At 69.9% G+C, this 55,369-nt stretch carries 61 protein-coding genes and 1 pseudogene (2 of these 62 only partly in view); 42 read left to right on the forward strand and 20 right to left on the reverse strand.

What is annotated here, in order from left to right; genetic code table 11:
• The 6 genes from NLX83_RS19690 to NLX83_RS19715 all read right to left on the reverse strand — a co-directional run.
• Positions 1-104 carry the 5' end (the start) of an aldehyde dehydrogenase family protein gene (locus NLX83_RS19690; protein ID WP_254236541.1) on the reverse strand. Its footprint begins 1,357 nt before the window's first position, so only the first 104 of its 1,461 coding nucleotides appear in the window; its start codon is at positions 102-104; the stop codon falls past the left edge of the window.
• Positions 105-308: 204 nt separating this feature from the next.
• Positions 309-1,421, reverse strand: a complete 1,113-nt coding sequence (locus NLX83_RS19695) for an aromatic ring-hydroxylating oxygenase subunit alpha (RefSeq protein WP_254236542.1) — start codon at positions 1,419-1,421, stop codon at positions 309-311.
• Entirely contained in the window at positions 1,418-2,548 is a 1,131-nt protein-coding gene (gene solA, locus NLX83_RS19700; protein WP_254236543.1) for an N-methyl-L-tryptophan oxidase, read from the reverse strand. Before solA ends, NLX83_RS19695 begins: the two co-directional genes overlap by 4 nt.
• Before the next feature lie 15 nt (positions 2,549-2,563).
• The gene (locus NLX83_RS19705; RefSeq protein ID WP_254236544.1) at positions 2,564-4,963 is read right to left on the reverse strand and encodes a GcvT family protein; all 2,400 of its coding nucleotides are present in this window, start codon (positions 4,961-4,963) and stop codon (positions 2,564-2,566) included.
• The gene (locus NLX83_RS19710; protein ID WP_254236545.1) at positions 4,963-6,048 is read right to left on the reverse strand and encodes an S-(hydroxymethyl)mycothiol dehydrogenase; all 1,086 of its coding nucleotides are present in this window, start codon (positions 6,046-6,048) and stop codon (positions 4,963-4,965) included. Before NLX83_RS19710 ends, NLX83_RS19705 begins: the two co-directional genes overlap by 1 nt.
• A gap of 198 nt (positions 6,049-6,246) precedes the next feature.
• Positions 6,247-7,029: an IclR family transcriptional regulator gene (locus NLX83_RS19715; protein WP_254236546.1), complete on the reverse strand. Its 783-nt coding sequence runs from the start codon at positions 7,027-7,029 to the stop codon at positions 6,247-6,249.
• A gap of 123 nt (positions 7,030-7,152) precedes the next feature.
• On the opposite strand from NLX83_RS19715, the gene NLX83_RS19720 reads away from it, so the two are divergent.
• Positions 7,153-7,476: a bifunctional 3-phenylpropionate/cinnamic acid dioxygenase ferredoxin subunit gene (locus tag NLX83_RS19720; protein WP_254236547.1), complete on the forward strand. Its 324-nt coding sequence runs from the start codon at positions 7,153-7,155 to the stop codon at positions 7,474-7,476.
• Positions 7,473-8,606: an NAD(P)/FAD-dependent oxidoreductase gene (locus tag NLX83_RS19725; protein ID WP_254236548.1), complete on the forward strand. Its 1,134-nt coding sequence runs from the start codon at positions 7,473-7,475 to the stop codon at positions 8,604-8,606. The genes NLX83_RS19720 and NLX83_RS19725 overlap by 4 nt, the downstream gene beginning before the upstream one ends.
• 201 nt (positions 8,607-8,807) lie before the next feature.
• Here NLX83_RS19725 and NLX83_RS19730 read toward each other — a convergent pair whose 3' ends face one another.
• On the reverse strand, positions 8,808-9,605 hold the full coding sequence (locus NLX83_RS19730; protein ID WP_254236549.1) for a cation:proton antiporter domain-containing protein: 798 nt from the start codon (positions 9,603-9,605) through the stop codon (positions 8,808-8,810).
• On the reverse strand, positions 9,551-9,973 hold the full coding sequence (locus NLX83_RS19735) for a cation:proton antiporter domain-containing protein (RefSeq protein WP_254236550.1): 423 nt from the start codon (positions 9,971-9,973) through the stop codon (positions 9,551-9,553). Before NLX83_RS19735 ends, NLX83_RS19730 begins: the two co-directional genes overlap by 55 nt.
• Before the next feature lie 69 nt (positions 9,974-10,042).
• Between NLX83_RS19735 and NLX83_RS19740 the strand changes: the two genes are divergently transcribed.
• The 3 genes from NLX83_RS19740 (at position 10,043) to NLX83_RS19750 (ending at position 11,396) form a co-directional block, all read left to right on the forward strand.
• Positions 10,043-10,405: a VOC family protein gene (locus tag NLX83_RS19740; RefSeq protein ID WP_254236551.1), complete on the forward strand. Its 363-nt coding sequence runs from the start codon at positions 10,043-10,045 to the stop codon at positions 10,403-10,405.
• A gap of 44 nt (positions 10,406-10,449) precedes the next feature.
• Positions 10,450-11,040, forward strand: a complete 591-nt coding sequence (locus NLX83_RS19745) for a TetR/AcrR family transcriptional regulator (protein ID WP_254236552.1) — start codon at positions 10,450-10,452, stop codon at positions 11,038-11,040.
• Positions 11,041-11,126: 86 nt separating this feature from the next.
• Entirely contained in the window at positions 11,127-11,396 is a 270-nt protein-coding gene (locus tag NLX83_RS19750) for a GlsB/YeaQ/YmgE family stress response membrane protein (protein WP_254236553.1), read from the forward strand.
• Positions 11,397-11,449: 53 nt separating this feature from the next.
• Here the strand turns inward: NLX83_RS19750 and NLX83_RS19755 are convergent, their stop codons facing one another.
• Positions 11,450-12,502: an LCP family protein gene (locus NLX83_RS19755; protein ID WP_254236554.1), complete on the reverse strand. Its 1,053-nt coding sequence runs from the start codon at positions 12,500-12,502 to the stop codon at positions 11,450-11,452.
• A gap of 115 nt (positions 12,503-12,617) precedes the next feature.
• Here NLX83_RS19755 and NLX83_RS19760 point away from each other — a divergent pair, with 115 nt between their 5' ends.
• The 4 genes from NLX83_RS19760 (at position 12,618) to NLX83_RS19775 (ending at position 15,184) form a co-directional block, all read left to right on the forward strand.
• The gene (locus tag NLX83_RS19760) at positions 12,618-13,187 is read left to right on the forward strand and encodes a sigma-70 family RNA polymerase sigma factor (RefSeq protein WP_254236555.1); all 570 of its coding nucleotides are present in this window, start codon (positions 12,618-12,620) and stop codon (positions 13,185-13,187) included.
• A complete protein-coding gene (locus NLX83_RS19765; protein WP_254236556.1) occupies positions 13,184-13,828 on the forward strand; it encodes an anti-sigma factor family protein in 645 nt (214 codons plus the stop codon). Before NLX83_RS19760 ends, NLX83_RS19765 begins: the two co-directional genes overlap by 4 nt.
• Positions 13,825-14,064: a glutaredoxin domain-containing protein gene (locus tag NLX83_RS19770; RefSeq protein WP_254236557.1), complete on the forward strand. Its 240-nt coding sequence runs from the start codon at positions 13,825-13,827 to the stop codon at positions 14,062-14,064. The genes NLX83_RS19765 and NLX83_RS19770 overlap by 4 nt, the downstream gene beginning before the upstream one ends.
• Before the next feature lie 70 nt (positions 14,065-14,134).
• A complete protein-coding gene (locus NLX83_RS19775; protein WP_254236558.1) occupies positions 14,135-15,184 on the forward strand; it encodes an NAD-dependent epimerase/dehydratase family protein in 1,050 nt (349 codons plus the stop codon).
• 109 nt (positions 15,185-15,293) lie between these two features.
• Here NLX83_RS19775 and NLX83_RS19780 read toward each other — a convergent pair whose 3' ends face one another.
• Entirely contained in the window at positions 15,294-16,319 is a 1,026-nt protein-coding gene (locus tag NLX83_RS19780; protein WP_254236559.1) for a sensor histidine kinase, read from the reverse strand.
• Between the two features lie 3 nt (positions 16,320-16,322).
• Positions 16,323-17,597 carry a hypothetical protein gene (locus NLX83_RS19785; protein WP_254236560.1) on the reverse strand — a complete coding sequence of 425 codons (1,275 nt, stop codon included), beginning with the start codon at positions 17,595-17,597 and terminating at the stop codon, positions 16,323-16,325.
• 151 nt (positions 17,598-17,748) lie between these two features.
• On the opposite strand from NLX83_RS19785, the gene NLX83_RS19790 reads away from it, so the two are divergent.
• From NLX83_RS19790 to NLX83_RS19855, 14 genes are all read left to right on the forward strand, one after another.
• On the forward strand, positions 17,749-18,393 hold the full coding sequence (locus NLX83_RS19790; RefSeq protein WP_374118788.1) for a glycosyltransferase family 2 protein: 645 nt from the start codon (positions 17,749-17,751) through the stop codon (positions 18,391-18,393).
• A complete protein-coding gene (locus NLX83_RS19795; RefSeq protein WP_254236562.1) occupies positions 18,390-19,037 on the forward strand; it encodes a TIGR04282 family arsenosugar biosynthesis glycosyltransferase in 648 nt (215 codons plus the stop codon). The genes NLX83_RS19790 and NLX83_RS19795 overlap by 4 nt, the downstream gene beginning before the upstream one ends.
• Positions 19,034-19,636, forward strand: coding sequence for a class I SAM-dependent methyltransferase (locus tag NLX83_RS19800; protein ID WP_254236563.1), 603 nt, complete (start codon positions 19,034-19,036; stop codon positions 19,634-19,636). Before NLX83_RS19795 ends, NLX83_RS19800 begins: the two co-directional genes overlap by 4 nt.
• The gene (locus NLX83_RS19805; protein WP_254236564.1) at positions 19,633-20,688 is read left to right on the forward strand and encodes a molybdopterin-dependent oxidoreductase; all 1,056 of its coding nucleotides are present in this window, start codon (positions 19,633-19,635) and stop codon (positions 20,686-20,688) included. The genes NLX83_RS19800 and NLX83_RS19805 overlap by 4 nt, the downstream gene beginning before the upstream one ends.
• The gene (locus NLX83_RS19810) at positions 20,685-21,167 is read left to right on the forward strand and encodes a hypothetical protein (protein WP_254236565.1); all 483 of its coding nucleotides are present in this window, start codon (positions 20,685-20,687) and stop codon (positions 21,165-21,167) included. Before NLX83_RS19805 ends, NLX83_RS19810 begins: the two co-directional genes overlap by 4 nt.
• Before the next feature lie 151 nt (positions 21,168-21,318).
• Positions 21,319-22,494 (forward strand): sensor histidine kinase, encoded by a 1,176-nt coding sequence (locus NLX83_RS19815; RefSeq protein WP_254236566.1) that lies wholly within the window; start codon positions 21,319-21,321, stop codon positions 22,492-22,494.
• On the forward strand, positions 22,491-23,120 hold the full coding sequence (locus tag NLX83_RS19820) for a response regulator (protein WP_254236567.1): 630 nt from the start codon (positions 22,491-22,493) through the stop codon (positions 23,118-23,120). Before NLX83_RS19815 ends, NLX83_RS19820 begins: the two co-directional genes overlap by 4 nt.
• Before the next feature lie 52 nt (positions 23,121-23,172).
• Positions 23,173-23,475: an urease subunit gamma gene (locus NLX83_RS19825; protein ID WP_254236568.1), complete on the forward strand. Its 303-nt coding sequence runs from the start codon at positions 23,173-23,175 to the stop codon at positions 23,473-23,475.
• Entirely contained in the window at positions 23,472-23,774 is a 303-nt protein-coding gene (locus NLX83_RS19830; RefSeq protein ID WP_254236569.1) for an urease subunit beta, read from the forward strand. Before NLX83_RS19825 ends, NLX83_RS19830 begins: the two co-directional genes overlap by 4 nt.
• A complete protein-coding gene (locus NLX83_RS19835; protein WP_254236570.1) occupies positions 23,771-25,474 on the forward strand; it encodes an urease subunit alpha in 1,704 nt (567 codons plus the stop codon). Before NLX83_RS19830 ends, NLX83_RS19835 begins: the two co-directional genes overlap by 4 nt.
• The gene (locus NLX83_RS19840; RefSeq protein WP_254236571.1) at positions 25,474-26,091 is read left to right on the forward strand and encodes an urease accessory protein UreF; all 618 of its coding nucleotides are present in this window, start codon (positions 25,474-25,476) and stop codon (positions 26,089-26,091) included. Before NLX83_RS19835 ends, NLX83_RS19840 begins: the two co-directional genes overlap by 1 nt.
• Positions 26,081-26,761 (forward strand): urease accessory protein UreG, encoded by a 681-nt coding sequence (gene ureG / locus NLX83_RS19845; protein ID WP_374118777.1) that lies wholly within the window; start codon positions 26,081-26,083, stop codon positions 26,759-26,761. The genes NLX83_RS19840 and ureG overlap by 11 nt, the downstream gene beginning before the upstream one ends.
• Positions 26,758-27,465 (forward strand): urease accessory protein UreD, encoded by a 708-nt coding sequence (locus NLX83_RS19850; RefSeq protein ID WP_254236572.1) that lies wholly within the window; start codon positions 26,758-26,760, stop codon positions 27,463-27,465. The genes ureG and NLX83_RS19850 overlap by 4 nt, the downstream gene beginning before the upstream one ends.
• 211 nt (positions 27,466-27,676) lie before the next feature.
• Positions 27,677-28,897 carry an HNH endonuclease signature motif containing protein gene (locus NLX83_RS19855; protein ID WP_254236573.1) on the forward strand — a complete coding sequence of 407 codons (1,221 nt, stop codon included), beginning with the start codon at positions 27,677-27,679 and terminating at the stop codon, positions 28,895-28,897.
• Positions 28,898-29,004: 107 nt separating this feature from the next.
• Here NLX83_RS19855 and NLX83_RS19860 read toward each other — a convergent pair whose 3' ends face one another.
• Both NLX83_RS19860 and NLX83_RS41915 read right to left on the reverse strand, forming a co-directional pair.
• On the reverse strand, positions 29,005-29,448 hold the full coding sequence (locus NLX83_RS19860) for a hypothetical protein (protein WP_254236574.1): 444 nt from the start codon (positions 29,446-29,448) through the stop codon (positions 29,005-29,007).
• Between the two features lie 68 nt (positions 29,449-29,516).
• Positions 29,517-31,880: an ATP-binding protein gene (locus NLX83_RS41915; RefSeq protein WP_254236575.1), complete on the reverse strand. Its 2,364-nt coding sequence runs from the start codon at positions 31,878-31,880 to the stop codon at positions 29,517-29,519.
• Positions 31,881-31,944: 64 nt separating this feature from the next.
• Between NLX83_RS41915 and NLX83_RS19870 the strand changes: the two genes are divergently transcribed.
• The gene (locus NLX83_RS19870; protein WP_254236576.1) at positions 31,945-32,793 is read left to right on the forward strand and encodes a hypothetical protein; all 849 of its coding nucleotides are present in this window, start codon (positions 31,945-31,947) and stop codon (positions 32,791-32,793) included.
• 510 nt (positions 32,794-33,303) lie between these two features.
• Here the strand turns inward: NLX83_RS19870 and NLX83_RS19875 are convergent.
• A complete protein-coding gene (locus tag NLX83_RS19875) occupies positions 33,304-33,483 on the reverse strand; it encodes a hypothetical protein (protein WP_254236577.1) in 180 nt (59 codons plus the stop codon).
• Between the two features lie 183 nt (positions 33,484-33,666).
• On the opposite strand from NLX83_RS19875, the gene NLX83_RS19880 reads away from it, so the two are divergent.
• The 4 genes from NLX83_RS19880 (at position 33,667) to NLX83_RS19895 (ending at position 37,703) form a co-directional block, all read left to right on the forward strand.
• Entirely contained in the window at positions 33,667-33,972 is a 306-nt protein-coding gene (locus NLX83_RS19880; protein ID WP_254236578.1) for a hypothetical protein, read from the forward strand.
• 50 nt (positions 33,973-34,022) lie between these two features.
• A complete protein-coding gene (locus tag NLX83_RS19885) occupies positions 34,023-35,336 on the forward strand; it encodes an MFS transporter (protein ID WP_254236942.1) in 1,314 nt (437 codons plus the stop codon).
• 3 nt (positions 35,337-35,339) lie between these two features.
• The gene (locus NLX83_RS19890) at positions 35,340-36,347 is read left to right on the forward strand and encodes a PucR family transcriptional regulator (protein ID WP_254236579.1); all 1,008 of its coding nucleotides are present in this window, start codon (positions 35,340-35,342) and stop codon (positions 36,345-36,347) included.
• A gap of 216 nt (positions 36,348-36,563) precedes the next feature.
• Entirely contained in the window at positions 36,564-37,703 is a 1,140-nt protein-coding gene (locus tag NLX83_RS19895) for a sensor histidine kinase (protein ID WP_254236580.1), read from the forward strand.
• 14 nt (positions 37,704-37,717) lie between these two features.
• Here NLX83_RS19895 and NLX83_RS19900 read toward each other — a convergent pair whose 3' ends face one another.
• Positions 37,718-38,173, reverse strand: a complete 456-nt coding sequence (locus NLX83_RS19900; protein ID WP_254236581.1) for a hypothetical protein — start codon at positions 38,171-38,173, stop codon at positions 37,718-37,720.
• 111 nt (positions 38,174-38,284) lie between these two features.
• Between NLX83_RS19900 and NLX83_RS19905 the strand changes: the two genes are divergently transcribed.
• The 3 genes and pseudogenes from NLX83_RS19905 to NLX83_RS19915 all read left to right on the forward strand — a co-directional run bounded on the left by NLX83_RS19905 (position 38,285) and on the right by NLX83_RS19915 (position 41,513).
• Positions 38,285-39,190 carry a bifunctional helix-turn-helix transcriptional regulator/GNAT family N-acetyltransferase gene (locus NLX83_RS19905; RefSeq protein WP_254236582.1) on the forward strand — a complete coding sequence of 302 codons (906 nt, stop codon included), beginning with the start codon at positions 38,285-38,287 and terminating at the stop codon, positions 39,188-39,190.
• A gap of 103 nt (positions 39,191-39,293) precedes the next feature.
• Positions 39,294-41,102 (forward strand): annotated as a pseudogene (locus NLX83_RS19910) (glycoside hydrolase family 3 protein); the annotation flags it as partial.
• A gap of 24 nt (positions 41,103-41,126) precedes the next feature.
• Entirely contained in the window at positions 41,127-41,513 is a 387-nt protein-coding gene (locus NLX83_RS19915; protein WP_254236943.1) for a carbohydrate-binding protein, read from the forward strand.
• 80 nt (positions 41,514-41,593) lie between these two features.
• Here NLX83_RS19915 and NLX83_RS19920 read toward each other — a convergent pair whose 3' ends face one another.
• From NLX83_RS19920 to NLX83_RS19940, 5 genes are read right to left on the reverse strand one after another with little or no spacing between them, the layout of a single operon-like run.
• Complete coding sequence (locus NLX83_RS19920; protein ID WP_254236583.1) at positions 41,594-41,977, reverse strand: hypothetical protein; 384 nt, start codon at positions 41,975-41,977, stop codon at positions 41,594-41,596.
• Positions 41,978-42,010: 33 nt separating this feature from the next.
• A complete protein-coding gene (locus NLX83_RS19925) occupies positions 42,011-42,379 on the reverse strand; it encodes a septal ring lytic transglycosylase RlpA family protein (RefSeq protein ID WP_254236584.1) in 369 nt (122 codons plus the stop codon).
• A 28-nt stretch (positions 42,380-42,407) separates the two neighbouring features.
• Complete coding sequence (locus tag NLX83_RS19930) at positions 42,408-43,220, reverse strand: MaoC/PaaZ C-terminal domain-containing protein (RefSeq protein ID WP_254236585.1); 813 nt, start codon at positions 43,218-43,220, stop codon at positions 42,408-42,410.
• A 2-nt stretch (positions 43,221-43,222) separates the two neighbouring features.
• Positions 43,223-43,984 carry a 3-oxoacyl-ACP reductase FabG gene (gene fabG / locus NLX83_RS19935; protein WP_374118778.1) on the reverse strand — a complete coding sequence of 254 codons (762 nt, stop codon included), beginning with the start codon at positions 43,982-43,984 and terminating at the stop codon, positions 43,223-43,225.
• A 14-nt stretch (positions 43,985-43,998) separates the two neighbouring features.
• Positions 43,999-45,531: a PucR family transcriptional regulator gene (locus tag NLX83_RS19940; RefSeq protein ID WP_254236586.1), complete on the reverse strand. Its 1,533-nt coding sequence runs from the start codon at positions 45,529-45,531 to the stop codon at positions 43,999-44,001.
• Positions 45,532-45,674: 143 nt separating this feature from the next.
• Between NLX83_RS19940 and uraD the strand changes: the two genes are divergently transcribed.
• The 11 genes in view from uraD to allB are tightly spaced (at most 40 nt apart) and all read left to right on the forward strand, a layout consistent with a single transcriptional unit that may run on beyond the window.
• Positions 45,675-46,169 (forward strand): 2-oxo-4-hydroxy-4-carboxy-5-ureidoimidazoline decarboxylase, encoded by a 495-nt coding sequence (gene uraD / locus NLX83_RS19945; RefSeq protein WP_254236587.1) that lies wholly within the window; start codon positions 45,675-45,677, stop codon positions 46,167-46,169.
• The gene (gene uraH, locus NLX83_RS19950) at positions 46,166-46,501 is read left to right on the forward strand and encodes a hydroxyisourate hydrolase (RefSeq protein WP_254236588.1); all 336 of its coding nucleotides are present in this window, start codon (positions 46,166-46,168) and stop codon (positions 46,499-46,501) included. Before uraD ends, uraH begins: the two co-directional genes overlap by 4 nt.
• Before the next feature lie 2 nt (positions 46,502-46,503).
• Positions 46,504-47,361 carry a factor-independent urate hydroxylase gene (gene pucL, locus NLX83_RS19955; protein ID WP_254236589.1) on the forward strand — a complete coding sequence of 286 codons (858 nt, stop codon included), beginning with the start codon at positions 46,504-46,506 and terminating at the stop codon, positions 47,359-47,361.
• Complete coding sequence (locus NLX83_RS19960) at positions 47,355-48,683, forward strand: nucleobase:cation symporter-2 family protein (protein WP_254236590.1); 1,329 nt, start codon at positions 47,355-47,357, stop codon at positions 48,681-48,683. Before pucL ends, NLX83_RS19960 begins: the two co-directional genes overlap by 7 nt.
• Complete coding sequence (locus NLX83_RS19965; protein ID WP_254236591.1) at positions 48,661-49,539, forward strand: FAD binding domain-containing protein; 879 nt, start codon at positions 48,661-48,663, stop codon at positions 49,537-49,539. The genes NLX83_RS19960 and NLX83_RS19965 overlap by 23 nt, the downstream gene beginning before the upstream one ends.
• Entirely contained in the window at positions 49,530-50,009 is a 480-nt protein-coding gene (locus NLX83_RS19970; RefSeq protein WP_254236592.1) for a (2Fe-2S)-binding protein, read from the forward strand. Before NLX83_RS19965 ends, NLX83_RS19970 begins: the two co-directional genes overlap by 10 nt.
• The gene (locus NLX83_RS19975; protein WP_254236593.1) at positions 50,006-51,367 is read left to right on the forward strand and encodes an 8-oxoguanine deaminase; all 1,362 of its coding nucleotides are present in this window, start codon (positions 50,006-50,008) and stop codon (positions 51,365-51,367) included. Before NLX83_RS19970 ends, NLX83_RS19975 begins: the two co-directional genes overlap by 4 nt.
• Before the next feature lie 5 nt (positions 51,368-51,372).
• Positions 51,373-53,664 (forward strand): xanthine dehydrogenase subunit D, encoded by a 2,292-nt coding sequence (pucD, locus tag NLX83_RS19980; protein ID WP_254236945.1) that lies wholly within the window; start codon positions 51,373-51,375, stop codon positions 53,662-53,664.
• 1 nt (position 53,665) lies between these two features.
• Positions 53,666-54,703, forward strand: coding sequence for an XdhC family protein (locus NLX83_RS19985; protein ID WP_254236594.1), 1,038 nt, complete (start codon positions 53,666-53,668; stop codon positions 54,701-54,703).
• Positions 54,704-54,743: 40 nt separating this feature from the next.
• The gene (locus NLX83_RS19990) at positions 54,744-55,133 is read left to right on the forward strand and encodes an allophanate hydrolase-related protein (RefSeq protein WP_254236595.1); all 390 of its coding nucleotides are present in this window, start codon (positions 54,744-54,746) and stop codon (positions 55,131-55,133) included.
• Positions 55,130-55,369 carry the 5' end (the start) of an allantoinase AllB gene (gene allB, locus NLX83_RS19995; protein ID WP_254236596.1) on the forward strand. Its footprint extends 1,068 nt past the window's final position, so 240 of the gene's 1,308 nt are visible here — the first part of the coding sequence; the start codon lies at positions 55,130-55,132; its stop codon lies off the right edge, out of view. The genes NLX83_RS19990 and allB overlap by 4 nt, the downstream gene beginning before the upstream one ends.

Below are 55,369 nucleotides of genomic sequence, written 5' to 3' on the forward strand. Positions count from 1 at the left end.
TCGTCCACAGTGGACACGACGGCGTGGTCGGCCGGGCACCGGATCTCGCGCCGCCCACCGGCGCGGGCCGACTCCCACCTGCCGCCGATGTACAGCTCAGGCATCGGAGGTCCCTTCTTCCGAGTGATCCGACCCTAACCCACCGATCGACCCCCCGCCCCGGCCGAACGAAGCCTCCCGCCCCGCCCCTCAACCGCCGGGGTTACGTACCCAATGTGGTTTTGGTTACGTCTGACGAAACAAATGTCACATTGGGTACATAAGCGCGGCGGGGGTGAGGGGTACTTGAAGACCGGCGAACGTGACGACTATCGGTTGTCAGCCGTCCGTTCGACCACCCACTTGTGGAACTCCCCGATGTGGTGCTCGCTCGGCACCAGCACGCCGCCGGAGCGGTAGGCACGCGAGTCCATCGCGGGCTGGCACCGCTCGCACGCGTCGAAGTCCTGCTGGTTCACCCGGTGGAACAGTTCGACCGAGCGCGAGACGTCGCGACCCGAACGCACGACCTCCGGCGAGTACAGCCAGTCGCACTCCACCACCGTGCGGTCGGTCGCGAGCGGGAACATCCGGTGGACGATGATGTGGTCGGGCACCATGTTCACGAACACCTGCGGCTTGATGGTGATCGCGTAGTACCGGCGGTCCTGTTCGTCGGCGATCCCGGGAAGCCGCCCGAAACCCTCGCTCCCGTCGACGGTGAACCCCTTGGCCTCCTCGGCGAACTCAGCGCCGTGGCCGACGTAGTACTGCGCGGCGTAGCCGTCTGCGAACTCCGGCAGCACCTCGGTCAGTTCGGGGTGGATCGTCGCGCAGTGGTAGCACTCCATGAAGTTCTCGACGATCAGCTTCCAGTTCGCCCTGACGTCGTAGGTGATCCGCTTCCCCAAGGTCAGGTCGGCGACCTGGTAGCGGTCAAGGGATTCCTCGTCGCCGAGCCGGTCGACGACCTCGCGCAGCACGGTGTCCTCGAACGACGGCGGTTCCTCGGCCAGGCACACCCACACGTAGCCGAGCCATTCCCGCAGGTGCGCGCCGACCAGGCCGTAGGCCGTGCGGTCGATGTCGGGCATCTTCGTCAGGTTCGGCGCCGCGATCAGCTTGCCGTCCAGGTCGTAGGTCCACGCGTGGTACGGACATTGGAAGTTGCGCCGCACCTCGCCGGTCTCCTGGACGCAGAGCTTCGCGCCGCGGTGGCGGCAGATGTTGAGGAACGCGCGCAGTCCGCCGGAGCGGTTGCGGGTGATGATCACGCTCTCTCGTCCTATTTGGACAGTCCGGAAAGCGCCGGGCTTGGCCAGTTCGTCGACCCTGATCGCGCAGAACCACATCCGCTCGAAGATGCGCTCCTGCTCGCGGCGGAAGGTCTCGGGGTCGGTGTAGTCGCGGCCGGGCAGGGTGGGGATCAGCGAAGAGGTCACGTGAAACTCCTGCGAGGGTCGAACAGCGCGATCGGGTGCTCGGTGCGGCCGGTCAGGGCGAGGTCGGCCAGGATCTCGCCGACGACGGGCACGAACTTGAAGCCGTGCCCGGAGAACCCGCAGGCGACGGTGACCCGCTCGTGCCCGGGGTGGCGGGCGATCACGAAGTGCTCGTCGGGCGTGGTGGTGTACATGCACGTGGCAGCGCGGAGAAACCGGCCGGGCAGGTTGGGGATGCACGCGGCCATGTGCCCGGCCATCGCGTCGATCTCCTCCTGGTGCACCGTGCGGTCGATCGTCTCCGGCGTGCACAGAACGCCCTTGCGGAAGAACGCCACCTTCGCACCACCGGACGGCCCGTCGTGCGCCGGGAAGCCGTAGACCTGCACTCCGGCGGCGTCTTCCCAGATGTAGATGGGGTGGTGGCCGAAGTCGAACTGCTCGACGCCGCCCGCGGGCTCGAACCAGTACTGGATCTGGCGTTCGATGGCGAACGGCACGCCGAGGTCGGCCAGCAGCTCCGGCGCCCACGCCCCGGGGCAGATCACCAGCTCCCCCGCCTCGTACGACCCCTTCGCGGTGATCACTCGAACACCGTCCGAAGTGGACTCGAAGCGCAGCATCGGCTCTTCGAAGCGGATGTCGGCCTGCGCGGCGGCGAGCTGGAGGTGCGCCCTGACCGTCTCCTCAGGACGGACGAAGCCCGCTCTCCGCTCGTACAAAGCGACTTCGCCCGGCAGCGGGTTCAACGTCGGGAACCGCTTGCGAAGCTCCGCCGCGTCCAGCATCTCGTGCGGGAGATCCCATTCCTGCGCCGAAAGCAGGCTTCCCGCAACGGTTTTGCTCGACGGTGGGCCCACCATCACGCCACCGGTCATCGACAGGACGTCGCGGCCGGTGTCGCGTTCGAGCTTCTCCCACAGCTCGTACGCGCGCAGCAGCAGCGGCACGTAGGCCGGGTCCTCGAAGTAGGACTGCCGGATGATCCGCGAGCCGCCGTGGCTGGAACCGTTGCTGTGCGCGGGGCCGAACTTCTCCAGGCCGAGCACCCGCGCTCCCCTGTTCGCCAGGTGGTGCGCGGCGGCGCTGCCCATGCCGCCCAGCCCGGCGACGATGACGTCGTACATCATTCCTCCGACGAGTCAGCGACGGATGCGGGACATCTCCGGGTCGAACAACGGTTCAGCCGTGACGGTCGCCGGGTACCGGCTGCCGAAGTAACCGATCTCCACCCGCGTGCCGGGTTCGGCGAGCGAAGCGGGCAGCCACGCGTACGCGATCGGCTGGTCGATGGTGTAGCCGTAGGCGGCGCTGGTCACGTAGCCCACGACATTCCCGTGGCTGTACACGGGTTCCTTGCCCAGGACCACGTGTTTGCGGTCGTCCAGGGTCAGGCACGTCAACCGCTGCTTCGGTTCGTCGAGCAGCGCCTCCTTGCCCAGGAAGTCGCCGACGTCCATCCGCACCGCGAAGCCGAGCCCGGCCTCGTACGGATCGTGCTCCGGCGTCATGTCCGTTCCCCAGGCACGATAACCCTTTTCGAGCCGCAAGCTGTTGAAGGCACTGCGTCCGGCCGCGATCACGCCGTGTTCCTGACCGGCTTCCCACAGCACGTCCCACAGGCGCTGCCCGAGGTCCGCCGTTGTGTAGAGCTCCCAGCCCAGTTCGCCCACATAGGACAGTCGCATCGCGGTCACCGGGACGTTCGCGAGGTACGCGTGCTTCGCCTTGAAGTAGCCGAATCCCTTGTGCGAGAAGTCGGACGTGGTCAGCGGCTGGACGAGGTCCCGGGCCAGCGGGCCCCACACGCCGATGCAGCACGTCCCGGCCGTGATGTCCCGGATCTGCACCGAGCCGTCCGGAGGCAGGTGCCGGGTCAGCCAGTCGAGGTCCAGGTTTCCGTTGGCGCCCACCTGGAACCGGTCCTTGGCGAGCCGTGCCACGGTGAGGTCGCTGCGCACTCCGCCGGTGTGGTCCAGCAGCAATGTGTAGGTGACCGCGCCCGGCTTCTTCGCGAGGTTGTTGGTGGCCATCCGCTGGAGGAAGTCCAACGCGCCCGGACCCGCGACTTCGAGGCGCTTCAAGGAAGTCATGTCGTACAGGGCGACCTTCTCCCTGGTGTGCTTCGCCTCCGCGGCGGCGATCGGCGACCAGTACCGCGCCGACCACGCGTCCCGCTCGGGCACGTCCACCGCCTCGGCGAGGTGCGCGTTCGAACCGAACCAGTGCGGGCGCTCCCACCCCGACGCTTCCAGGAAGACCGCGCCCAGTTCGCGCTGCCGCTGGTAGAACGGGCTCACCCGCAAAGGCCTCGGGGAGTACATGGGCTGCAACGGGTGCAGGATGTCGTAGACCTCGACGAAGTTCTGGCACCCGCGCTCGGCGATGTAGTCCGGCGCGAGCTGGACCTCCTCGAAGCGGTGCACGTCGCACTCGTGAAGGTCCACTGTGGACACTCCGTCGACGATCCACTCCGCCACCGCCTTCGCCACCCCGGCGGAGTGCGTGACCCACACGGCCTCGGCCAGCCAGAAGCCCTTGACCTCGCGGGCCTCGCCGAGCAGCGGGAATCCGTCCGGGGTGAACGAGAAGATCCCGTTGAACCCCTCCTCCACCTTCGCGTCGCCGAGCGCGGGCAGCAGGCTCCGGCAGTCCTGCCAGGGCCCAGCGAAGTCGGCCTCGGTGAACTCCAGCATCGAGGGCATCGGGCCGTCGTCGCTCAGCTCGTCGAGGTCGACCGGCATGGGGCGGTGCGCGTACGAGCCGATGCCAAGGCGGTCGTGGTGCTCGCGGAAGTACAGGTCGCGGTCCTGGTGCCGCAGGATCGGCCTGCCCGCCTCCCGCGAATCGTCCAGTTCGGACAGTCGAGTCGTGCGAACGTATTGGTGAGCAAGAGGAATCAGCGGCACGGTCATCCCGACCATCGCGCCGATGCGCTGGCCCCAGAAACCCGCCGCCGACACCACGATGTCCGCGGTGAACGTGTCGTGCTCCGTGCGCACGCCGACGACCCGACCGTTCTCCTGGAGGATCTCGACGACCGGCTGGTTGCCGTGGAACACCGCTCCTCGCGCGATGGCCCGCAGTGCTTGGGCTTCTCCCGCCCGCACGGCCTTCGCCAACCCGTCGTCCGGTGTGTGGAAGCCGCCGAGCACCGAGTCCTTGTCCAGCAAGGGCCACAGCTTCAAGCACTCCTGCGGCGTGAGCAGTTCGCCACGCACACCCCATGCGCTGGCGAACCCGTGCCGCCTTTCCAGTTCGGCCAAGCGCTCCGGCGTCGTGGCGATCTCCAGGCCGCCGACCTGGTTGAAGGCGCCATCCAGCCCGCAGAACTTCCGCACGGTGTAGGCGGCGAAGGTCGTCATGGTCTTGGACGGGTTGGTCTGGAACACCAGGCCGGGCGCGTGCGAGCTGGAGCCGCCCGTCGCGAACAGCGGCCCCTGGTCCAGCACGGTCACGTCGGTCCACCCGCGCTCGGTCAGCTCGTCGGCGAGCGAGCACCCGACGATCCCGGCGCCGATGACGATCACCTTGGCGGGCATCAGAAAACCACCACCGAACGCAGGACGCCGCCGGAGTGCATCCGCTCGAACGCCTGCTCCACCTCCTCCAGCGGGATCGTCTCGGTGACGAACCCGTCGAGGTCGAGCTTCCCGGCCAGGTAGAGGTCGATCAGCACCGGGAAGTCCCTGCTGGGCAGGCAGTCCCCGTACCAGCTGGACTTGAGCGCGCCGCCGCGGGAGAACAGGTCGATCAGCGGCAGCTCGATCTTCAGCTCCGGTGTCGGGACGCCGACCTGGACGACCGTGCCCGCGTGGTCGCGCATGTAGAACGCCTGCCGGTAGGTCTCGGCGATGCCGACCGCCTCGATCACCACGTCCGCGCCGTGCCCACCGGTCAGCTCGCGGACGGCCTCGACCGGGTCGGCCTCGCGCGAGTTGATCGTGTGCGTCGCCCCGAAACCCAGTGCGGCGTCGAGCTTCGCCTCGTCGATGTCCACCGCGGCGATCAGCCGCGCCCCGGCCACCGCGGCCCCGGCGATGGCGGCATTGCCGACGCCACCGCAGCCGATCACCGCGACCGCGTCGCCCCTGCCCACCGCGCCGGTGTTGACCGCGGCGCCGAACCCGGCCATCACCCCGCAGCCGATCAGCCCGGCCGCCTCCGGCCGCGCGGCCGGGTCCACCTTGACGCACTGTCCACTGTGGACGAGCGTCTTCTCGGCGAACGCGCCGATGCCCAGGGCCGGGCTCAGCGGGGTGCCGTCGGTCAGCGTCATCGGCTGCGCCGCGTTGCGGCTGTCGAAGCAGTACCAGGGCCTGCCGCGGCGGCAGGACCGGCAGCCGCCGCACGGCGCGCGCCAGGCGATCACCACGTAGTCACCCGGCTCCAGGTCGGTGACGTCGGGGCCGACCGACTCCACCAGCCCGGCCGCCTCGTGCCCGAGCAGGAACGGGAACTCGTCGTTGATCCCGCCCTCCCGGTAGTGCAGGTCGGTGTGGCAGACCCCGCAGGCCAGCACCCGCACCACCGCCTCGCCGGGACCCGGATCGGGAACGACGACCGTCTCGACCTCGACCGGCGCGTTGCGCTTGCGCGCCACGACGGCGCGAACCTCCTGCGGCACTGGGCTCTCTCCGTTCCGTGCGGGATTTTCCGGTTTGAAGCACGTGCGAAGCGGGCATCGCGCGCACGCGCGCGCGATTGGACTAAAGGAAGGGTTGTTGCGCATGGCGCACGGTGTTGTGGAATTGGAGACACCATGAGGGCGCGCCAAGGGCAGTGTCAAGCCCCGCTCGACCGCCTTAATGCGCTTGGAGCAGCGTCAGTTGAAGCCCATTCGGCGGGATGCCTCGACGCCCGCCTCGACGACCTGCCCGGTGATCTCGTCCAACCGCTGTTCGGTCAACCGGTAGGACGGCCCGGACACGCTGATCGCGCCGACCACGGTTCCGTCGTAGGAGCGAACGGGCGCCGCGGCCGCGTTCAGGCCGATCTCCAGTTCCTCGATCGAGAAGGCGCAGCCGCTCGCACGGATCTGCACCAGCTGCTCGCGCAGCGACTTCGTCGAGGTCACGGTGTTGTCGGTGAACCTGGCCAGCGGGCGGGAGAGCGCGACGCGCAGCCGCTCCGGCGGCAGGAAGGCCAGCAGTATCTTGCCGCTGGACGTCGCGTGCAGCGGGGTGCGCCTGCCGACCCAGTTGTGGCTGGTCACCGCAGCGGACCCGCGGACCTGCGCGACGTTGACGGCGGCGTCGTGGTCGGCGATGGCGACGTTGACGGTCTCGCCGAGCTGCGCGGCGAGCTGTTCGCACACCGGCCGGGTCTCCTGCGACAGGTCCAACCGCGCGGCGGTCGCGCCGGCCAGTCGAACGATTCCGACCCCGAGCCGGTACTTGCCGCGGTCCCCGGCCTGCTCAACCAGCCCGCGGTGTTCCAGCACGCCCAGCAGGCGGAACGCGGTCGACTTGTGCACGCCCAGTTCGGTGGCCACCTCGGTCACCCCGGCCTCGCCGTGCTTGGCCAGGATCTCCAGGACGCTGACCGCCCGGTCCACGGACTGCACAGAGTTCGCGCCACTGCGGCCCGTCCCCGATCCGTTGACCATGCGCCCACCGTAGCCATGGGTGAGCGCACTGCTCCAGACGGGTCTCTTGACGCCTCGGTGGCTCCGGCCGCACTCTGTTGCGCACAGCACTTCAAATCTCATCATCCGCAACAAGGAGTGCCGATGTTGCGCGTCTGCGATCTGTCCGAGCTGCCACCCGGTGAGTCGATCCGGATCTCCGAGTCGAACACCGCCGTGCCCGTCGCGGTGTTCAACGCGGACGGGGTGATCTACGCGGTCGACGACACCTGTTCGCACCAGGACGCGTCGCTGTCGGAGGGCTGGCTGGACGGCTGCTTCGTGGAGTGCCCCCTGCACGCCGCCTCCTTCGACCTGCGCACCGGGCTGCCCACCTGTCTACCGGCGAAGAAGCCGGTGCGAACCCACCAAGTGAGTGTTGTCGACGGTGTCATCTGGTTGCACCAAGCGGCCCAGGACGTGGCTTGAAGACGATCACCGTGGTCGGCGCGTCCCTCGCCGGGCTCTCCGCCGCCCGCGAGCTGCGCGCCCAGGGTTTCGACGGCCGTCTGGTGATCGTGGGCGAGGAACCGCACCAGCCCTACGACCGGCCGCCGCTGTCCAAGGACTTCCTGCTCGGCCGGGCCGAGGAGGCCGACCTCGCGCTCACCGACGCCGCCGAGCGGGCCGCGCTGGAGGCGGAGTGGATGCTCGGCGTGCACGCGAACGGGCTCGACACCGGCGCGGGTGAGGTGCTGCTCGACAACGGCACCGTGCGCACCGACGGGGTGGTGATCGCGACCGGCGCGCGGCCGAGAATCCTCGCGGGGCAAGGAAACCTCAACGGCGTGCACACCCTCCGGACGATCGAGGACGCGTTGACCCTGCGCGCCGACCTGGAGCGCGCGGAGCGTGTCGTGGTCGTCGGAGCGGGCTTCATCGGCGCGGAGGTCGCTTCGGCGTGCGCGACCCGCGGCCTCCAGGTCACCGTCGTCGAAGCTGCTCCAAAACCGTTGGCGGGCTTGGGAGACGAGATGGCGTCGGCGTGTGCCGCGCTGCACACCGACCACGGCGTGCGGCTGCTGTGCGGCACCGGCGTCGCCGGGCTCAGCGGTGATCATCGGGTCCGCGAGGTGCTGCTGAGAGACGGGAGCTCCATCGAGGCGGACGTGGTCGTCATCGGAGTCGGCGTGGTGCCGACGACCGAGTGGCTGGACGGATCGGGCCTCAGCCTGGTCAACGGTGTCGTCTGCGATCCCGGTTGTCGCACCGATCTGCCCGATGTGGTCGCGGTCGGCGATGTGGCGAACGTCGGCGGGCACCGCGTCGAGCACTGGACCAACGCCACGCGGCAACCTCGCGTCGCCGTGCGGAACCTGCTCGCCGGGGCGCTCGTGGAGTCGTGCGCGGACGTGCCGTACTTCTGGTCCGACCAGTACGGCGTGCGCATCCAGTTCGCCGGTCGCGTGCTGCCCTCCGACAAGGTCGAGGTCGTCGAGGGCAGTGTCGAGGACCGCGCGTTCGTGGCCGTGTGGCGCCGCGAGGCCGTCGAGGTCGGCGTGCTCGCGTTCAACAACACCAAGTCCTTCAACCGCCGCCGCCGCGCCCTCCCCCTCTAGCTCGCCATCCCCTTCCCCCATCCCATAAACTCATCCCCATGCCCCTCCACCTCACCCCCTCCACGACGGCTGAGGTGGTCTAAACCAATCCCGTTTCGTACTCATAACAGCCAATGGGAGCGCTCTTTTTCCCGCTTTGAGTACGAAACGGGAATTCGGCGCGCGCGGAAGGCGTCGGTTGGGCGTCAGTGGAGTTGAGCCTCAGTGGAGTTGGGCGCTGCGGAGGTCGAGTCGGCGGAGCACGCGGTCTACGGCCTGGGGGTCGGCTCCGGGTTCGGTGCGGGCGCCGAGGATCTCGCGGCGGGCGGCGGCCAGGACCTCGGTCTGGATCTCGCGGAAGAGCTGCACGGTGCGGATGCGCAGCGCCTGCTCCTCCTCGTAGTTCTGCGGTTCCTTGTCCGCGTACAGCGCCGCGAGCAGCCCCTTCTGCCTGGACTGGATCTTGGCGACCATGTCCTCGGGCAGATCGCGGACCGCGTCGAGCTCCTTCAGCCGCCGCAGTCCGGCCTTGTACGCGCGCTTCGCCAACGCCTCGTCGGCGGCCTGCTCGACATCGGATTCGGCTTGCACACCAAGGGCTTTGACCAGCACAGGCAACGTGAGCCCGGGCAGCACCATCGTCACGACGATCACCGCGAACGCGATCAGCAGCAGCTCCGCGCGGGCGGGGAACTCCGGCGGGATCGCCAACGCCAGCGCGAGCGTCGCAAGCCCGCGCATCCCGCACCACGACAGCACGAGCCCTTCGCGCCAGTTCCGCGGAGCGCGCTCGGGATCGCCGGACCGCCCGATGAGCCACGCGCCCATCCCGAGCCACACCGTCCGCACCACGATCACCACTACACAGACCAAAGCCGCGCGGCCCGCGATCTCCATCAGCTGCCCCTCGTTGGCGGCGAGGACTTCGCGCAGCTCCAAGCCGATCAGCCCGAACGCCACGCCCGTCACGAGAAGCTCGACGACCTCCCAGAACGCGCCACCGCTGAGCCGACCATCCACATCGGACTCAGCGCGCCGAGCGCCACCGCCGCCGCGATCGTGATGCCGGGCACCAGGAGCCACGCGGTGACCGCGACCGCCGCCACGGTGATCAGCACGAGGACCAGCGCTAGCAACAGGATGCTGCGCCAGCGGACCTTGAACATCGACCACGAGGTCCGCTGCGCCGTGGCGTAGAGCAGCGGCGGCAGGAACAACGGCAGGATCAGCTCCGGCGGGACGACGAGCACCGGCAGGCCGGGCACCAGGGCCACGGCGATGCCCAGGAGTGTCACGAGAACCGGGTACGGCAGCCGGACACGCTCACCGACGCCGACGAGCAGCACCGTCGCCAGCATCAGCCCGATGATCACCATGAGTTCCGCCACGGCCGGACGGTAACCGCACCGAAGGCATTCCGCTCGCGAGTGTCGGTGGTGGCAGGTAGACAGCAGGGCATGACGACCCAGTCTGTGTTCCCCAGCCTGCGCTACCGCGACGCGGCCGCCGCGATCCCCTGGCTGGTCAGCACGTTCGGTCTGGCCGAGCGCGCCGTCTACGCCGACGCGGACGGCGTGGTGCGGCGCGCGGAGCTGGGCTGGACCGACAACATCATCATGATCGGCACGTCCGAGCGGGGCACGGGCGCGGGCTGGCTCTACCTCTCCGTGGCCAACCCGGACGCGCACTTCGCGAGGGCGGTGGCGGCCGGGGCGCGGGTGGTGCGCGAGCTGGCCGACACCGAGCACGGCTCCCGCGAGTACACCGCCCGCGACCTGGAGGGCAACCTCTGGTCCTTCGGCACCTACCTCCCCGTCTGAGCGTCCACTTCGGACAGTTGGCCAGGGTCGGTAAGGTGCTGGCCGTGACTGGGGAGACTGGGGTGCGCGCCCGCACCCGCCGGGCCATCCTCGCCGCGGCGGCCCAGGTCTTCGCCAAGGACCGCGCGGCGTCGCTGTCGGCGGTCGCGCGGGAGGCGGGGGTGGGGCGGACCACGCTGCACCGCTACTTCCCCGACCGCGCCGCCCTGGTGCGCGGGCTGGCCTACGAGGTCGTGCGGGAGACCGGCGAGGTGCTGGCCCGCGCGGACGTGGAGCGCGGATCGGTGTGGAGCGCGATCGAGCGGGTCGTCTACGACTTCGTGGCGATGGGCGAGCGCTACTACTTCCTGCTGCACGAGCACGAGCTGGACAGCGACACGAAGCTGGCCAGCAGCGACAGCACCGCGCTCGCCCCGTTCGCCGACCTGCTGCGGCGCGGCCAGGAGGAGGGTGTCCTGCGCTCCGACCTGCCCGTGGAGTGGCTGCTCCAGGTGACGGACGCGCTGGTCAACGCGGCGTGGGTGGCCGCACTGGAGGGCACGCTGGCGCGCGCCGAGGCCGTGCGCGCGGTCATGTTGACCCTGCGCGGCGGCATCGCGCCCCTAGGGGAGCCGGGGTCGCAAGTTCAGGGCTGAGACCCGATCCGCGCGAGCACGCGCGCGGGCACAGTTGTGTCATCAGCAAGCCCCGCCGGTTGCGGCGGAGAGGAGAGGACACACACGTGGTCATCACCGGGTTCTTCAGCGCCATCCTGGTCGGCGCGATCATCGGCGCGCTCGGCCGACTGATCGTTCCGGGCGACCAGAAGGTCTCGGCGCTGACCACCGTCGTCGTCGGCATCGTCGCCGCCCTGATCGGCACCGCGATCGCGACCGTCTTCGGGTGGATCTTCTTCACCCTGCCGTTCCTGGCCGAACTGGCCCTCCAGGTCTGCATCGCCGCGGTCGGCGTGATCGCCGTCGCCGGCTCCAAGAACCGCCAGCCCGCCTGACCCAGAACAGCCAAGCGGGGCCCCGGATCTCCCGGGGCCCCGCTTTTCGCTCGTCAGCCGTTGACGATCACCGAGGACGGCACGTCCACGTCGCGCTTGAGCGCGTCGAAGAGCTGGCCCGCCTTGGTCTTGTCCCACTGGACGGTGGAGCCGACGCCGGAGACGTTGCCGGTGCGGCCGATCGGCACGGTCGTGGTCACCACGGCCCCGGTGCCCGCCCCGCGCAGCCCCCACGCCAGCCCGGCCAGGTTGTGCAGGTGGTCGTCGTTGTTCACGATCATCGCCGCTGGCACGTCGCTGAGCAGCGGGAACACCCGGAACGGGTTGAGGATCGTGCCCAGGCCGGTGGCCCTGTCCATCACCGCGGACATGAACGCGCGCTGCCGCTCGACGCGGTCGAGGTCGGCGCGGGCGGAAGCCCTGGTGCGGACGTAGCCCAGCGCCTGCGCGCCGTCGAGCTCCTGGCAGCCCGGCTGGAGGTCCAGACCGGCCTTCGGGTCCTTCATCGCCTTGTCGATGCACATGTCCACGCCACCGAGGGAGTCCACGATGCCGACGAACCCGCCGAAGCCGATCTCGGCGTAGCGGTCGATGCGCAGCCCGGTCTCCCCCTCGATGGTGCGCACGAGCAGCTGCGGCCCGCCCATGGCGAACGCCGCGTTGAGCTTCTGCCTGCGCTTGCCGGGGATCTGCACGTAGGAGTCGCGGGGCAGGCTGACCAGGGTCGGCTTCGCGCTGCTGGACGGCAGGTGCACCAACATCATCGTGTCGGTGCGCTTGCCCGCCGCACCTCCGGTGGCCAGTTCCTCCCGGTCCTCTTCGGACAGCCCTTCACGGCTGTCGGAGCCGACGATCAGCCAGGTGGTCCCCGGTGTCTCGGCGGGCCGCCCGGAGTACTCGGGCAACGCGTCCGTCCGGTTCAGCGAGGTGTCCACGTAGATCCACGTGCCCACGAAACCCACCGCGAGCACCAGCAGCACGACCAGCACGATCCGGCCGACCCGTACCTTGCGACGACGAGGGCGCTGCACCGGGGCGTGCCTCCGATCGTCGTCGTAGTAGTGACCGCCCTGGTTGTGGGCAGGGCGACCGTACGGGGCGTTCATCTTCCGTCCATTCGCACGCGGCCAACGATACGCAGATCCGGATCGGTGCAACCGGTTCGCGAAAACGGCACGACCGGGTTAGACCTTCCGGGGCACAACGGTCAAGAATGTCTGAATGGCGCTGAGCCGGTTCACCCGAGCAGGCCGGGCACGGTCCGGCCGTCACACCGTGCCGCCCGCCGCCGACACCGAGCTGGTCACCACCCTCTACCAGCGCTTCGGCGGGCCGTTGCTCGGTCACGCCCTGCGGCTGACCGGCGGCGACCGGCACTGGGCCGAGGACGTGGTGCAGGAAACCCTGGTCCGGGCGTGGCGGCACGCGGAACGGCTGGAACGAGATCCTGACCTGTTGCGGGCGTGGCTGTACACGGTCGCGCGGCGGATCGTGATCGACGCGCGGCGCAGCCGTGGCGCCCGGCCGCAGGAGGTCGATCCGGCTCCGCTGGAGCGGGTCCAGGTGCCGGACCGGACCGACGCGTCGCTGACCGCGATGGTGGTCGAGGAGGCCATGACCGCGCTCAGCCAGGAGCACCGGGACGTGCTCGTGCACACGCACCTGCAGGGCCGCAGCGTCAACGAGGCGGCGGAGCTGTTGGGTATCCCGGCGGGGACGGTGAAGTCGCGGGTCTACTACGCCCTGCGCGCGCTCCGTCGAGCCCTCGACGATCGAGGAGTCACCCAATGAGGCCGCTGGTGGAACACACGGACCTGGGCGCCTACGTCCTCTGCGCGCTCTCCCCCGAGGAGTGCGAGGCGTTCGAGGCGCACCTGATGGACTGCGCCGAGTGCCAGCGCGAGCTGAAGTCCTTCGCCGACCTGCCGGACCTGCTCGACCAGCTCACCCCGTCGCGGGACAACGTGCTGACCGGGCTGCTGGACCGGGTCGCCACCGAGCGGCGCAAGCGGAAGCGGAACTGGCTGGTCGCCGCGGCGGCCGCGGTCGTGCTGATCGTGGTCGGCCCCGTGGTCACGTGGAGCGCGCTGACCTCGGACCCGTGGTCACCGTGGACGACCACCAGCGCGTTGAGCGCGCGCAAGGGCGAGGTCTGGGCGAACCTCAAGGTCGACGGCGTGCCCTGGGGCACCGGCGTCCGCCTGGAGCTCGGCGGGATCACGGGTCCGCTGACCTGCGGGCTGTACGCGGTCACCAGGTCCGGCGAGACCCGCGCGATGATGGACTGGATGGTGCCGCCGTACGGCTACGGCGTGCCGAGCCAGCCGAAACCGTTGGTGGCCAGCGGGATGGTCGCGCTCAAGCCCGCCGACATCGCGCGGTACGTGGTGCGCACCTCCGACGGCAGGGACCTCGTCATACTGGAGCCATGAGTGCGATCGTGGAGTTCTACTGGCGGCCCGGCTGCGGTTTCTGCTCGGCGCTGCGTTCCGGCCTGGCCAAGACCGACCTGACCGTCCAGGAGGTCAACATCTGGGAGGACCCGGAGGCGGCGGCGCGGGTGCGCTCGGTGGCGAACGGCAACGAGGTCGTGCCCACCGTGTTCGTCGGCGACAAGTCCTTGGTCAACCCGTCCGTCGCCCAGGTGCTGGCCGCCGCGAACCCGTAAATCTGACGGTTCTGTGACGGCGGGCCCCGGTGGGGCGACAAGGGCCACGTGAGGTCCTAGCGTCGGCGGTGTGCGTGTACTCGTGACCGGCGGGGCCGGTTTCATCGGCTCCCACATCGCCGACGCCCTTGTGGCCCAAGGACATGAGCCCGTCCTGCTGGACGCGTTCCTTCCAGCTGCCCACACCGCGGCCGTTGTTCCCCCGTGGTGCCAGGGGTATTCCCTTGAGCGCGGCGACATCCGCGACACCTCGCTGCTCGCCCGCCTCCTGTCCACAGTGGACGCGGTCTGTCATCAGGCGGCCATGGTGGGCCATGGCGTCGATCCGACCGATGCCCCGGATTACGCGCTGCACAACGATTTCGGCACTGCGGTCCTGCTCGCCGAGATGCATCGCGCCGGAGTGAAGCGCCTCGTTCTCGCATCGTCGATGGTGGTGTACGGCGAGGGCCGCTACCGCTGCCCCTCGCATGGCGTGGTGCGTCCGGGCCCGCGTCTTCTCTCGGACATCGAGGCGGGCGAGTTCGAGCCCCCGTGCCCGGTCTGCGGCGGCGCACTGCACTCCGAACTGATCGCCGAGGATGCTCCCCTGGACCCACGGAGTACTTATGCCGCAACGAAACTGGCCCAGGAGCACCTCGCGTCGGCGTGGGCTCGGCAAACCGGAGGTGGAGTGTGGGCGTTGCGTTACCACAACGTCTACGGTCCGCGAATGCCTCGGAACACCCCGTACGCCGGCGTGGCTTCGATGTTCCGCTCAGCCCTTGAGCGCGGCGAAGCCCCACGACTGATGGAGGACGGCGCGCAACTGCGGGACTTCGTCCACGTCACCGATGTGGCGCAGGCGAACGTCCTGGCCCTGGAAGCCGCTCCCCCGTCCGGCGCGCTAGAAGCGGTGAACGTGTGCTCCGGCGATCCGCACACCGTCGGCGACTTGGCTTTCGAACTGGCCCAAGCCCACAACGGCCCCACCCCCGTGGTCATCGGCGGCGCCCGCCCCGGCGATGTCCGGCACATCGTCGCCGACCCCGCCAAAGCCACTCGAATCCTCGGCTATCATCCGAACATGCCGTTCACCCAGGGCGTCCACGCATTCGCCACGTCCCCGCTCCGCCCCTGACCCCCTGACCCAGCGGCGCTTCCCCCGTTTCGTACTCATAGCCGTAAATTAGAGCGCTCTAAACCCCGTTAAGAGTACGAAACGGGAGATCTCTGGGTAGGTCGGAGTGCTAGTGGGGGAGGGGGATGCGGAGTTCGAAGCGGCAGCCCGGGCCGTGGTTGCGGGCGTTGATGCGGCCTTTGTGCGCCTCCACCAAGCCGCGCGCGATGGCCAGGCCCAAGCCCGCGCCGGCGGGTTGGTGGCCGTGGTCGGGAGTGCGGGCGGGGGTGCCGCGGAAAGCCACTTCGAAGACGCGGGACAATTCGGCTTCGGGGATGCCGCCGCAGGCGTCGTCGACGGACAGCCACGCCTCGCGCTCGGTCTGCCCGGCGCGCACCACCACCGAGCCCGAAGGCGGTGTGTGGCGGATCGCGTTGGCCAGCAGGTTCCGCAGCACCCGCGACAGCTCCGGAGTGCTGGCGGAGACCACAGGCGATGCGCCGGGCTCCGTCACCAGGTGCACGCCCTTGCGTGAGGCGGCGGGGTGCGACGCGCTGACCGCCTCCTCGATCACCTCGCGGAGCGCGACCGGCGTCATGGTCAGCTTCAACGCCCCCGCGGTGATCTTGGACAGCTCGAACAGGTCCTCCACCATCGCGTTGAGCCGCACCGATTCCGCGCCGATGCGGAAGCCGTAGTCGCGGACCTCCACGGGCGCGGCGACGACCCCGTCGGAGAGCGCCTCGGCCATCGCCCGAATCCCGGCGAGCGGGGTGCGCAGGTCGTGGCTGATCCACGCGACCAGCTCGCGCCGGGACGCCTCGGCGGCGCGTTCACGGGCGCGGGCCTCGCGTTCCCACACGGTGCGCTTGGCGATGCCCCGGCCGAGCAGGACCGCCATCGGCACGGTCACCGCCGCGACGAGCAGGCACACCAGCAGCGTGATCGTCAGGGTCGGGGTGAACATGAAGCCGCTGATCCCCACCGCCCCCGCGAAGGTCGCGACCAGCGGGATCAGGATGAGCACGGTCATCGAGGTGGTCAGCGAGCGGTGGCGCAGCGCGTGCAGCAGCCACCCGCCGAGCAGGAACACCGGCAGCGACAACCCCACCGCGTACGGCGCGATGTGCGCGAGGTGGGCCAGGATCTCGTCCACAGGTCACCAGTTCGTCAGCAGGAGATGGTTCACGGCGAGCGCGGTCACCGCTTGGGCGGCCAGCCAGCCGCGCCGGTCCCGCTCCGGGAGCAGGGCCACCGCGGGCAGCAGCCAGACCGCGAACGGTAGCCAGATGCGCTCGACTTCGGCCTTGCTGAGCCCCGAAAGGGTGGCGGCCAGCACCGCGAGCACGGCGGCTCCGACAAGCAGTAGAAGCAGCCGGTCTCGTGCGAGCCTACGCAGTCCGGGGGCCACGGCGGGCCCGGCCGCCAGGAGCAGGCACGCGAGATTGGCCCACACCCAGTACCAATACGGCCGGTGGAGCCCGATTCCCTGGTAGTACCGGTCGATCACCAGGTGGTAGCCGTCCAGCCACCAGAACCCCGCCAGCGTGAACACCGCCACGACACCGAGCGCGCCGAGCACCGCGTAGCCGACCGCGCGCCACCGGCCGCTCATCAGCGCGACCACCAAAGCCAAGGGCCCCAGCAACACCAGGCCGTAGGACAGGTAGATGCCGAAGCCGAGCACTGCTCCCCCGGCGAGCCATGTCATCCTGCGACCGAGCGCCACCAACGCGATCCCGCACGCGGTCACCCCGGCGAACAGCCCGTCGGCCGACGCACCGACCCACACCGCGCCGGGGAAAAGCACGAGGAACGGCAGCACCGCGCGGGCGGCCGAAGGGGCTCCGAGCGCGCGGAGCATCACCGGGATCGCGATCACCACGGAGGCTCCGACCACCACGCACGCGACGCCCGCCCAAGCCCCGCCGCCGAGTCCGATGCGGTCGAGCCACACGAAGACCAGGGTCGCACCGGGCGGGTGACCGGAAACGTGAGTAGTCCACGAATCCGGTTGGTAGTCAAGGATTCTGGCCGCGAATCCGCGCAGCATCGCAGGGATGTCGGTGATGCCGGGAACCTCGTGCAGGTACTCGTCGCGACTGGCGAGCTTGTCCGCGAAGCCCGACTGCCACCCGTCGATCATGGCCAGCGCGAAGGTCCACGCCAGAGCGGCGCCGTAGCCGGACAGCAGGGCACGCCGCCACGGCAGCCGGGCGGCGAGGCCGGGACCCCACGCGCACACCGCGATCGCGAGCAGCACCGCGAAGGGCGTTCCGGGTCCGATGTGCGGCGCCCACTCGCCGAAAACCGGTGCTGCGCGGGCGAAAATCGGGGCGCCGATCGAGTTCAGGTAGGAGCCGACCGCGACCGCGGCGGCGAGCAGAACGGCCGCGACGGTCCCGGCGACGAGGTCGGCGCGACGCGTCGTCATGGCCGCAGACTAAGGCCAACGGCGACGGAAGACACCCCCTCGCACGAGTCCGTCAGACTTCCGTAATACCCGGCGCGACGTCATGATTTGTTAAGCACCACAAGGGTTCCGATGCTTTCACGGCCGCCATAGCTTGCGTTTCGTGAATGAGATCGACGTGGTGTTCCCGTGCCTGGACGAAGCGGCGGCGCTGCCGGGCGTGCTCGCGGCGCTGCCCTTCGGCTACCGCGCGATTGTGGTGGACAACGGTTCGAGCGACGGCTCCCCCGAAGTCGCTCGGGCGCACGGCGCGACGGTCGTGCACGAGCCCAGCCCCGGCTACGGAGCCGCCGTGCACGCGGGCGTGCTCGCCAGCCGGTCGCCGCTCGTGTGCGTGTTGGACGCGGACGGTTCGCTCGACCCCGGGGAACTGCCCAAGCTCGTGTACGCCGTGGCCAGCGGCCGGGCCGACCTCGCGATGGGGCGCCGGGTTCCCGCCGAGCGCGGTGCTTGGCCGTGGCACGCCCGCGTGGGCAACGCGGTGCTGGCGATGCTCTTGCGCCGCAAGGGTTTGCACGTGAAGGACATCGGCCCGATCCGTGTCACCCATCGGGATGCGTTGCTGGCGTTGGACATCCGTGACCGCCGCTTCGGCTACCCGTTGGAGTTGCTGTTGCGGGCCGGCGCGGCGAGCTGGCGCGTTGAGGAGTTCGATGTCGCATATCGGCCGCGCACGGCGGGAACTCGCTCCAAGGTCTCCGGCTCAGTGAAGGGCACTCTTCGCGCCGTGCACGACATGGCGGGGGTGCTTCGATGAGGGGCGCGCTTCTCGTTGTGGCGAAAGCACCTGTGCCGGGTTTGGCGAAGACACGGTTGTGCCCGCCCGCGACTCCTCAGCAAGCAGCCGAGATCGCCGCCGCGGCGCTATTGGACACTTTGGACACAGTACTCCGTACTCCGCGAACAGTGCCGTACGTAGCCTTCACCGGCGACCTGCGAAAAGCCCGCCGCAGCAAGGAGATCTCCGCGCTCTTGGAGAAGTGCGAAGTCTTCGAGCAGCGTGGCGACACCTTCGCGGACAGGCTCGCCGAGGCTCACGCGGAGGTCGCGCGGCGCTGTCCAGGGCAACCGGTCGTGCAGATCGGCATGGACACACCGCAGATCACGCCGTCGTTGCTGGCCTCATGCTTCCCGGTGCGAGACGCGGCGATCGGTCGCGCGCACGACGGCGGCTGGTGGGCGCTCGGCCTGAACGACCCGAACGCCGCAGGAGCACTGCGCGCGGTGCCCATGTCCAAGGACAACACCGGCGATCTCACCGTGAAGGCTTTACAGGACAGAGGGCTTGAGGTGTTCGCACTCCCCCAACTGTCCGATGTGGACACCATGACCGACGCACGAGTAGTCGCCAAGGCAACCCCCAACGGCCGCTTCGCCCGAGCCGTGGAGGCAGTGCGATGACGGTTTTCGACGAAGCACTGCTCGGCTCACCGAGCTGGTTGCACACCGCGGGCGGAGAGCGCAGGGAGCTGCATCCGGACCGCTGGATCGCCGGAGCGGACGCGGCCGACGAAGTGATGCTCGCGGGGTGTCGCGGTCCGAGCCTGGACATCGGGTGCGGCCCAGGCAGGCTGACGGTGGCGCTCGCCGCTCGCGGAGTTCCGGCTCTGGGCATCGACATCTCAGCCGTCGCGGTGCGACTGACCACCAGGCGCGGCGGATTGGCATTGCGCCGCAACGTATTCGACCCCCTCCCAGCCGAAGGCCGATGGCGGAACGCGTTGCTGGCGGACGGCAACGTCGGCATCGGCGGTGATCCTGTCGCCCTGCTGAGCCGCGTCGGCGAACTGCTCTCGGTGGACGGGCGCGCGGTTGTCGAGGTGGATCCTCCGGGCGGTGGCGTGCGTCGCGAGCGGGCCCGCATGGCGGAAGGTCCGTGGTTCGACTGGGCCTGGGTGGGCGCGGAGTCGATCGGCACGGTCGCGGCCGTCGCGGGCCTCATCACACAAAGGATCACCGAACATTCCGGCCGTTGGTTCGCAGAACTGGAAAAGCCATGAAACTGCGCTTCCGCTCCCCCGTACACGACGAGCGCGTGGCAGCGAAGCTCGGGCTGTGGCTCGGTGTCGCGTTTGGACTGTGCTTCGTCACCGGCCTGCTCAGCCACGGCATCCAGTACCCGCCGAGCTGGTTCACCTGGCCCACTCGCCCGGTCAACCTGTACCGGATCACCCAGGGCGTCCACGTGATCTCCGGTATCGCGGCGATCCCCCTGCTGCTCGCGAAGCTGTGGAGCGTCTACCCCAAGCTGTTCGGCCGCGCGCACATCCTGGAGCGCGGATCGATTCTCGTACTTGTCTGCGCCGCGTTCTTCGAGCTGTTCACCGGTCTGTTCAACGTCTCGCAGAACTACGCGTGGTCGTTCTTCTTCCCTGACGCCCACTACGCGGTGGCTTGGATCGCGGTCGGCGCATTGCTGGTGCACGTCGCGGTGAAGCTGCCGGTGGTCAAGAGGGTCTTGAAGACCCCCGAACCCAACCTGTCGCGCCGCGCCTTCCTACGAGGCACCGGCGTGATGACGGGGGCGGCCGTGCTCGCGACCGCGGGTGTCACCGTGCCGTGGCTGCGGGACGTCTCAGTGCTCGCGTGGCGCCCGGGCAAAGGCGTCCCGGTCAACCGAACGGCCCTCGACGCCGGAGTGACCCGCGTCGATCCACAGTGGACCTTGGAGGTGATCGGAAAGCACACGAAGCGGTTCACACTCGCGCAGCTCCAGGCCATGCCCCAGGTCGAGGCGGAGCTGCCGATCGCGTGCGTCGAAGGCTGGAGCGCCTCCGCCCACTGGTCCGGAGTATGCGTCGCTGACCTGCTGAGATCGGTCGGCGCGGAACCAATGTCCACAGTGGTCGTTGAGTCATTGGAGCGCGCGGGCCGCTACCGGGCGAGCGTGTTGCCGCCCAACCACGCGGCGGACCCGCTGACGTTGCTGGCGCTGCGGCTCAACGGTCAAGAGCTGGACATCGACCACGGTTACCCGTGCCGACTGATCGCGCCGAGCCGACCTGGCGTGCTCCAGACCAAGTGGGTCTCGCAGTTGAAGGTGATGTCATGACGCGCTGGGTGATCGGCGCCATCGGTGTCGCATGTGGACTGTGGGGAGCCTCGCTCGCCCTTCCCCTGGTCAGCTGGTCCTTCGTCACCTGGCTGCTCGGCGGGCCGATCGTGCACGACGTCCTGGTGGCGCCCCTGGTCGGCGGGATCGGCCTGCTGCTGGCCCAGGCGTGCCCACCCCACTGGGCACGCCTGATCGCGGGCGGGCTCGCGACCAGCGGAATCCTCGCGCTGATCGCGGCACCGCTGGCGAACGGCACGGGACTGCTCGTGGCGCTCGGCGTCGTCTGGCTGGTGGTCGCCGCGGCGGGACTGGGACGAGTCGGGCTAGGACGAAAGAATTCCGCGAATCGTCCAGAGCCCGCCCAGCACCACGGCTCCGACGATGGCGGCGATCGATGTGGCAGCGGAGTCGAGCATTCCGAGCACCCCGATCGTCATGCCGAACAGGATGGTCAAAACCAGCAGGGCCTTTCCTGACGTCTTCTCATTCATGGCGGTAAAGCTAGGAATTCCCGCGCTCGCCGGGCACCACCCGGTTGCGGACCACCCGCGTCCACCGGCCGGTGGACCCCTGGGGTACGCGACCAGGTCGATGGACAGCCCCTGGCGGCTCTGTCACGGTCTTGTGGTGAGTTCCCCAGACGACGCGTGGCAGAACTCGGCGGGCGGCTGGCACCTGGGCTTCGCCGCCCTCGGCCTGCTGACCGTCACCGCGGCGTTCCCGCTGTCCCAGCCCGCGAACCAGATCATGGCGATCTTCCTGCTGATCGCCCTCGGCGTCTGGTACGCGGTGACCGGCGCGGAGATGATCGGCGTCGAACCCGGCAGGCTCGGCTACGTCTACCTCGCCGGGGCCGTTCCGCTCACGCTCGCGATCCTCTGGTTCACCCCGGCCGGGGTGCTGGTGCTGTTCGTGCTCTACCCGCACGTGTGGATGATGCTGCCGACCCGCTGGGCCGCGGCGACCACCGTCACCACGGTCTGCGCGGTGGGCGCGATCATGGTCATCCGGGAGGGGTTCAGTCCGGCTTCCGTGCTGCTGGTCGCCGGGATCACGGCGGTGTGCCTGCTGCTCGGGCTGGGGCTGGGCCTGTGGATCACCAGGATCATCCGGCAGAGCGCCGGGCGCGCCGCCACCCTCGCCGAACTGGAGGCGACCCGGGCGGAGCTGGCCGAGGTCAGCCACGACGCCGGGGTGCTCGCCGAGCGGGAACGGCTGGCCCGGGAGATCCACGACACCCTGGCGCAGGGCTTCACCAGCATGGTGATGATGCTCCAGGCCCTCGAACCGGAGATCGACGACGACCGCGACGCCGCCCAGCGCAGGCGGGCCCAGCTGGAGGAGATCGCCCGCGGGAACCTGGCCGAGGCGCGGTCGCTGGTGGCGCTGCTGACCCCGACCCACCTCGAAGCGGCCCCGCTCGCCGAGGCGGTGGAACGGCTCGTCGCGCAGGTCGGCCGCGAGCTGGGCATCACCGCGACCATGCTGCTCTCCGGCGAGCAACGGCCGCTGCCCACCAACCACGAGGTCGTGCTGCTGCGCGGCACCCAGGAAGCCCTCGCCAACGTGCGCAAGCACTCCGGCGCCAGCTCCGTGAGCGTGGAGCTGAGCTACGAGGAGGACCGCGTGACGCTGGAGGTGTGCGACAACGGCAAGGGCTTCGACGGCACCACGCAGGACGGGTTCGGCCTCGCCGGGATGCGCGCGCGGGTGACGCAGGTCGGTGGCACGATGCAGCTGGCCGCGCCCTCCGGTGGCGGAGCGTCGTTGCTGGTGGACCTGCCGATCGGGGGTGTTGCATGAACGTTCGCGTGATACTGGCCGATGATCACCCCGTGGTCCGCGCGGGGCTGCGCGACATGCTCTCGATCGACCCGGTCATCGAGGTGGTCGGCGAGTGCTCCGACGGTGCGGAGGCGGTGCGCCTCGCCGCGGAGCTGCGGCCGCACGTGGTGCTCATGGACCTGCGCATGCCGGAGACCGACGGTGTCGCGGCGACCGCGCAGATCACCGAAGCGGGCTCGGCGAGGGTGCTCGTGCTGACCACCTACGACAGCGACAGCGACATCCTGCGCGCGATCGAGGCGGGCGCGGCGGGCTACCTCCTCAAGGACACTCCGCGCGCACAGCTCGCCGAGGCCGTCGTCGCGGCGGCGCGCGGGGCCACCGTGCTGGCGCCGCCCATCGCCGCGCGGCTGGTCACGCGGGTGCGCGAACCGAAGCTGCCGTCGCTGACCGCGCGCGAGGTCGAAGTGCTCGGCCTGGTGGCCAGGGGAATGTCCAATCCGGAGATCGCCGGGGTGCTGGGCATCGGCGAGGCCACGGTGAAGACGCACCTGTTGCGCACCTTCGAAAAGCTCGGGGTGCGGGACCGGACGGCGGCCGTGGTGACCGCGCTGGCGAAGGGCGTTCTTGTTTCGCCTGGGTGAACTGGGGCCGGAAACCCTTGGTGGCAGCGGCTTTCGCCCCTAGGTTCGGGTGATGCACCTTTCCCCCAGGGAGCAGGAGAAGCTGCTCGTCCACGTCGCGGCGGACCTGGCGCACCGCCGCCGGGCCAGGGGGTTGCGGCTCAACTACCCCGAGGCGGTCGCGGTGATCACCGCGTTCGTGCTGGAGAGCGCGCGTGACGGCCGCACGGTCGCGGAGCTGATGTCGTCCGGGCGCGACGTGCTCGGCCGCGACGACGTGCAGGACGGCGTGCCGGAGATGCTGCACTCCGTGCAGGTCGAGGCGACGTTCCCGGACGGCACGAAGCTCGTCACGATCCACGAGCCGATCCCGTGATCCCGGGCGAGGTCTTCGCCGAGGACGGCGACATCGAGCTCAACGCCGGGCGCGAGCGCGTCACGCTGCGCGTGGTCAACACCGGCGACCGGCCCGTGCAGGTCGGCTCGCACTACCACTTCCCCGAGGCCAACTCGGCGCTCTCCTTCGACCGCGAGGCCGCTTCTGGCAAGCGCCTGGACGTGCCCGCCGGGACGTCCGTGCGGTTCGAACCCGGCGTCGCGCGCGAGGTCACGCTGGTCGAGCTGGGCGGGCGCGGTGTGGTTCCGGGGCTGAGCTTGGGAAAGGGTGAGAAGTGAGCCGGATCAGCCGCGCCGACTACGCCAGGCGCTACGGGCCCACCACCGGCGACCGCGTCCGCCTCGCCGACACGAACCTGCTGATCGAGGTCACCGAGGACCTGTGCGGCGGGCCGGGTCGCGCGGGCGAGGAGGCGATCTTCGGCGGTGGCAAGGTGATCCGCGAGTCGATGGGGCAGGCCGCGGTGACCCGCGCCGAGGGCGCGCCCGACCTGGTGATCACCGGAGCGGTGGTGCTCGACCACTGGGGCGTGGTGAAGGCCGACGTCGGCGTGCGGGACGGCCGGATCGTCGCACTGGGCAAGGCGGGCAACCCCGACACGATGGACGGCGTGCACCCCGAGCTGGTGATCGGTCCGTCCACGGAGATCCTGTCCGGCAACGGAATGATCCTGACGGCGGGCGCGGTCGACGCGCACGTGCACCTGATCTGCCCGCAACAGATTCCCGAGGCGCTGGCCAGCGGCGTCACCACGATCGTCGGCGGCGGCACGGGACCGGCCGAGGGCACACGTGCCACGACGGTCACGCCCGGCGCGTGGAACATCGAACGGATGCTGGTCGCGCTCGACGGCTACCCGGTGAACGTCGCCTTGCTGGGCAAGGGGAACACGGTCTCCGAAGAGGCGATGTGGGAGCAGCTGCGCGCCGGGGCCAGCGGCTTCAAGCTGCACGAGGACTGGGGCACGACGCCCGCGGCGATCGACGCGTGCCTGCGGGTCTGCGACGCCTCCGGAGTGCAGGTCGCGATCCACACGGACACCTTGAACGAGGCCGGTTTCCTTGAGTCCACTGTGGACGCTATCGCGGGCAGGAGCATCCACGCCTACCACACCGAGGGCGCGGGCGGCGGGCACGCGCCGGACGTGATCCGGATGGCGGGCGAGCCGCACGTGCTGCCGTCCTCGACCAACCCCACGCGGCCGTTCACGGTGAACACCCTGGACGAGCACCTGGACATGCTGATGGTGTGCCACCACCTCGACCCGTCGATCCCGGAGGACCTGGCCTTCGCCGAGTCGCGGATGCGGCCGAGCACGATGGCCGCCGAGGACGTCCTGCACGACCTCGGCGCGATCTCGATCATCAGCTCCGACTCGCAGGCCATGGGCCGGGTCGGCGAGACGATCGTCCGCACCTGGCAGACCGCGCACGTGAACAAGGACCGCTTCGGCGCGTTGCCCGGCGATGGGCGTGCGGACAACAACCGCGCCCGGCGCTACGTCGCCAAGTACACGATCTGCCCGGCCGTGGCGCACGGCCTGGACGCCGAGGTGGGTTCGGTGGAGGTCGGCAAGCTCGCCGACCTCGTGCTCTGGGACCCGGCGTTCTTCGCCGTCCGCCCGCATGTCGTGGTGAAGGGCGGCATGATCGCGTGGGCGGCGATGGGCGACCCGGGCGCCTCGATCCCCACGCCGCAACCCGTGCTGTCCCGGCCGATGTGGGGTGCTTCGGCGGCGTCCTCCCTTTCAGTGCACTTCGTTGCGCCTATTGCTCTTTCGTCAGAGATTCCTGTTCAGCGCCGGGTGGTTCCGGTGCGTGACACCCGTGCTCTGACGAAGGCGGATCTGCCCAACAACACCGCGCTTCCCCGCATCGACGTCGACCCCGACACGTTCACCGTGCACATCGACGGCTCACTGGTGACTCCAGCGCCGCCCGCGTCGCTTCCGCTCGCGCAACGGTATTTCCTCTTCTGATGGTCAGCGCGGGGTTGTTGCTGCTGGGCGACTCGCGAGTGCCCGCGGGCGGACACGTCCACTCCGGCGGCATCGAAGCGGCGTGGCGCGCCGGGTTGGTCACGGATGTGGCTTCGCTGCGGGATTTCCTGGTCGGCAGGCTCACGACGACCGGTCGTGTGTGCGCCTCCTTCGCTGCCTGCGCCGCACGGATGACGCCTGATGATGATTGGGCTCTGCTCGACGAGGAGTTCGACGCGCGCACGCCATCCGCCGCGCAGAGGGCGGCTTCGCGCCAGCAGGGCCGGGGGTTGATGCGCGCTTATCCAGGTGCCGCGCCGTGGCTCGGGCCGAAACCGCACCAGCCCATCGCTTTCGGCGTGCTCAGCGGAGCTTCGCCGGAGGAGGTGGCCGTTGCGACGGCGCTCGCTTCTGTGACCGCTCCGGCTTCGGCGGCGCTGCGGCTGCTCGCCCTCGACCCGTTCGCGGTGCACCGCATGCTCGTCACACTGACGTCCACTGTGGACTCCGTTGCGGCGGAGGCCGCTCGCGATGGGCTGGCCGATGACTGCGCTCCGCTGCTCGACGTGCTCGCGGAAGCCCACCACCAATCGGAAGGACAGCTCTTTGTCTCGTAACCACGGCGACGGTCCCCACGACTTCGGACACGACCCGCACGCGCACGGCCACGACCACAGGCTGGGAGCCAGCCCGCGCATCGGCATCGGCGGCCCCGTCGGCTCCGGCAAGACCGCGCTCGTCGCCGCGCTGTGCCGAACCCTGCGCGACCGGCTCAGCATCGGCGTGGTGACCAACGACATCTACACCACCGAGGACGCGGAGTTCCTGCGCCGCAACGCCATCCTCGACGACGACCGGATCAGCGCCGTGAAGACCGGGTGCTGTCCGCACACCGCGATCCGCGACGACATCACCGCCAACCTCGACGCCATCGAGGACCTGGAGGCGCGGCACGGCGCGTTCGACCTGGTGCTCGTGGAGAGCGGCGGCGACAACCTCACCGCCACCTTCAGCAAGGGCTTGGTGGACCGGCAGATCTTCGTGGTCGACGTGGCCGGTGGCGACAAGGTGCCGCGCAAGGGCGGGCCCGGCGTCACCCTCGCCGACCTCCTCGTGATCAACAAGACCGACCTCGCCGGGCTCGTCGGCGCCGACCTCTCGGTGATGGCCCGCGACGCCGAGGCCGTGCGCCGCGGACTGCCCGTGCTGTTCACCTCGCTGCCCGAGGACCCCGCCGCGTCGAAGGTCGCCGACTGGGTGCTCCAGCAGCTCGCCGAACTCGCGTGAAGGCCCACGCCGCCCTCACCGTGGCCCGGCGGGGTGAGCGCAGCGTCATCACCGAGCTGCGCTCCGCTCCCCCGCTGACCTTGCGCCGCACCGGGATTCCCGGCGCGACCGCACAGGTGCACGTGGTCGGCACGGCCGCGGGCCCGCTCGGCGGCGATTCCCTGCGCTTGGACGTGTCCGTGCTCGACGGAGCTTCCCTGGAACTGCGGTCGACCGGCGCCCAGATCGCGCTGCGCGGCACATCTTCTGTCCACTTTGGACTACAAGTGGACGGCTCGGCGGTCATCCGCCAGGAGCCGACCGTGCTTGCTCGGGGCTGCTTGGTGCACAACCACTCTGTTGCTTCGCTGAGCGAGGGCGCGCGGTTGCTGTGGCAGGACCTCGTTGTTCTTGGGCGGCACGGGGAGGAGCCCGGGAAGCTCGTGCAGCATTGGAATGTGACTCGGGCTGGGCGTCCCGTGTTGCGCACGACGACGACGTTGGTCGACCCGTCGTTGTACCGATCTCCGGCGATCATCGGTTCCGCTTCTGTGCTGGGGACGGCGCTTGTGGTTGCTCCTGGGTTGTCGGTTCACGCTCGTTCTTTTCGTTGCGGCGCAGTGCATGCGCTGCGAGGGGCCGCGTTGGTGACAGTGCTTGGTTCGGATGCTGTTGAGGTTTCTTCGCTGTTGGATTCGTTGGCTTCCAGCGCGGGGTCGGCTTGACCTGGGGCCCCTTGCGCGTGCCCTTGGGCCTCTCAGGGGCACGGGGATGAAACCCCGGCCCTCGCGGGAAGCGTATGGCACGCGCACCCCAGGTAAAGCCGACCGTTCCAGCGGCGGCTCACGCCTGGTTTTTCCTTGTGTGGCAACGATTTGTACGCGCCGGGAAGGTGTGATTAAGTGGAGGTATCCGCATGGGAGAGGAGGTGTGATCATGTTGGATACCAAGGCAATCAAGGATCTACTCGCCGCGCAGCTGGCGGCCAACGACTCATATCAGTTGTCCGAGAACGATCATCTAGAGTTCCTGTCGGAGTTGGAGACGATCGGCAGGCTCCTCGCCGCTGTGAAGACCGACGCCGACACTCAGGCCGATGAGCGTGTCTTGCACTCCACGTACGGGTGCAAGGACCTGGCGATGTTGTTGTGCACCAAGCTGCAGATCCATCCCGGTGAGGCCAAGCGGCGCACGAGGTTGGTGCGCGAGCTACCGACACTCCCGCATACCCGGGAGGCGATGTACGCGGGTGAGATCAGTGGTGAACACGCGCTGGTGATCTCCGATGCGATCAAGCGTCTCCCGTCAGAGCATGTCGAGGGTGCGGAGCGTGTGCTGGCGGATGTGGCGCCGACGTTGGACCCGGAGTTTCTGATGCGTGCCGGAAAATACGTGCGGACGGTGGTCGACCCTGACGGTGTCTACCGCGACGAGCGGGAGGCGATTGAGCGGCGTGCGGCGCGGATGTCCCGTGGCAAGGACGGGAGCCTGCGCTTCCAGGTCACCGTTGACGCGCTCAACGGAGAGAAGATCCGGAACCTGTTCCTCGCCATGGCCAAACCCCGATCCGTGGACGGGGAGAAAGACCCCCGCACCTTCGAACAGCGGTTGGCCGACGCCTTCATCGAAGCCATGACGATCGCGATGGCCCACCACGACATCCCGGGTTTGCCGCGTTCCCTGCTGGTCATGACGATGAACGCGGACAACCTGAAGGACAAGACCGGGTGCGCTCGGACTGACACCGGGCAGCCGGTGTCCCCGGACCTGGCCCAGCATGTCGCTTGTGATGCCGACATCGCCCACATCGTGCTCGGGGAGAAGGGGGAACCCCTCGCCTACGGGCGCGGACGACGGCTCGCCTCACTCGCTCAGCGGCGGGCGTTGGCGGTGCGGGACAAGGGATGCGCCTTCCCGGGCTGTGATCGGCCTCCTTCATGGACGGAAGCTCATCACGTGGTGCATTGGATCGACGGCGGGCCGACCGACCTCGACAACCTCGTCCTGCTCTGCGTGTATCACCATCACGTGATACACGCACAAGACTGGGAGATCATCTTCGACCACGGGATGCCGAGCTTCATCCCTCCACAGTGGATCGACCCGGACCAGGTGCCGTTGCGGAACATCAGGGTGGACTGCCCATTGACGCTATAGGCAGGAGGTCTCGGGAACGGCGCAACGCTGGAACGTGATGGTTCCAGCGTGGTACAGGCGCGGACTGGAAGGCAAAGGCCCCAGGTCAAGCCGACCCCACGCAGGAACTAGATCTTGGTGAGGAGTTCCTTGAGCTTCGCCACGATCGTCCACGCGCCCTTGTCGCACGCCTCCTGGTGCGCGACGTAGTAGCCGTCGACGGTTTTCCGTTCCGCCGCATAGCGATCCGCGACGAACTTCGCCATCTTGGCGCGCGAGTCGGCGGCGCACGGGTCGGGGAACTTGTACAGCTCGTGCCAGACGGCGTTGACGAGCTTCTTCACCGGATCGGGCATCTTCTTGGTCTGCTTGGCGATGACGTCGGTGCCCGCGAGCACGAACCGCACGCCCTTCTTCTGCGCGCAGGCGGCGTCGAAGCTCTCCCCGACAGCCTTCACCGCGGCACCGATATCGCCCTTGGGCACGGGCGCGGGTGGGGCTGCCGCAGCGGACGGGGCGGCGAGACAGAGTGCGACCGGAACGCAGAACACCGCGACGAGGGGACGCTTCATGCTCGCGACAGTAGGCAGGCGCGCGGAAACCGGCAGGGCGCGGTCGGGGCGTTCGATCGAAGGTGTGATCAGCCGAAGGTGTCCAGCGCCGCCCGGGCCTCCGCGAGCAGCTTGCGGTTGCCCAGCTCCTCCGCGTACTCCAGGGCCAGCCGGAGGTGCTCGCGGGCTCGCTCCCGCTCACCGAGCAGGTGGTGGACCTTGCCGAGGCCGATGTGGGCGAGACCCATCGCCCAGCGGTCACCGCCCTGGGTGGCGTTGTCCAGGGCGCGCCGCTGGTAGCGCAGCGCCTCCTCGTAGTTGCCGAGCCTGCGGTTCATCGCGCCCAGCGAACTGATCGCCAAGCCCCACGACCACCGGTCGCCGAGCCGTTCGCTGAGTTCGAGCGCCCGCTCGAACCGGGACCGGGCGAGCTCGTCATCGCCCTCGTCGGCGTCGATCAGGCCGAGGTTGGTCAGCGCCAGGCTCTGCGCCCACAGGTCACCGGTGGCCTCGCTCAACGTCAGCGCCCGGTCGAGTTCCTTGCGCGCCAACGTGAAATCGCCGCGCTGCCGGTACGCGCTGCCCAGGCCCAGGATCGACGGCGCGCGCCCGAAGTCCACGCCCAGCTTCTGGTACAGCTCGTCGGAGCGCGCGAAGTTGGCCACCGCCTCCTCGTAGTCGCCCCGCCAGTCGTGCAGCAGCCCGAGCCGACCGCGCGTCCTGGCCTCGAAGCGCTCGTTGCCGGTGGCGAGGTCGCGCTCCAACGCCTCCTGCAGCTGCGCGAGCGCCTGGTCGACGCGGCCGAGGCGCCAGTTCAGCATGCCCAGGTTCTTCAGGATCTCCGCGCGGGCGTCCAGATCGCCGAGCCGGTCGGTGGCGGCGAGCGCGGCCTCGTGGGTGCGCAACCAGTCCTGGCTGTAGCCCCGCGTGAGGAAGAACTGCCACAGCACAAGGGAAATCCGCCACGCGTGCTCGTCGGTGCAGTGCTCGACGACCGCGACCAGGTTGGCCCGTTCCGCCTCCAGCCAGCGCGCCGCCACGGTGTGGTCGGCGAGGTCCGGCAGCCGTTCGTCGGGCTCCTCCTCCGAGGACTCCGCGCGTTCATAGGCGCGGGTCGCCAGGCTCGCGGCCGCCAGGTAGTAGTCCCACAGCCTGTCGAGCGCCTCGGTCAGCGCGGCCGGGTCCTCCTCGGCGGAGGCCGTGCTCGCGGCGTGCTCACGGAGCAGGTCGTGCAGCTGGTACCGGCCGGGCTCGCGCTGCTGCACGAGGTGAACGTCCACAAGGGACTCCAGCAGGTCCTCCGCGTCCAGCGGTGCGATCCCGGCGAGCGCGGCGGCGGCGTGCACGTCGACGTCGGCTCCCGGGTGCAGGCCGAGCAGGCGGAACATGCGCCGCTGCGCGTCGTCGAGGTACTGGTGGGACAGGGCGAACACCGCGTTCAGCTCGGTCGGCCTGCGGGTGTTGCGGCCCAGCCGCTGGTTCAGGTGCTCCACCGTCCACACAGGACGGTCGCGGAGCCGGGCGGCGGCGATCCTGATGGCCAGCGGCAGGTATCCGCACAGCCGCACGCACTCGCGGACCGCCGCGTCCTCGCCCCGCCCGGACCCGGCGATGCGGAGGAACAGCCCGACCGCCTCGTCCTCGCGGAGCACGTCCAACGCGAGCGTGCTCGCCCCGTCAAGGTCGGTCAGCCGCCTGCGGCTGGTGACCAGGGTCAGGCAGCCGGGGTGCCCGGGGATCAGCGGTCGCACGTGCGCCGCGTCGGCGGCGTTGTCCAGCACCAGCAGCACGCGGCGTCCCGCGAGCGTCGACCGCCACAGCGCGGCGCGCTGCTCGACGGTCGGCGGGATGCTCTCGCCCGGCACGTCCACCGCGCGCAGCAGCGTCTCCAGCGCGGCGGCCGGGCTCAGCGGCGGATGCCCCGGGGTGTGCGCGTGCAGGTCGACGAAGAACTGGCCGTCCGGGTAGCGCTGCGCGAGCCGGTGGGCGCAGCGCACGACGAGCGAGGTCTTGCCGACCCCGCCCATGCCGTCGATCGCGTGCACGGGCACGGTCCGCCCGTCCGCGGCCACGACGGCGGCCAGCAGCGCGTCCAGCTCGGCGTCCCGGCCGGTGAAGTCGCCGATGTCCCTCGGCAGCTCGTTGCGCGGGCGCCAGCCGTCGCCGCCGGGCCGCTCGGCGACGGTGGCTGCGGTCACTTCGGAGACGGCGGCTTCGGCGAACTCCCACAGCCTGCGCAGCCTGGCCAGTTCCCTGCGGTTGGCGCCGCACGCCGCGGCCAGCTGCCCGACCAGGCGGAAGTCCGGCGGGAGGACCGTCCCGGCGCAGTAGCGGTGCAGGGTCGAGCTGCTCGTCCCGGTGCGATGGGCGAGCGCGGCGAAACTGCGCCCCGACCGCTCCTTGAGCCCCCGCAGCACGGCGGCGAACTCGGCAACCGCGTCGGTCCCTCCCACCGGCCCATCATCCCGCACCCGTCCCGGCTACCCGGAAAAGGAGTTCAATGCCTATGCTCCGAATGTGCTCAGAACAATCGCGGCCACCCTGTCGCTTTTATCCGTTTGCGCGTTCTCGCCCGCCCAGTCGGGCTGGCAGCCGGTCGGCTCCGGAATCACCTCCGGGGTCAGCGGCTCGGCACTCACCGCACGTGGTGACCTGATGATCGTTCGGGACAACAAGAAATCGGGAGAAAATCGCGCCGCCCTTGTCTCATTTCCCGGCGCGCGGGTGACACCGCTGACGTGGGTCGGCCCCGTGCCGGCGGACCTGGAGGCGCTGGCCGCCGTGCCGGGGCGGCCGGACGAGTTCGTCGCACTGGCCAGCTCGGGCAAGGGCGCGCGGATCTCCTTGCGCGGCAACGAAGTTCACGTCCTCGGCGAGTTCACCGTTCCGGCGGTCGACGACGATGACAACTACGAGGGCTTCGCGCTGACTGTGCTCGGCGGGCGCACCGTCGCGGCGTGGGCCGACCGCGGGCAGGACGAGCGACCGGGCAGGCTGATCGCGGCCGAGGTCGATATCGACCGGATGACATTCGGACCGGTTACTTCGCTCACGATTCGGGCGAGCTACCCGCAAAGGGATGTCCGGCACATCTCGGATATCGCGATCACGGATTCCGGAGAAGTTCTCGCGGCCTCGGCGTCGGACCCGGGCGACGAGGGCCCGTTCGACTCCTCCCTTTATCGCTCCGCGCGCATTTCCGCCGAGGGCGGCGCGGTGGCGCTGCGGCCGATCGGCGAACACCAGGAGATCGCCCGGTACGGCGGCCACAAGATCGAAGCGGTGACCTGCACGGCCGCTCCCTGCGACCACCGCGTGCTGGGCACCGACGACGAATCGGCGGGCGGCGCCGTCCGGTTCGACTGATCCGTCCCGCCACCGCCCGGCTCCGCGCGCGATCACCGCAGGTCAGGGGGCATCTTTGTCCCACGGCATCCCAGCGCCCTGGTCGAGTCCCGCCCACGCCGGGCAGGCTTCCAGCCATGCGGACGCCTGAGGGGGCGGACGCGGTGACCGGGGGAAAGGTCACTCTGGGGGCAGTGCGGTGGGATCTCTCTAACCCGAAGAGGTCCCACCGTTGCCCTGCCCGGACCTTTCGCGCACGGCCGGTACAGCGGCCGGTCCGGGGAGTCATCGACCACGAGTCCGATCGCGGCGTCGGATCGGGAAACCCCTCTACTCGCGGGCGTTACCGTCCGGCCATGCTCCGCGCCGGTGGTTGGGGTGTCTTCAAGTACCCCCGACCCCGCCGTTGATCACCAAAAACCGCCCCCAACCCGCTGCTCCTGCCCGGGGGGTTGGGGGCGGTTTTCGGTGATCGTTTGGGGGGTTCGTTGTACTTGAAGACGCCCTGACCACCGTGGGGGCGGTTCGTGGTCAGGGGAGTTCGGTGAGTTCGACGGCGGTGGTGAGGACGGTGATCAGCTGCCGGGCGGTGTCCTGGTCGAGGACCATGACGGTGCCCAGCGAGGTGGTCAGCAGCACCTGGCGGCCTCGGACCCGCACGTCGAGGGAAGCCGAGCGCCGGGGGCGCCGGGCTCCGTCGGTCGAGTCCATCCCACCCCCCGTTATGCCCCTGAGACTCTCGCCTGAGCGTGCGTACCGTGGATCGACCGTTAGTGCAAAGGGGTCCTCGTCACCCTGATCCGGCGAGAACGGCGTCATCGGGCGCGGAGCGCGTTGTCTCCCTCGCGGAGGTGACGCACATGTCCGCGTCCGATGACCGGCGGGAGCACCGCTGTGTCTGACCTGATCGCACCGTTCCTGTTCACCATCCTCTCGCTCCTCTTCGTCGCCGCGTGGGACAGCCCGTCCTGGCGGCACCTCCGGGCCCGCCGCCGCAGCCGCCGGGCCATCCGCGAGATCCGCTCCGCCTGCCCGTTCGCCCGGTTGGTCGTACGGTCGCCGGGCGGCAGGCACCGGGCCCGTCCCGTCCGAGGTCTTCCCCTGTCCACAATGGACTTGAATCGGGCGACCGGGCGCATCGCGGTGGCCCGGCACCACCGGTCACGGCGGCGGAGTGTGGGCTTGGAACACATGGGCTGAGATCCACATCACCCTTACCGTCGGTGCACAACGCGGTCGGGGAGGGCGCCATGGCGGGCAGGTCCAACACGCTCAGGGTGGTCGGCGCCAGTCTCGCCGGCACCACGGTGGAGTGGTACGACTTCTACATCTACGGCACGGCCGCGGCGCTGGTGTTCAACAAGCTGTTCTTCCCGGCCTCCGATCCGCTGGTCGGCACGCTGCTGGCCTTCGTGACCTACGCGATCGGGTTCCTGGCCCGGCCGCTGGGCGGGTTGGTGTTCGGCCACTACGGCGACCGGCTCGGGCGGAAGAAACTGCTGGTCGCGAGCCTGCTGCTGATGGGTGTCGCGACGTTCGCGATGGGGCTGCTGCCCACCTACGCCTCGATCGGCGTCGGCGCGCCGATCCTGCTCACGCTGCTGCGCCTGGTCCAGGGCTTCGCGGTGGGCGGCGAGTGGGGCGGCGCGGTGCTGATCGTCTCCGAGCACGGCTCGGACAAGCACCGCGGTTTCTGGTCGTCCTGGCCGCAGGCGGGCGTGCCGGGCGGCAACATCCTCGCCTCGGCGGCGATGGCGGTGCTCTCGGCGACGCAGAGCAACGAGGACTTCCTGTCCTGGGGCTGGCGGGTGCCGTTCCTGTTCTCCGGCGTGCTGGTGCTGATCGGCCTGTGGATCCGGCTCTCCATCGCGGAGTCGCCGGTCTTCGTGGAGGCGGCCGAGCGCGCGGAGGGCACGGTCGAGCGGCCTCCGGTGTCGGTGGTGTTCACCCGCTACCGCAAGGAAATCCTGATCACGATGGGCGCCCGTTTCGCGGAGAACGCGGGCTACTACCTGATCACCGCGTTCGTCCTGGTGTACGTGGAGCAGCACCTCAAGCTCGACCGCGGCGTCGCGCTGAACGCGGTGCTGATCGCCTCGGCGATCCACTTCGTGGTGATCCCGTTGTGGGGAGCGGCTTCCGACCGCGTCGGCAGGCGCCCGATCTACCTGCTCGGCGCGGTGGGCACGGGCGTGTGGGCGTTCGGCTTCTTCGCGCTGCTGGACCTGCGGTCGTTCGGCGCGATCACGCTCGCGGTGACCATCGGGCTGGTCTTCCACGGCGCGATGTACGGGCCGCAGGCCGCCTACTTCGCGGAGATGTTCGGCACCCGGGTCCGCTACTCCGGCTCCTCGATCGGCTACCAGCTGGCGTCGGTCTTCGCGGGCTCGCTGGCGCCGATCATCGCGACGGCGCTGCTCGCGGCCTACGGCGGCTGGCTGGCGATCGCGATCTACCTGGCGGCGATGTCGCTGATCTCGGTCGTCGCGGTCGCGCTCTCCCCCGAGACGCGCCACCGCGACCTCCGGGCCGACCCGGGTCAGGTCGCCGTGCCCCATAGTTGAGGCGTGACGGTGGTCGAGCGGTTGGTGGCCGTTGCCGCGGCGGGCGGCGGTGCCGGTGGTCTCGCCGAGGTGGTGGCCGACTGGCTCGGCGGCGTCGTGGTGATCACCGACGCGGAGGGGCGGGAGCTGGCCCGCGCCGGACGCGGGCGCGGCGGCCGGACCCTCAAGATCGCGGCGATCGCGCACGGGCGGCGGGTCGGCGAGGTCAGCCGCTCCGGACCGGAACTCGACGGCGACGGGCGGCGGAACCTGGACGTGGCCGCCTCGGTGATCGCGCTGGAGCTGCTGGTCCGCGCCTGCGCCTTCGCCGCGGAGGAGCGGGAGCGCGGGCAGGTGCTCGCCGACCTCATCGCCGGGCGCCCCGATGTGCAGGCGCGGGCCGAGCGGTTCGGGGTCGACCTCGACGCGCCGCACTCCGTCGTGGTGCTCACCGGCCCGCCTCGGCTCGCGGCCGCCGCCGCGCACTTCGCGAGCGCGCACGGCGGGCTCTCGGTGGAGCACGAAGATCACGTCGTGTTGTTGCTGCCCGGGGCGGACGCGGCCGACCACGCCGACCGCAGCTCTCGCGTGCTCGGCGCGGAGCTGCGCAAGCCGGTGACCGCGGGCGCCGCGCACGGCGAGATCGCCTCGGCGCACGCGGAAGCCCGGCGCTGCCTGACCGCGCTGCTCGCGCTGGGCGGGGCCGGGCGGGGCGCGAGCGCGGAGCGGCTGGGGTTCGTCGGCCTGGTGCTCGGGGACGAGCCGGAGCCGCGGCGGTTCGTCCGGGCGACGCTCGGGGTGCTGCTGGACCACGACGCGCGGCGCGGGACCCACCTGGTGCCGACGCTGCGCGCCTACTTCGCCGCGGGCCGCAGCCCGACGCGGGCGAAGGAGCTGCTGAACGTGCACGTCAACACGGTCACCCAGCGGCTGGAGCGGATCTCGTCACTGCTCGGGCCGGGCTGGCAGGAGCCGGGGCGGGCGCTGGAGGCCGAACTCGCGCTGCGACTGCTCGACCTGATCCGAATGTGAACATCTGTGTAAGTGTGAAAAAATCTATTACCCCGCTAATGGACCTGTCCGGCCGACAATATCGAACTTATCCTTGGTAATTGTCATAGCCCCAGGTCAAGCAGGCAGAGTCAGAGCGCAGGGCGGGGTGATGCGGTGCCCCTGAAAAGAGCCGAAGCGCGTCCGGTAAACGGACAACTGTGTACGTTACCCGCTGGTACCTCTAGGCTGCGGGGCGTGGTGACCCGGCGCGACAACGACGGGGCGAGCGGCTGGCTGCCCAGCGGGGCGGACTGCCGCTACGCGGTGGTGCTCGCGGTACTCGTGCTCTCCGGCTCGACGCTCATCGGCGAGCTGGTGGAGGAGGCGCGACCGCCGGACGCGTGGGGCTTCGGGCTCGCGATGATCAGTTCGGCCGCGCTGGCCTGGCGCCGGAAGGCCCCCATGGCCGCGCTCGCCGTCACGGTGGTGGCGGTCGGCGTCTACACGCTGCTCGGCAATCCTTACGGCCCGATCCACCTGTGCATGGTGCTGGCGATGTTCGAGGTCGCGTTGCGCCGCCCGGTCGCGTCGTCCTGCCTCGCCTGCGGCGCCGCCGCGGTGGCCGGGGTGGCCTTCGCCCTGCCCCGGTTGGTCGCCGACTTCCGGGAGCCGGTGGTGATGGTCCTGGCGTGGACCGGCTGGTTCATCGTGCCCTGGCTGCTGGGCAGGCTCGCCCAGGTCCGGCAGGCCGCGGCGGACCGGATGCGGCACGCGCTGATGGCCAAGGCCGCGCTGGAGGAGCGGATGCGGATCGCCCGCGAGGTGCACGACGTGGCCGGGCACGGGTTCGCGGTGGTGGCCATGCAGGCCGGGGCGGCGCAGGTGGCGCTGGACGCCCGGCCGGACCAGACCAAGGCCGCGCTGGAGGCGATCCGGCTGACCAGCACCCAGGCGCTGGCCGAGCTGCGGTCGGCGCTGGACACGATCCACGCGAGGGACACCTGTCCCTCGGCCACCGGGCTGCGCGGACTGCCCGCGCTCATGTCGAGGGTGCGCGCGGGCGGGATGCTGGTGGAGCAGGAGGTCAGCCTGGCGGGCGAGGACCTGCCGGAGGATATCGACGCGGCGGTCTACCGGGTGGTGCAGGAGTCGCTGACCAACGTGCTGCGGCACGCCGGGCCGACCAGCGCGAAGGTGCGGGTCTGCCGGGAGGCGGGCGAGATCGTGGTCGAGGTCGCCGATCGCGGCCGCGGGATCGTGCAGCGGGCCAAGCCCCCGGGGCGCGGGCTCACCGGCATGCGGGCCAGGGTCGAGGCGGCCGGTGGCAGCTTCCTCGCTGGTCCGCGCACCGGTGGCGGGTTCGAGGTGCGCGCCCGCTTCCCCTGCGGGAACTAGACCCGCCGCCACCGTCAGCGCCGGTAGAGACGCGTCTGCTGGCCGCAGACGTCCTTGCCGTCGTTCATCTTGCGGCAGACCCGGAACCGCATGCCCTCGGGTCCGGCGATGCTCGTCATGTGCATGTTCTTCGGCCCGGCGGTCGCCCTGTTGTACCCGGGACCGACGAAGTACCTCCAGTCCGTGTCGGGGAGGTTGTTGTAGACGACCGTCCACTGCACACCGGTGCGGCCGTGGCCGTCCTTGGGATCGGAGGTGAGGGTCAGCTCGAAGGGCCACTTGCTGTGCGGGCCCGCCGGGCCGTCCTGCCGCGGCTTCCAGACGATCTTCCCCCAGCCGTAGCCGTCCTCGCTCTCGAACCTGGCGATGTTCTCGGCCAGCGCGGGGGTGGCCCCCGCGACGGTGAGCACGGCCGCGAGCGCGACGGGCAGCGCGACGCGGGTGCGGGTCAGGAGCTGTCGTTCTCTCATGCCGGTAGTCCACCTCGGAGGACCCGCCGACGCGAACGCGAATGAAGGTTTCGGCCGCCTTTCGGGTGGGAGCGGAGGATAACTCTTGACTGCGTCAACTATATTGTTGACATGGTCAAAGATTCGCTGGTCTCGTCGGTGCGCGCGTTCTCGCGCTTCTACACCAACTCCGTTGGCGCGCTGCGCTACGGCGCCTACTCGCTGACCGAGGCGCGCGTGCTGTTCGAGCTGGCGCAGTGCGAGTCGGCCGACGTCGCCGATCTGCGCAGGGACCTCGACGTGGACGCCGGGTACCTGAGCAGGCTGCTCACCCGCTTCGACGCCGACGGGCTCATCACCCGCGCGAAGTCCACTGTGGACGCCCGCCGCCAGGTGATCGGCCTGACCGACAAGGGCAGGGCGGCCCAGCGCGAGCTGGACGACGCCTCCTCGGCGCAGGCCGCCGCGCTGCTGGACGGGCTCACCGAGGAGCAGCGCGGACAGGTCGTCGGCGCCATGGACACGATCCGCCACCTGCTGGGCGGTGCGGCGGAGGACCGCACCCTGGTGCTGCGCCCGGCGCGGGTCGGCGACTACGGCTGGGTCGTGCAGCGGCACGGCGAGCTCTACGCGCGGGAGTTCGGCTGGGACGCGACGTTCGAGGCGCTGGTCGCGCGGATCGTCGCGGACTTCATCGACGATCACGACCCCGCGCGCGAGGCCGGGTGGATCGCCGAGGTCAACGGCGAGCGGGTCGGCTGCATCTTCTGCATGAAGGCGGACGACCACACCGCGAAGCTGCGAATCCTTCTGGTGGAGCCGAGTGCGCGCGGTCTGGGCGTCGGCGCACGGCTGGTCGACGAGTGCGTGCGCTTCGCCGAGGCGGCCGGGTACAAGCGGATCACCTTGTGGACCAACGACGTTCTCAGCACGGCGCGGCGGATCTACCAGCGGGCCGGGTTCACGCTGGTGAACGAGGAACCGCACCGCAGCTTCGGCGCCGAGCTCACCGGGCAGTACTGGACGAAGGAGTTCTGAAAGCGCTCTCACCCGTTCTGCCCTGTCCCCGGGGGCGACTCGGCCGTCATTGTTGTGGCTCACAACAATCCCGCCGCCGAACACGACCCGAGGAGGAGTTCGGATGAGAGCGCGTGTGGCGTTGGCCCTCGCGACGGCGGGGCTGATGCTGACATCGGTGATGACGGCCTCAGCGCAAGCGGTCGTGTACACGGACAAGAACGCGTCGGTGCGGGACCGCGTGAGCGACCTGATGGCGCGGATGTCGTTGGCGGACAAGCTCGGGCAGATGGTGCAGACCGAGCGCAAGGCCGTGCAGCCCGCCGATCTGACCACGCACCGGATCGGCTCGCTGCTCTCCGGCGGCGGCTCGGCCCCCACGCCGAACACGGCGACGAGCTGGGCCGACATGTACGACAACTTCCAGCGAGCGGCGCTGGCCACGCCGCTGCGCATCCCGATGATCTACGGCGTGGACGCGGTGCACGGGCACAACAACGTGCACGGCGCGACGATCTTCCCGCACAACATCGGCCTCGGCGCCGCCCGCGATCCGGAGCTGGTGCAGCGCATCGGTCGCGCCACCGCCGAGGAGGTCTCCGGCACCGGCATCGACTGGAACTTCGCGCCGTGCCTGTGCGTGGCCCGCAACGATCGCTGGGGCCGCACGTACGAGTCCTTCGGCGAGGAAGCCGAGCTGGCCACCGCGATGACCACGCTGGTGACCGGCTTGCAGGGCGGAGCGCTGAACGCGCCCGGGTCGGTGCTGGCGACGGCGAAGCACTGGGTCGGCGACGGTGGCACCACCGGCGGCAAGGACCAGGGCGACACCGAGGTCTCCGAGGCGGAGCTGCGCTCGCGGCACATCACGCCGTTCCGCGAGGCGGTCCGGCGCGGCGTCGGCTCGGTGATGATCTCCTACAGCAGCTGGAACGGCGTGAAGCTGCACGCGCACCGCTACCTGGTGACCGATGTGCTCAAGGCGGAGCTGGGCTTCTCCGGCATCGTGATCTCCGACTGGGACGCCATCGACAAGATTGACGGTCAGCCGGGGTTCACGCCGGAGGAGGTCCGCGCCTCGGTCAACGCGGGCATCGACATGATCATGGTGTCGGCGGAGTGGCGGCGGTTCCTCGACCTGCTGCGCGCCGAGGTCGAGTCGGGCCGCGTGCCGATGTCGCGGGTGGACGACGCCAACCGCCGCATCCTGACCAAGAAGTTCGAGCTCGGCCTGTTCGAGAAGCCGTTCACCGATCGCTCGTACACCTCGACCGTCGGCAGCCCGGAACACCGTTCGCTGGCAAGGGAAGCCGTGCGCAAGTCGCAGGTGCTGCTCAAGAACCGCAACGGCGTGCTCCCGCTGCCCAAGACCGCGGACAAGCTCTTCGTCGCGGGCAAGAGCGCGTCGGACATCGGCAACCAGTCCGGTGGCTGGACGATCGAGTGGCAGGGCAAGAGCGGCCCGATCACCCCGGGAACCACGGTCCTGCAAGGGATTCAGCAAGCCGTGCACGGAACGGCGGTGACGTACAACCGCAACGGCGACGGCATCAACGACACCTACAAGGCTGCCATCGCGGTGGTCGGCGAGACGCCGTACGCGGAGTACAACGGCGACCGGCCGGACGGGCTCGGCCTGGACGCGGAGGACTTGGCGACGCTCGCGAAGCTGAAGGCGTCCGGTGTGCCCGTGGTCGTGGTGCTGGTGTCGGGGCGGCCCATGGACATCGCGGCCCAGCTGCCCGACTGGGACGCGTTGGTCGCGGCGTGGCTCCCCGGCACCGAAGGCGCGGGCGTCGCGGACGTGCTCTTCGGTGATCACCAGGTGTCCGGGAAGCTGCCGGTGAGCTGGATGCGTTCGGTGTCGCAGCAGCCGATCAACAACGGTGACGGCAAGCCCGCGTTGTTCGGCTACGGCCACGGCGAGTCCTTCCCCGCGGCGCAGGACGCGTACCAGATGATCGGCGCGGCCTACTACGACGAGCAACGCGGCACCGGAGTGCAGCGGTGCACCGACAGTGGCTGCGGCCAGAACGTCGGGTGGATCGCGAACGGCGACCACCTGGGCTTCGCCGATGTGGACTTCGGCGCCGCGTCAGCCGCCCGGGTGACGACGCGGTTCGCTTCGGGGGCCGCGGCCGGTGGCTCGCTGGAGTACCGCTTGGATTCGCCGACCGGTCCCGTGGTGGCGACTCAGGCGATCACTCCGACCGGTGGCTGGCAGACCTGGGCCAGCGCGACCACCGCGGTCACCGGCGCGACGGGCAAGCACCGCCTCCACGTGGTGGCCCGCGGCGGAAGCGGCGACTTCACCAACCTGAACTGGTTCCAATTCTCCCGCTAGGCCGCTTTTCCCGTTTCGTACTCATAGCGGGCTTGCGGACCGCTATGAGTACGAAACGGGGTTCTGGGGAGGTTGAGTGCCTACGATCCGACTCGGTTGCCGATGAAGACCGAGGGGCCGCAGTCGTCGTTGTTCGCGCGGCAGATGCTCACGTGGGCGTACCACCAGATCGAGGCCGTCTCCGCGTGCAGCGCGATGGTTCCCGGTCCGCACTGCGTCTCGGAGCGGGGGCTTTCGAGCCAGAACTCGTGCTTCATCTTGACGTAGAAGCACCCTGGCTGCGTCACCACGAGATTGCCCTTGATCCTGACGCCGCCGGGAAGCCCGCGGATGTAGCTCCACTCGGCGGCGGTGACCGACGTTCCGTGGTGCGGTGCCGGGGTGAACGGCTTGGCGGCCGAGGCGACGCCAGCACCGAGGAACATCGACACGGCCGCGAGGCCCACGAGAAGTGTCTTTCGCATGCGACGACGCTATGGACCGCGCTTATCGCGGATTTATCCGTTGTCACGCAAAACAGTGACCGCAACGTCAACCGGGGCGACGCCCATGGACAACGGCGAGATCTTCTCGAAGGCGCCGCGGGTCAGGTTCACGCACCGGTCCCCCTGCGCGGCGAATCGGTCGTTGATGCGGACCTCGACGGACAAGCCGGTGCGGCGGTGCGTGACCTTCACCTTGGTGTCGAACGGCAGAGTCGCGTGGGCGGCGGTCATCGCGGCCGGGTCCAGCACTTCCCCGCTGGCCGTGTAGACCGGCGTGGTCGCGTCCGGGTTGCCGTACCAGCTCGCCGTGCAGGCGGGCGGCTCCGACGCGGCGGCGGGGACGGCGAGACCGAGCATGAGCACTGCCGCGGCGAAAATCACCGAGAGACTCCTCTGTCGAAGGACTTGATCAACTGTAGGTGAACGCGCCCCGGTCCAGCACCACCGCACCGGCGGAGTCGGCCGTCCGGAACGCCACTTCACCCGGTCCGGTGCGCCACGCCGAGACCACCAGCTCCGCCCCGGGCACGACCGGCAGCGAGAACCGGCCGAACATCCGCCGCACCCGGGCGGCTCCGCAGAACTCGCGGATCAGCAGTCGACAGGTGATGCCGTACGTGCACAGCCCGTGCAGGATCGGCCGGTCGAAGCCGCCCCGCGCGGCGAACTCGGGGTCCACGTGCAGCGGGTTGTGATCACCCGTGAGCCGGTAGAGCAGCGCCTGGTTGGCCGAAGTGGTGAACCGCAGCGACACGTCGGGCGGACGTGCGGGCGGCTCCCAGTCCAGCGACGGTCCGCGCTCGCCGCCGAAGCCGCCTTCCCCGCGCACGAAGACCGACGAAGACGTTGACAGCAAAGGCTTTCCGGAATCGTCGGTGGCGTCCCACCTGCTGGCGACGAGCGCACCGGTGCCCTTGTCGAACACATCGGTCACCGTGCGCAGCACCGACACCGAACCGCTCGGTGGAAGTGGTTGGCGCACAACGATCTCCTGTTCGCCGTGCAGCAGGAGGGCCGGATCGTAGTCGCCCAGCCGCTCGTCGAACGCGCCGAACTGGGCGAGCACGATGCCGAACGTCGGCAGCGCCTCCTGCCCGGTGCTCCACGCCAGTTCCTCTTGTCCCGCACCGACCGCGAGCGCGTAGAGGGCGGTGTCGGTCGCGGTCCAGCTCCGCCGCCACGGCCCGGCGGTCTGGCCGACCAGGCTCTGGAAGATCGCCATCGTCAGCCCCGGGGTCCGCCGTCGACGTAGAGCACCTGGCCGGTGATGAAGGACGCGCCGTCGCCGACGAGGAAGGCAACTGCGTTGGCGATGTCCTCGGGCTGGCCGATCCGGCGCAGCGGCACCGCGTCGGCGATCGCCTTCTGGAACGCGTCGAACTCCATGCCGATCCGGCTGGCCGTCGCGGCGGTCATGTCGGTGGCGATGAAGCCCGGCGCGACGGCGTTCACGTTGATGCCGAACGGGCCCAGCTCGATCGCCAGCGTCTTGGTGAAGCCTTGGACACCCGCCTTCGCGGCCGAGTAGTTGGCCTGGCCGCGGTTGCCGAGCGCGGACGTGCTGGACAGGTTGACGATCTTGCCGTGGCGCTGCTCGACCATGTGCTTCTGCGCAGCCTGGCTGCACAGGAACGCGCCGCGCAGGTGCACGTTCATGACCGTGTCCCAGTCGTCGTCGGTCATCTTGAACAGCATGTTGTCCCGGATGACCCCGGCGTTGTTGACCAGGATGTGCAGCCCGCCGAGCTCGGCGACAACGCGGTCCACAGCGGCTTCGACGGCGGCGCGCTCCGACACGTCGGCGCCGATCCCGATCGCCTTTCCTCCCGCGGAGGTGATCGCGTCGACGGTCTCGGCGCAGGCCGACTCGTCGAGGTCGATCACGGCGATGGTGGCCCCCTGAGCGGCGAGGGTGCGCGCGGTGGCCGCACCGATCCCACGCGCCGCTCCCGTCACCATCGCGACCCGTCCCTGCAAGCTGCTCACCCGTCGAACCCCTTTCAGCCCAGCTCCAGTGCCAGATAAAGGTCTACCCGATCCGGAAAAGATCCCAGATCGCGTCCGGTCAGCTCCTCGATCCTGCTCAGCCGATATCGCAGCGTGTTGACGTGCACGTGCAACTGCGCCGCGCTCCTGGTCGGTGAGCCCGCGCAGTCCAGGAACACCCGCAGCGTCTGCACCAGCTCGCCCTTGTGCGCGGCGTCGTAGGCGAGCAGCGGCCCGAGCAGCTTGGCGCGGAAGGACTTCCGCAGTTCGTCGGGCACGGTGGCCAGCAACAGCAGGTGCGAGGCCAGCTCGGCGGCGGTGGCCACCTTCGCCCGCCCCGGCCGGTGTTCGGCCAGCCGCCGCGCCTGCCGCGCCTCCTCGACCGCGCCACGCAGCCCCGCCACGGTCGCCAGCCCGCTGACGCCGACGACCAGGCGCGCGTCGCCGAGCCCCGGCTCCATGGTGCGCACGGCCTCGTCGATCTCCTCCAACGCCGCGGCCAACCCTTCGGCGTCCGCGGAGAGCAGGGCCAGCGCCTCCTGCCCAGCCACCGCGACGAACCCGCGCGCGGGGGCACCGTGGACGAGCTCGCCCAGCACGACGGGCGCCAGTCCGGGCCCGCCGCCGGAGGTCGTCGCGGCGAGCACGCACAGCGGCTCTCCCCTGGCGAACCCGAGCGCGCCCAGCCGGGCGTCGACCTCGCTCGCGTCGACCTCTCCGTGCATCGCCGACAGCAGCAGCGGCCCGGCGAGCCTGCTCTCCAGCCGCTGCCGTTCCTCGCGCCGCGAGCGTTCCAGCGCGATCAGCGTGGCCAGCTCGGCCGCGGTCTCGCTCGCGCCGGGGTCCCACTGCTCGTGATCGCCTTCGACGACGAGGAACCAGCTCGCCAGCCGTTGCCCGGCCCGGCTCGCCGACGGCAGCAGCGACACCGGCTCGCCGGAGCGTTCCCGCGCGGTCTTCGGCAGCCGGTCGGCGTGCAGGAACTGCTGCACCAGCAACCGCCGCCGGTCCGAAGAAAGCACAGTGTGCGCGCTGCCGCCGATCAACCGCCCCGAAGGCGAGAGCACCCAGCACTGCGCGTCCAGCCGCGCCGCGCCCAGCTCCAAGACCGCGGCCAGCCCGCCGCCGTCCACGGCCGCGGCGACCATCCGGCGGTGCCAGTCGAACTCGCCGCGCTCTCCGGCCAGCGCCAGCACCACCCGTTCGGTGATGGTCGCGAAGGAGACGTCGACGGGGACGCCGAGCAGGGGCACCCCGTGCTCGCGGCACGCCTCGACCAGGTCGGCGGGCACTGCCCCGAACTCCGCGTCGCCCGCGGCCAGCGCGGTCACCCCGGCCGCGGCCAGCGCCGCGACGAACGCCATCGAGTCCTCCGCCGAGCGGCGCCAGACCAGGCCGGTGAGCACCAGCTCGCCGCCGGAGAGGTAGCGGCTGGGATCGCGCAGGTCAGTGGTGTAGATCCACCTGATCGGGCGGTCGAGCTGATCGGAGCCGGTGAGCAGGGCCAAGTGCAGGTCGGCGGCCTCCACCAGATCCCGCAGCCTCATCCCGTCAACCTACCGCCAGGGTTTGGAGGATGTTACGAAAGGCTCACCCGGCTGCGCGCTCACGTTCATGCGTTCTCGCCATAGTCGCGGCGAGTGCGCACGTGTGTACTGCGAACCGCTCTCGGATACGAGGAGGGACATCGGTGTCCACCGCCCTTGACGAGCTCAACGCGCGTCCGGACCGGGATGCGCTGCTCGCCTGCTGCGCCAACCCCCTGTGGGCGGAGCGCGTCGCGCGGTCGCGGCCGTTCCCCGACGCGGACGCACTGGTGGCGTGCGGCGCGAAGGAGCTGGCAGCGCTGGACTGGGACCAGCTCAAGGTGGCCGTGGACGCGCACCCCCGGATCGGCCAGCGGGCAGGCGGCGACGGGCGGGAGGCCCGGTGGTCGCGGGGCGAGCAGTCCGCGGCGGCCACGGAGGACGAACGGGTGCGCGCGGAGCTTGTCGCGGGCAACATCGCCTACGAAGATCGGTTCGGTCACGTGTTCCTGATCTGCGCGACCGGGCTCTCGGCGGCGCACGTGCTGGCCGCGCTGCGCGAGCGGCTGGACAACGACGAGACCGCGGAGCGCGCGGTCGTGCGGGAGGAGCTGGACAGGATCGTGGAGCTGCGATTGCGGAAGCTGGTGGCGGCATGAGCCTCTCCACGCATGTGCTGGACACCAACAGCGGTGTGCCCGCGGCGGGCATGGCCGTGCGGCTGGACCGGCTGAGCCAGGCCGGGTGGGAGCCGCTGGCCGCGGAGAAGACCAACTCCGATGGCCGGATCACCGGCTGGGGCCCGGCGGTCGAGGTACCGCCCGCCACCTACCGGCTGGTCTTCGAGACCGCGGACTACCTGACGGCGCAAGGGCTTCCGGTGTTCTTCCCGGAGGTCGCCATCACTTTCGTGATCACTGACGGCGCCCGGCACCACCACGTGCCGCTGCTGTTGAGCCCGTACGCGTACTCGACCTACCGGGGGAGCTGACAATGGCCATCACGCTCGGCGGCAACCAGTACGGCAAGGCGGAGGTGCGCCTGGTCCGGGTCGACCGCGACGGGGAGCGGCACCGGGTCACCGACCTCAACGTCAGCGTCGCGCTGTCGGGCGACCTCACCGGCACGCACCTCACCGGGGACAACAGCAAGGTCCTGCCGACCGACACGCAGAAGAACACCGTCTACGCCTTCGCCAGAGACGGGGTCGGCGAGGTCGAGGAGTTCGGGTTGCGGCTCGGCGAGCACTTCGTGGGCTCGCAGCCGTCGATCCACCGGGCCCGCGTCGAGTTCGAGCAGTACAGCTGGGACCGCATCGGCGACAAGCCGCATTCCTTCTCCCGCAACGGTTCCGGCACGCGGACCGCGATCGTCACGTGGACCGGGGACGGCGCGCAGGTGGTGTCCGGGCTCACCGGGCTGACCGTCATGAACACCACGGACTCGGAGTTCTGGGGCTACATCAAGGACGGCTACACCACGCTTCCTGAGACCAACGACCGGATTCTCGCGACGGCGGTCGACGCGAAGTGGCGCCACCACACGCATCCCAGCGACTGGGCGGAGTCCTTCGAGCAGGCCAAGGACGACCTGCTGACCGCGTTCGCGGAGACGCACAGCCTTTCCCTGCAACAGACTCTCTACGCGATGGGTCAGCGGGTGCTGGACAAGCAGCCCGGTATCGCCGAGATCCGCCTCGCCCTGCCGAACAAACACCACTTCCTCGTGGACCTTTCCCCGTTCGGGCTGGACAATCCGAACGAGGTCTTCTTCGCCGCCGATCGGCCGTACGGGTTGATCGAGGGCACTGTGCGCCGCGATGACCTACCTGAAGGCGATCCGGTGTGGTGAAAGATCCGGTCGACGAGATCCCCAGGCCCGGCCCGCTTGTCGCGCTGGGCTTGCAGCACGTGCTCGCCATGTACGCGGGCGCGGTCGCGGTACCGCTGATCCTCGGCAACGCGATGCACCTGTCCACAGAGGACATCGCGTATCTGATCAACGCGGATCTGCTGATCTCCGGCGTTGCCACGATCCTCCAGTGCGTCGGCGTGTGGCGGTTCGGCGCGCGGTTGCCGTTGATGCAGGGTTGCACGTTCGCCGCGGTGACCCCGATGGTGCTGATCGGGACACAGGGCGGCGGGCTGCCCGCGATCTACGGCGCGGTGATCGTCGGCGGGCTGTTCCTGGTGTTGTTCGCCCCGGTGTTCGGCAAGCTCGTGCGGCACTTCCCGCCGCTGGTCACGGGCACGGTGATCCTGATCATCGGGCTCTCGCTGCTGCCCGTCGCGGTGAGCTGGGCCGCCGGTGGCGCCGGAGCGGCAGATCACGGCGCGCCGAAGCACCTCGCGCTCGCACTTGGCGTTCTGCTCTTCATCCTTGTGCTGCAACGGTTCGGTCGCGGCTTCATCGGCAGGGTCGCGGTGTTGCTCGGTCTCGCCTTGGGGACACTCGTCGCGATCCCACTGGGGTATCAGGGTTTCTCCGAGATCGGTACAGGCCCGCTGTTCGCGGTGAGCACGCCGTTCCACTTCGGGCTTCCCGTGTTCGAGCTGACCGCGATCGTCTCCATCGCCGTGGTGATGCTGGTGACGATGGCCGAGACCACCGGAGACGTCCTCGCCATCGGTGAGATCGTGAAGCAACCGGTCGACGCACGGCGCGTCGCCGACACCCTGCGCGCCGATGGCCTGTCGACCGCGTTGGGCGGTGTGTTCAACACCTTCCCGTACACGGCGTTCGCACAGAACGTCGGCCTGGTCAGGTTGACCAGGGTGCACAGCCGCTACGTGGTCGCGGCGGGCGGCGTGATCCTGGTGCTGCTCGGGCTCGTACCCGTGCTCGGCCGGGTCGTCGCCGCGATCCCGGCACCGGTGCTCGGCGGTGCGGGCATCGCGATGTTCGGCGCGGTCGCGGCGAGCGGGGTGCAGACCCTCACCAAGGTGTCCTTCACCGGCAACGGCAACCTGGCGGTGGTCGCGGCCTCGCTGGGCGCGGGGCTCGCGCCGGTGTTCGTGCCGACGCTCTACGAGCAGTTCCCCGTGTGGTTCCAGATCATCGCCCAGTCCGGTATCAGTGTCGGCTGCCTCGCCGCGGTCGGCCTCAACCTGCTCTTCAACGGCCCGACTACCACCTCCGGAGGTGTCCACAGTGGACTTCATTCGGCCGACTAGCCTCGCCGAGGCCTTGCGGGCCAAGGCCGAGGTCCCCGAGGCGGTGCCGATCGCCGGGGGGACCGACGTGATGGTCGAACTGAACTTCGACCGGCGCAGGCCGCCCGCGCTGCTGGACCTCAACGCGGTCGGCGAGATCGCCAAGTGGTCCGAAGTGGACGGACGAATCCGGCTCGGCGCCGCGGTGCCGTACGTGCGGGTGATCGACGAGCTCGGCGACCGGCTGCCCGGCCTGGCGATGGCCGCGCGGACGGTGGGCTCGCCGCAGATCCGCAACCGGGGCACGGTGGGCGGCAACCTCGCCGCGGCCTCCCCCGCCGGGGACTCGCACCCGCCGCTGCTCGCCTCGGACGCGGTGGTCGAGGTGGCCTCGGTCCGCGGCACCAGGACCATCCCGATCACCGAGTTCTACCTGGGCGTCAAGCGGAGCGCGCTCGAACCGGACGAGTTGATCACGGCGGTCCTGCTGCCCCCGGCGGACGGGCCGCAGCAGTTCTCGAAGGTCGGCACCCGCAACGCCATGGTGATCGCGGTGTGCTCGTTCGCCGTGGCGCTGCACCCGGCGAGCGGGACCGTGGGCACCGGGCTCGGCTCGGCGGCCCCGACTCCGCGCCGCGCGCCCGAAGCCGAGGACTACATCGCCGGGGAGCTGTCCGCGCTGTGGCAGTCCCCCGCTCCCCTCGCCGACTCCGTGCTGCGGCGGTTCGGTGAGCTCGTCGGCGCCGCGGCACAACCCATTGACGACGTCCGGGGCAGCGCCGCGTACCGGCGGCACGCCCTGGCCGTGCTCGCCCGCCGCACGCTCGGCTGGGCCTGGCACGACTACTGCGAAGGGCGGGTGACGGCATGCGCGTGAAGTTCACGGTGAACGGCGAGGAGCGCACCGCTGACGACGTGTGGGAAGGCGAGAGCCTGCTCTACGTGCTGCGCGAACGGCTCGGCCTCCCCGGTGCCAAGAACGCTTGCGAGCAAGGCGAATGCGGCTCGTGCACGGTGTACCTGGACGACACCCCGGTCTGCGCGTGCCTGGTCGCGGCCGGTCAGGTCCAGGACCGTGAAGTCCGCACCGTGGAAGGGCTCGGCTCCGAGGAGGAGCTGGACCCGGTGCAGCAGGCGTTCATCGAGCGCGGCGCCGTGCAGTGCGGCTTCTGCACGCCCGGCCTGATCGTCGCGGCGCACGACCTCATCCGCCGCAACCCCTGCCCGAAAGACGCGGAGATCCGCGAAGCGCTCGCCGGGAACCTGTGTCGCTGCACGGGATACGAGAAGATCATCGACGCCGTGCACACCGCGGCGGCGCATTCGCGCGGGGAGGCCACGTCATGAGGACAGTCATCAACGGCGCCCACATCGCGACAGTGGACGGCTCGGGATCGGAGTTCGCCTCCGGTCACGTGGTCGTCGAGGACGGCGTGATCGTCTCGGTAGGTGAAGGTGCGGCCGAAACCCGCGAGGGCGACCAGGTCGTCAACGGCTCCGGTTGCCTGGTGACCCCGGGTCTGGTGAACACCCACCACCACCTCTACCAGTGGGCGACGCGCGGTTTCGCCCAGCAGGCAACGCTTTTCGAGTGGCTGGTCGCGCTCTACCCGGTGTGGTCGGGCATCGACGAGCGAGTGGTGCACGCGACCACCAGCGCGGGGCTGGCGTGGATGGCCAAGTCCGGCTGCACCACCGCGGCCGACCACCACTACGTCTTCCCCTCGGACAGCGGTGACCTGATGGCCGCCCTCGTCGACGGTGGCAAGCGCGTCGGAACCCGGCTGCACGTGGTCCGGGGCTCGATGGACTGCGGGAAGTCGCAGGGCGGCCTGCCGCCGGACTCCATTGTGGAGTCCACCGAGAAGGCTTTGCTGGCAACGGAAGAAGCGATCACCACCTACCACGGCGCGTCAGCGGAGTCGCGCGTCCAGATCGCGGTGGGGCCGTGCTCGCCGTTCTCCGCGAGCGGTGAACTGATGCGCGAGGGTGCAGCGCTCGCACGTCGCTATGGCGTGCAGATGCACACCCACCTCGCCGAGACGACCGATGAGGAAGAGCACTGCGTCGAGCAGTTCGGCTGTACTCCATTGGAGTACGCGGACAAGCTCGGCTGGCTCGGCCCGGACGTGTGGCTGGCGCACGGAATCCACTTCTCCGACAAGGAGATCCAGCGCCTGGGCGCGACGAAAACCGGCGTGGCGCACTGCCCCAGCTCCAACGCGAGGCTGGGCGCGGGCATCGCGCGGGTGCGCGACCTGCTCGACGTCGGCTGCCCGGTCGGGCTCGGCGTGGACGGTGCCGCGTCGAACGAGGCCGGTGGGCTCGGCGACGAGCTGCGGCAGTCGCTCTACCTCGCCCGGCTCCGTGGTGGACCGGCGGCGTTCACCGTGCGCGAGTCGTTGTGGCTGGGCACGATGGGCGGGGCGCGCTGCCTCGGCCGGGCGGACCACATCGGCTCCATCGAGGTTGGCAAGCAGGCCGACATCGCGGTGTGGCGGGTGGACGGCCTCGCGCACGCGGGTATCGCCGATCCGGTCGCGGCACTCGTGCTGGGCTCGTTGCCTCCGTTGGAGCTGCTGCTGGTCGGCGGTGACCCGGTGGTGCGGCTCGGCCAACTGACCACTGTGGACGAACAGCAGCTAGCCGAGGACCTGGCGACGGCCTCCCGTGTCCTCGCCGAACGGGCTGGGGTGACGGCATGACGCAGATGACTCGAACGTCGAATCCGCCGCTGACCACGCCGATCACCGGCGGTGTTGGCGAGAGTCCGCTTCGGCCGGACGGTGCTTTGAAGGTGCGCGGCGAGTTCGCGTACTCGTCCGACCTGTGGGCCGACAACATGTTGTGGGGCGTGACGCTGCGGACTCCGCACCCGTACGCCCGCATCCGTTCGATCGACGTGGGCCCGGCTCTGGCGCTGCCCGGCGTCTACGCGGCCCTCACCCACGAGGACGTGCCCGGCCAGAACGCGTACGGGCTTGAGCACATCGACCAGCCGGTGCTGGCGGTGGACGTCGTTCGCTACCAAGGAGAAGCGGTCGCGATCGTGGCCGCCGACCATCCGGAGACAGCACGCAGGGCAGCCGCCGCGATCGTGGTGGACTACGAAGTCCTGGAGCCAGTGGACAACGCGGAGACCGCGATCTTCGGCGAGGGTGTGCCGAAGCTGCACGAGGGCGGGAACCTCGTGCGCTACGTGCCGATCCTGTTCGGCGACCAGGACGCGACCGCCGAGGTCGTGGTCAGCGGGACCTACGAGGTCGGCATGCAGGACCAGGCTTTCCTCGGCCCGGAGTCCGGCATGGCGGTGCCCGCCGAGGACGGTGGCGTCGACCTGTACGTCGCGACGCAGTGGCTGCACGTGGACCAGCAGCAGATCGCGCCCGCGCTGAACCTCCCGCAGGACAAGGTGAGGATCACCCTGGCCGGTGTCGGCGGAGCCTTCGGCGCGCGCGAGGACCTGTCGATGCAGGTGCACGCCTGCATGTTGGCCTTGCACACCAACAAGCCGGTGAAGATGGTCTACACCCGCGAAGAGTCGTTCTTCGGGCACGTGCACCGTCATCCCGCCGTCATGCACTACGAGCACGGCGCGGACCGCGACGGGAAACTGGTCTACGTCAGGGCGAAGATGTTCCTCGATGGCGGCGCCTACGCATCGAGCACGGGAGCGGTCGTCGCGAACGCCGCAACGCTCGGCGTCGGCCCGTACAACGTTCCCAACGTCAAGATCGAGGGATGGGGCGCGTACACCAACAACCCGCCCTGTGGCGCCATGCGTGGATTCGGCGCTGTTCAAGCCTGTTTCGCGTATGAGTCCCAAATGGACAAGCTCGCCGAGGCGATCGGTGTCGACCCGGTGGAGATCCGGCTGCGCAACGCCCTGAGCGAAGGCTCGGTGATGCCGACCGGACAGCTGGTCGACTCCGCCGCTCCGGTCAGGGAGCTGATGGAACGGGTGCGCGACAAGCCCATGCCCCCGGCTCGTACGTCCGAAGTGGACATTCGAACCATGCCGGGTGGCGCGTCCAACACCACGCACGGTGAAGGTGTTGTGCGCGGTGTCGGCTACGGCGTCGGCATCAAGAACATCTGCTTCTCCGAAGGCTTCGACGACTACTCCACCGCACGCGTGCGCTTGGAGGTGATCGGCGGGGAGCCGGTCGCGATGGTGCACACGGCGGCCGTTGAGGTGGGACAGGGCCTGGTAACTCTGCAAGCGCAGATCGCACGGACTGAGCTGGGCGTGCAACGGGTGACCATCCAGCCCGCCGACACCTCCGTGGGCAGCGCCGGTTCCACGTCGGCATCGCGGCAGAGCTACGTCACCGGCGGCGCCGTGCAGTCCGCTTGCGCCGCTGTGCGCGCGGAGGTGTTCGACCTCGCCCGCGAGCGGTTCGGTGTGAGTGATTTGGCTCTGGAAGGCGGAAAAGTCGTCTCCGCGAGCCGTGGCGTGCTCGCCGATCTCAGCGACGTCCTCGGAGATCGGGCGGTCGAGCACACCCGCGAGTACCGGCACCGCCCGTCGTTCCCGATCGATCCGCTCACCGGCCAGGGCAATGCCCACGTGCAGTACGGCTTCGCCGCCCACCGCGCGGTGGTGGACGTCGACGTCGACCTCGGGCTGGTGCGCGTGGTCGAGCTGGCGTGCGCCCAGGACGTCGGCAAGGCGATGAACCCGGACGCCGTCATCGGGCAGATCCAGGGCGGTTCGGCGCAGGGCCTCGGGCTGGCGGTGATGGAGGAGATCCAGCTCTCCGGAGCCAAGATCCGCAACCCGTCGTTCACCGACTACCTGATCCCGACGATCCTGGACATGCCGCCGATGACCATCGACGTGCTGGAGCTGGCCGACCCGAACGCGCCGTACGGCCTGCGCGGGGTCGGCGAGCCGCCCACGATCTCGTCCACCCCGGCGATCGTCGCGGCCATCCGCGATGCCACCAAGCTGGCGCTGAAGCGCATCCCGGTGCGCCCCGAGCACATCACTGGGACGTGACATGCACGAGATCGCCGGAGAGCTGGCGCGGTGGGGTGACGCGGACTTCGCCGTGGCCACCGTGATCGACGTGCGCGGCAGCGCTCCGCGCAGTCCTGGCGCTGCCATGGCCGTGCGCAGCGACGGCGCGGTGGTGGGCAGCGTTTCCGGGGGCTGCGTGGAGGGCGCCGTCTACGAGCTGGCGCAACAGGTCCTCAGCGAGGGCGGGGTCCTGCGGCACAGCTTCGGCTATTCGGCGGACGATCCGTTCGCGGTCGGCCTGACCTGCGGCGGCGAGATCGAGGTGTTCGTCCGAAGTGGACGATCGACCGCGATGGCCGCCGCGGTCACGGCCGCGAGGGACGCGCAGGCCGTCGCGTTGGTCACCGTGCTCGGCACCGGCGCGGAGGTCGCCGTCTTCGCCGATCACCACATCGGCGACTCGTTGCCCGATGTGCACGGCGTGGCAAGGGAAATGCTGCTCACCGGGCGCACGGGCCTGCGAACGCTCCCCGATGGGACGGAGATCTTCGTCGAGTCGATCGCGGCTCCGCCGAGGATGCTCGTGTTCGGCGCGGTCGACTACGCGGGCGCGGTGTCCAGGATCGGGCGTTTCCTCGGCTACCACGTGACGATCTGCGACGCGCGCGCGGTTTTCGCGACCGTGGAGCGGTTTCCCGACGCCGACGAGGTCGTTGTCGAGTGGCCGCACCGCTACCTGGCGAGCACGCACACCGACGCGCGGACCGTGGTCTGCGTGCTCACGCACGACGAGAAGTTCGACATCCCCGTCCTGGCCGAGGCACTGCGGATGCCCCTGACCTTCGTGGGCGCGCTCGGTTCGCGGCGTACCAACGGAGCGCGGCTGGAACGGCTGCGCGCGGCCGGGGTGAGCGAGGCGGACCTGGCCAGGCTGCGTGCGCCGATCGGGCTCGACCTGGGCGCACGCAGCCCCGAGGAGACCGCCGTGTCGATCGCGGCGGAGATCGTCGCGGCCCGCCACGGCGGATCCGGACGACCACTATCCGAAGTAGACGGACCGATCCATCGGCACGGCTGAGTCATCAGCTAGGTCATCGGCTGAGTAATCGGAGGCGGTAATGGCACTGCTGTTCCTCAACGGCGGCGGCATGCGCGGCGGCCCGTTGCACCACCAGCTCCAGGGCGCGGAACCGGTGCGCATCGCCCGCAGCGCACCGAAGTACCGGTACTTCTCCGTCGGCAACAGGTTCCCCGCCATGCACGAGGTCGGCGAGGGCGGGCACAGCGTCGTCGGCGAGCTCTACGACGTGCCGCTGGAGACCCTGCTGCACCACCTCCTGCCCGCCGAGCCCGCGGAACTGGAGCTCGGCGTGATCGAGCTTGAGGACGGAACCGCTTGCCTGGCAACGGTCCTGCGCAAGTCACACGGCGGCGCCGACCAACTGATCGACATCTCCGAGGTCGGTGACTGGCGCAAGTGGTGCGCCTCGCAAGGAAATCCGCAGTGACCACGTACGACCTGGTCGTCCGCTCACGGTGCGTCTACCTACCGGACAGCGTCCGCCCAGCCGCGGTCTGCGTGAAGGACGGCAGGATCGCCGCGATCATCGACGACCACGATTCCACTGTGGACACTCGCGAGAATGTGGACCTGGGTGAACTGGCCCTCCTGCCGGGGCTCGTCGACACCCACGTGCACATCAACGAACCCGGCCGAACAGAGTGGGAGGGTTTCGCGACGGCG

Source organism: Allokutzneria sp. A3M-2-11 16 (assembly GCF_024213555.1).
Lineage (GTDB): Bacteria > Actinomycetota > Actinomycetes > Mycobacteriales > Pseudonocardiaceae > Allokutzneria.

What these genes read in the sequence shown, in the direction of transcription:
- pucD (WP_254236945.1), top strand. Translation starts at nt 51,373, where the DNA reads ATGACTCGAACGTCGAATCCGCCGCTGACCACGCCGATCACCGGCGGT.
- NLX83_RS19795 (WP_254236562.1), top strand. Translation starts at nt 18,390, where the DNA reads ATGAGGGGCGCGCTTCTCGTTGTGGCGAAAGCACCTGTGCCGGGTTTG.
- NLX83_RS19755 (WP_254236554.1), bottom strand. Translation starts at nt 12,502, where the DNA reads ATGAACGCCCCGTACGGTCGCCCTGCCCACAACCAGGGCGGTCACTAC.
- NLX83_RS19970 (WP_254236592.1), top strand. Translation starts at nt 49,530, where the DNA reads ATGCGCGTGAAGTTCACGGTGAACGGCGAGGAGCGCACCGCTGACGAC.
- uraH (WP_254236588.1), top strand. Translation starts at nt 46,166, where the DNA reads ATGAGCCTCTCCACGCATGTGCTGGACACCAACAGCGGTGTGCCCGCG.
- solA (WP_254236543.1), bottom strand. Translation starts at nt 2,548, where the DNA reads ATGTACGACGTCATCGTCGCCGGGCTGGGCGGCATGGGCAGCGCCGCC.
- NLX83_RS19820 (WP_254236567.1), top strand. Translation starts at nt 22,491, where the DNA reads ATGAACGTTCGCGTGATACTGGCCGATGATCACCCCGTGGTCCGCGCG.
- pucL (WP_254236589.1), top strand. Translation starts at nt 46,504, where the DNA reads ATGGCCATCACGCTCGGCGGCAACCAGTACGGCAAGGCGGAGGTGCGC.
- NLX83_RS19875 (WP_254236577.1), bottom strand. Translation starts at nt 33,483, where the DNA reads ATGGACTCGACCGACGGAGCCCGGCGCCCCCGGCGCTCGGCTTCCCTC.
- NLX83_RS19760 (WP_254236555.1), top strand. Translation starts at nt 12,618, where the DNA reads ATGGCGCTGAGCCGGTTCACCCGAGCAGGCCGGGCACGGTCCGGCCGT.
- NLX83_RS19705 (WP_254236544.1), bottom strand. Translation starts at nt 4,963, where the DNA reads ATGCCCGCCAAGGTGATCGTCATCGGCGCCGGGATCGTCGGGTGCTCG.
- NLX83_RS19860 (WP_254236574.1), bottom strand. Translation starts at nt 29,448, where the DNA reads ATGAAGCGTCCCCTCGTCGCGGTGTTCTGCGTTCCGGTCGCACTCTGT.
- NLX83_RS19855 (WP_254236573.1), top strand. Translation starts at nt 27,677, where the DNA reads ATGTTGGATACCAAGGCAATCAAGGATCTACTCGCCGCGCAGCTGGCG.
- NLX83_RS19985 (WP_254236594.1), top strand. Translation starts at nt 53,666, where the DNA reads ATGCACGAGATCGCCGGAGAGCTGGCGCGGTGGGGTGACGCGGACTTC.
- NLX83_RS19920 (WP_254236583.1), bottom strand. Translation starts at nt 41,977, where the DNA reads ATGCGAAAGACACTTCTCGTGGGCCTCGCGGCCGTGTCGATGTTCCTC.
- NLX83_RS19720 (WP_254236547.1), top strand. Translation starts at nt 7,153, where the DNA reads ATGTTGCGCGTCTGCGATCTGTCCGAGCTGCCACCCGGTGAGTCGATC.
- NLX83_RS19715 (WP_254236546.1), bottom strand. Translation starts at nt 7,029, where the DNA reads ATGGTCAACGGATCGGGGACGGGCCGCAGTGGCGCGAACTCTGTGCAG.
- NLX83_RS19785 (WP_254236560.1), bottom strand. Translation starts at nt 17,597, where the DNA reads ATGACGACGCGTCGCGCCGACCTCGTCGCCGGGACCGTCGCGGCCGTT.
- NLX83_RS19840 (WP_254236571.1), top strand. Translation starts at nt 25,474, where the DNA reads ATGGTCAGCGCGGGGTTGTTGCTGCTGGGCGACTCGCGAGTGCCCGCG.
- NLX83_RS19915 (WP_254236943.1), top strand. Translation starts at nt 41,127, where the DNA reads ATGATCGGCGCGGCCTACTACGACGAGCAACGCGGCACCGGAGTGCAG.
- NLX83_RS19975 (WP_254236593.1), top strand. Translation starts at nt 50,006, where the DNA reads ATGAGGACAGTCATCAACGGCGCCCACATCGCGACAGTGGACGGCTCG.
- NLX83_RS19825 (WP_254236568.1), top strand. Translation starts at nt 23,173, where the DNA reads ATGCACCTTTCCCCCAGGGAGCAGGAGAAGCTGCTCGTCCACGTCGCG.
- NLX83_RS19800 (WP_254236563.1), top strand. Translation starts at nt 19,034, where the DNA reads ATGACGGTTTTCGACGAAGCACTGCTCGGCTCACCGAGCTGGTTGCAC.
- NLX83_RS19990 (WP_254236595.1), top strand. Translation starts at nt 54,744, where the DNA reads ATGGCACTGCTGTTCCTCAACGGCGGCGGCATGCGCGGCGGCCCGTTG.
- NLX83_RS19740 (WP_254236551.1), top strand. Translation starts at nt 10,043, where the DNA reads ATGACGACCCAGTCTGTGTTCCCCAGCCTGCGCTACCGCGACGCGGCC.
- NLX83_RS19885 (WP_254236942.1), top strand. Translation starts at nt 34,023, where the DNA reads ATGGCGGGCAGGTCCAACACGCTCAGGGTGGTCGGCGCCAGTCTCGCC.
- NLX83_RS19940 (WP_254236586.1), bottom strand. Translation starts at nt 45,531, where the DNA reads ATGAGGCTGCGGGATCTGGTGGAGGCCGCCGACCTGCACTTGGCCCTG.
- NLX83_RS19805 (WP_254236564.1), top strand. Translation starts at nt 19,633, where the DNA reads ATGAAACTGCGCTTCCGCTCCCCCGTACACGACGAGCGCGTGGCAGCG.
- NLX83_RS19765 (WP_254236556.1), top strand. Translation starts at nt 13,184, where the DNA reads ATGAGGCCGCTGGTGGAACACACGGACCTGGGCGCCTACGTCCTCTGC.
- NLX83_RS19900 (WP_254236581.1), bottom strand. Translation starts at nt 38,173, where the DNA reads ATGAGAGAACGACAGCTCCTGACCCGCACCCGCGTCGCGCTGCCCGTC.
- NLX83_RS19905 (WP_254236582.1), top strand. Translation starts at nt 38,285, where the DNA reads ATGGTCAAAGATTCGCTGGTCTCGTCGGTGCGCGCGTTCTCGCGCTTC.
- NLX83_RS19930 (WP_254236585.1), bottom strand. Translation starts at nt 43,220, where the DNA reads ATGGCGATCTTCCAGAGCCTGGTCGGCCAGACCGCCGGGCCGTGGCGG.
- NLX83_RS19810 (WP_254236565.1), top strand. Translation starts at nt 20,685, where the DNA reads ATGACGCGCTGGGTGATCGGCGCCATCGGTGTCGCATGTGGACTGTGG.
- NLX83_RS19770 (WP_254236557.1), top strand. Translation starts at nt 13,825, where the DNA reads ATGAGTGCGATCGTGGAGTTCTACTGGCGGCCCGGCTGCGGTTTCTGC.